47 protein-coding genes and 1 pseudogene (2 of these 48 running past the window's edge) are annotated in these 57,671 nt (G+C 62.4%); 28 read left to right on the top strand and 20 right to left on the bottom strand.

What is annotated here, in order from left to right; genetic code table 11:
* The 8 genes from murC to lpxC form a co-directional block, all read left to right on the top strand.
* Positions 1-625, top strand: the 3' portion of a protein-coding gene (murC, locus tag CR103_RS02860) for a UDP-N-acetylmuramate--L-alanine ligase (protein ID WP_099914498.1). Its footprint begins 782 nt before the window's first position; 625 of the gene's 1,407 nt are visible here — the last part of the coding sequence; its start codon lies beyond the left edge, outside the window; it ends in the stop codon at positions 623-625.
* On the top strand, positions 622-1,608 hold the full coding sequence (locus CR103_RS02855; protein ID WP_370659413.1) for a D-alanine--D-alanine ligase: 987 nt from the start codon (positions 622-624) through the stop codon (positions 1,606-1,608). The genes murC and CR103_RS02855 overlap by 4 nt, the downstream gene beginning before the upstream one ends.
* 6 nt (positions 1,609-1,614) lie before the next feature.
* Positions 1,615-2,436, top strand: coding sequence for a cell division protein FtsQ/DivIB (locus CR103_RS02850; RefSeq protein WP_099914497.1), 822 nt, complete (start codon positions 1,615-1,617; stop codon positions 2,434-2,436).
* A gap of 12 nt (positions 2,437-2,448) precedes the next feature.
* Positions 2,449-3,681, top strand: coding sequence for a cell division protein FtsA (gene ftsA, locus CR103_RS02845; RefSeq protein ID WP_099914496.1), 1,233 nt, complete (start codon positions 2,449-2,451; stop codon positions 3,679-3,681).
* 169 nt (positions 3,682-3,850) lie between these two features.
* Positions 3,851-5,059, top strand: a complete 1,209-nt coding sequence (gene ftsZ / locus CR103_RS02840; protein ID WP_099914495.1) for a cell division protein FtsZ — start codon at positions 3,851-3,853, stop codon at positions 5,057-5,059.
* A 227-nt stretch (positions 5,060-5,286) separates the two neighbouring features.
* On the top strand, positions 5,287-5,793 hold the full coding sequence (locus CR103_RS02835; RefSeq protein WP_099914494.1) for a peroxiredoxin: 507 nt from the start codon (positions 5,287-5,289) through the stop codon (positions 5,791-5,793).
* A gap of 79 nt (positions 5,794-5,872) precedes the next feature.
* A complete protein-coding gene (locus tag CR103_RS02830) occupies positions 5,873-6,775 on the top strand; it encodes a DMT family transporter (protein ID WP_370659412.1) in 903 nt (300 codons plus the stop codon).
* Between the two features lie 40 nt (positions 6,776-6,815).
* A complete protein-coding gene (gene lpxC, locus CR103_RS02825; RefSeq protein WP_099914493.1) occupies positions 6,816-7,751 on the top strand; it encodes a UDP-3-O-acyl-N-acetylglucosamine deacetylase in 936 nt (311 codons plus the stop codon).
* A gap of 411 nt (positions 7,752-8,162) precedes the next feature.
* Here lpxC and CR103_RS02815 read toward each other — a convergent pair whose 3' ends face one another.
* The 4 genes and pseudogenes from CR103_RS02815 to CR103_RS02800 form a co-directional block, all read right to left on the bottom strand.
* Entirely contained in the window at positions 8,163-8,660 is a 498-nt protein-coding gene (locus CR103_RS02815; protein ID WP_180279252.1) for a penicillin-insensitive murein endopeptidase, read from the bottom strand.
* A 14-nt stretch (positions 8,661-8,674) separates the two neighbouring features.
* Positions 8,675-9,166 (bottom strand): Hcp family type VI secretion system effector, encoded by a 492-nt coding sequence (locus CR103_RS02810; protein ID WP_099914491.1) that lies wholly within the window; start codon positions 9,164-9,166, stop codon positions 8,675-8,677.
* A 116-nt stretch (positions 9,167-9,282) separates the two neighbouring features.
* A pseudogene (locus tag CR103_RS02805) lies at positions 9,283-9,409 on the bottom strand (IS481 family transposase); the annotation flags it as partial.
* Positions 9,410-9,704: 295 nt separating this feature from the next.
* Positions 9,705-10,199, bottom strand: a complete 495-nt coding sequence (locus CR103_RS02800) for a DciA family protein (RefSeq protein WP_229442651.1) — start codon at positions 10,197-10,199, stop codon at positions 9,705-9,707.
* Between the two features lie 274 nt (positions 10,200-10,473).
* Here CR103_RS02800 and secA point away from each other — a divergent pair, with 274 nt between their 5' ends.
* The 5 genes from secA to CR103_RS02775 all read left to right on the top strand — a co-directional run bounded on the left by secA (position 10,474) and on the right by CR103_RS02775 (position 17,534).
* Positions 10,474-13,254 carry a preprotein translocase subunit SecA gene (gene secA / locus CR103_RS02795; RefSeq protein ID WP_099914489.1) on the top strand — a complete coding sequence of 927 codons (2,781 nt, stop codon included), beginning with the start codon at positions 10,474-10,476 and terminating at the stop codon, positions 13,252-13,254.
* Between the two features lie 294 nt (positions 13,255-13,548).
* Positions 13,549-14,793, top strand: a complete 1,245-nt coding sequence (gene argJ / locus CR103_RS02790; RefSeq protein ID WP_099914488.1) for a bifunctional glutamate N-acetyltransferase/amino-acid acetyltransferase ArgJ — start codon at positions 13,549-13,551, stop codon at positions 14,791-14,793.
* 26 nt (positions 14,794-14,819) lie between these two features.
* Entirely contained in the window at positions 14,820-15,692 is an 873-nt protein-coding gene (locus CR103_RS02785) for an ATP-binding protein (protein WP_099914487.1), read from the top strand.
* A complete protein-coding gene (locus tag CR103_RS02780) occupies positions 15,685-16,128 on the top strand; it encodes an NUDIX domain-containing protein (RefSeq protein ID WP_099914486.1) in 444 nt (147 codons plus the stop codon). The genes CR103_RS02785 and CR103_RS02780 overlap by 8 nt, the downstream gene beginning before the upstream one ends.
* A gap of 77 nt (positions 16,129-16,205) precedes the next feature.
* Entirely contained in the window at positions 16,206-17,534 is a 1,329-nt protein-coding gene (locus CR103_RS02775) for a D-amino acid dehydrogenase (protein WP_099914519.1), read from the top strand.
* Between the two features lie 95 nt (positions 17,535-17,629).
* On the opposite strand, the gene CR103_RS02770 is transcribed toward CR103_RS02775, so the two are convergent.
* The 4 genes from CR103_RS02770 to CR103_RS02755 all read right to left on the bottom strand — a co-directional run bounded on the left by CR103_RS02770 (position 17,630) and on the right by CR103_RS02755 (position 20,170).
* Positions 17,630-17,812, bottom strand: a complete 183-nt coding sequence (locus CR103_RS02770; RefSeq protein WP_099914485.1) for a DNA gyrase inhibitor YacG — start codon at positions 17,810-17,812, stop codon at positions 17,630-17,632.
* 17 nt (positions 17,813-17,829) lie between these two features.
* The gene (zapD, locus tag CR103_RS02765) at positions 17,830-18,585 is read right to left on the bottom strand and encodes a cell division protein ZapD (RefSeq protein ID WP_099914484.1); all 756 of its coding nucleotides are present in this window, start codon (positions 18,583-18,585) and stop codon (positions 17,830-17,832) included.
* 64 nt (positions 18,586-18,649) lie between these two features.
* Positions 18,650-19,297, bottom strand: coding sequence for a dephospho-CoA kinase (gene coaE, locus CR103_RS02760; protein WP_099914483.1), 648 nt, complete (start codon positions 19,295-19,297; stop codon positions 18,650-18,652).
* Between the two features lie 3 nt (positions 19,298-19,300).
* A complete protein-coding gene (locus tag CR103_RS02755) occupies positions 19,301-20,170 on the bottom strand; it encodes a prepilin peptidase (RefSeq protein WP_099914482.1) in 870 nt (289 codons plus the stop codon).
* Between the two features lie 243 nt (positions 20,171-20,413).
* On the opposite strand from CR103_RS02755, the gene CR103_RS02750 reads away from it, so the two are divergent.
* Together CR103_RS02750 and CR103_RS02745 are read left to right on the top strand one after the other, a co-directional pair.
* Positions 20,414-21,241 carry a universal stress protein gene (locus CR103_RS02750; protein ID WP_099914481.1) on the top strand — a complete coding sequence of 276 codons (828 nt, stop codon included), beginning with the start codon at positions 20,414-20,416 and terminating at the stop codon, positions 21,239-21,241.
* 65 nt (positions 21,242-21,306) lie between these two features.
* Positions 21,307-21,762, top strand: coding sequence for a universal stress protein (locus CR103_RS02745; protein ID WP_099914480.1), 456 nt, complete (start codon positions 21,307-21,309; stop codon positions 21,760-21,762).
* 70 nt (positions 21,763-21,832) lie between these two features.
* Here CR103_RS02745 and CR103_RS02740 read toward each other — a convergent pair whose 3' ends face one another.
* From CR103_RS02740 to pstS, 3 genes are all read right to left on the bottom strand, one after another.
* Positions 21,833-24,499 (bottom strand): bifunctional diguanylate cyclase/phosphodiesterase, encoded by a 2,667-nt coding sequence (locus CR103_RS02740; RefSeq protein WP_229442649.1) that lies wholly within the window; start codon positions 24,497-24,499, stop codon positions 21,833-21,835.
* A gap of 206 nt (positions 24,500-24,705) precedes the next feature.
* Entirely contained in the window at positions 24,706-26,358 is a 1,653-nt protein-coding gene (locus CR103_RS02735; protein WP_099914478.1) for a methyl-accepting chemotaxis protein, read from the bottom strand.
* Between the two features lie 255 nt (positions 26,359-26,613).
* Positions 26,614-27,657 (bottom strand): phosphate ABC transporter substrate-binding protein PstS, encoded by a 1,044-nt coding sequence (gene pstS / locus CR103_RS02730; RefSeq protein ID WP_099914477.1) that lies wholly within the window; start codon positions 27,655-27,657, stop codon positions 26,614-26,616.
* Positions 27,658-27,919: 262 nt separating this feature from the next.
* On the opposite strand from pstS, the gene CR103_RS02725 reads away from it, so the two are divergent.
* Genes CR103_RS02725 through ampC form a run of 3 tightly spaced genes read left to right on the top strand, consistent with a single transcriptional unit; the run spans position 27,920 to position 31,352 of the window.
* On the top strand, positions 27,920-28,303 hold the full coding sequence (locus tag CR103_RS02725) for a BlaI/MecI/CopY family transcriptional regulator (protein WP_099914476.1): 384 nt from the start codon (positions 27,920-27,922) through the stop codon (positions 28,301-28,303).
* On the top strand, positions 28,300-30,147 hold the full coding sequence (blaOXA, locus tag CR103_RS02720; RefSeq protein WP_099914475.1) for a class D beta-lactamase: 1,848 nt from the start codon (positions 28,300-28,302) through the stop codon (positions 30,145-30,147). Before CR103_RS02725 ends, blaOXA begins: the two co-directional genes overlap by 4 nt.
* Positions 30,148-30,173: 26 nt before the next feature.
* Positions 30,174-31,352 (top strand): class C beta-lactamase, encoded by a 1,179-nt coding sequence (gene ampC, locus CR103_RS02715; RefSeq protein WP_099914474.1) that lies wholly within the window; start codon positions 30,174-30,176, stop codon positions 31,350-31,352.
* 182 nt (positions 31,353-31,534) lie between these two features.
* Here the strand turns inward: ampC and CR103_RS02710 are convergent, their stop codons facing one another.
* A complete protein-coding gene (locus CR103_RS02710) occupies positions 31,535-31,759 on the bottom strand; it encodes a hypothetical protein (protein ID WP_099914473.1) in 225 nt (74 codons plus the stop codon).
* A gap of 272 nt (positions 31,760-32,031) precedes the next feature.
* Between CR103_RS02710 and CR103_RS02705 the strand changes: the two genes are divergently transcribed.
* Entirely contained in the window at positions 32,032-32,508 is a 477-nt protein-coding gene (locus CR103_RS02705; protein ID WP_099914472.1) for a hypothetical protein, read from the top strand.
* A 415-nt stretch (positions 32,509-32,923) separates the two neighbouring features.
* Here CR103_RS02705 and CR103_RS02700 read toward each other — a convergent pair whose 3' ends face one another.
* The 8 genes from CR103_RS02700 to uraH all read right to left on the bottom strand — a co-directional run bounded on the left by CR103_RS02700 (position 32,924) and on the right by uraH (position 42,205).
* Entirely contained in the window at positions 32,924-34,150 is a 1,227-nt protein-coding gene (locus CR103_RS02700; protein WP_099914471.1) for a type II secretion system F family protein, read from the bottom strand.
* Positions 34,151-34,157: 7 nt separating this feature from the next.
* Positions 34,158-35,882, bottom strand: coding sequence for a type IV-A pilus assembly ATPase PilB (pilB, locus tag CR103_RS02695; protein WP_099914470.1), 1,725 nt, complete (start codon positions 35,880-35,882; stop codon positions 34,158-34,160).
* Positions 35,883-36,223: 341 nt separating this feature from the next.
* A complete protein-coding gene (locus CR103_RS02690) occupies positions 36,224-37,510 on the bottom strand; it encodes an HlyC/CorC family transporter (protein WP_099914469.1) in 1,287 nt (428 codons plus the stop codon).
* A 160-nt stretch (positions 37,511-37,670) separates the two neighbouring features.
* Positions 37,671-39,221 carry a methyl-accepting chemotaxis protein gene (locus CR103_RS02685; RefSeq protein ID WP_099914468.1) on the bottom strand — a complete coding sequence of 517 codons (1,551 nt, stop codon included), beginning with the start codon at positions 39,219-39,221 and terminating at the stop codon, positions 37,671-37,673.
* A 79-nt stretch (positions 39,222-39,300) separates the two neighbouring features.
* Positions 39,301-39,708, bottom strand: a complete 408-nt coding sequence (locus CR103_RS02680) for a type 2 periplasmic-binding domain-containing protein (protein WP_099914467.1) — start codon at positions 39,706-39,708, stop codon at positions 39,301-39,303.
* A gap of 8 nt (positions 39,709-39,716) precedes the next feature.
* Positions 39,717-40,934 (bottom strand): porin, encoded by a 1,218-nt coding sequence (locus CR103_RS02675; RefSeq protein ID WP_502510104.1) that lies wholly within the window; start codon positions 40,932-40,934, stop codon positions 39,717-39,719.
* 248 nt (positions 40,935-41,182) lie between these two features.
* Positions 41,183-41,743: a ClpP family protease gene (locus CR103_RS02670; RefSeq protein WP_099914465.1), complete on the bottom strand. Its 561-nt coding sequence runs from the start codon at positions 41,741-41,743 to the stop codon at positions 41,183-41,185.
* A gap of 108 nt (positions 41,744-41,851) precedes the next feature.
* Complete coding sequence (gene uraH, locus CR103_RS02665) at positions 41,852-42,205, bottom strand: hydroxyisourate hydrolase (protein ID WP_099914464.1); 354 nt, start codon at positions 42,203-42,205, stop codon at positions 41,852-41,854.
* A gap of 109 nt (positions 42,206-42,314) precedes the next feature.
* Here uraH and puuE point away from each other — a divergent pair, with 109 nt between their 5' ends.
* The 9 genes from puuE to CR103_RS02620 all read left to right on the top strand — a co-directional run.
* Positions 42,315-43,277, top strand: coding sequence for an allantoinase PuuE (gene puuE / locus CR103_RS02660; protein ID WP_099914463.1), 963 nt, complete (start codon positions 42,315-42,317; stop codon positions 43,275-43,277).
* 84 nt (positions 43,278-43,361) lie between these two features.
* Positions 43,362-44,855, top strand: a complete 1,494-nt coding sequence (gene xdhA / locus CR103_RS02655) for a xanthine dehydrogenase small subunit (protein ID WP_099914462.1) — start codon at positions 43,362-43,364, stop codon at positions 44,853-44,855.
* Positions 44,852-47,197, top strand: a complete 2,346-nt coding sequence (gene xdhB, locus CR103_RS02650; RefSeq protein WP_099914461.1) for a xanthine dehydrogenase molybdopterin binding subunit — start codon at positions 44,852-44,854, stop codon at positions 47,195-47,197. The genes xdhA and xdhB overlap by 4 nt, the downstream gene beginning before the upstream one ends.
* Positions 47,197-48,195: a xanthine dehydrogenase accessory protein XdhC gene (xdhC, locus tag CR103_RS02645; RefSeq protein WP_099914460.1), complete on the top strand. Its 999-nt coding sequence runs from the start codon at positions 47,197-47,199 to the stop codon at positions 48,193-48,195. The genes xdhB and xdhC overlap by 1 nt, the downstream gene beginning before the upstream one ends.
* 22 nt (positions 48,196-48,217) lie before the next feature.
* Positions 48,218-49,540 (top strand): guanine deaminase, encoded by a 1,323-nt coding sequence (guaD, locus tag CR103_RS02640; RefSeq protein ID WP_099914459.1) that lies wholly within the window; start codon positions 48,218-48,220, stop codon positions 49,538-49,540.
* Between the two features lie 377 nt (positions 49,541-49,917).
* Complete coding sequence (locus CR103_RS02635; RefSeq protein WP_099914458.1) at positions 49,918-51,459, top strand: amidohydrolase family protein; 1,542 nt, start codon at positions 49,918-49,920, stop codon at positions 51,457-51,459.
* A gap of 536 nt (positions 51,460-51,995) precedes the next feature.
* Positions 51,996-55,415 (top strand): TonB-dependent receptor, encoded by a 3,420-nt coding sequence (locus CR103_RS02630; protein ID WP_099914457.1) that lies wholly within the window; start codon positions 51,996-51,998, stop codon positions 55,413-55,415.
* Positions 55,416-55,555: 140 nt separating this feature from the next.
* Positions 55,556-57,247, top strand: coding sequence for a bifunctional metallophosphatase/5'-nucleotidase (locus tag CR103_RS02625; protein ID WP_099914456.1), 1,692 nt, complete (start codon positions 55,556-55,558; stop codon positions 57,245-57,247).
* A 55-nt stretch (positions 57,248-57,302) separates the two neighbouring features.
* On the top strand, positions 57,303-57,671 hold the start of the coding sequence (locus tag CR103_RS02620) for a S1/P1 nuclease (RefSeq protein ID WP_099914518.1). It continues 681 nt past the right edge of the window; the window shows 369 of its 1,050 coding nt (coding positions 1-369); it begins with the start codon at positions 57,303-57,305; the stop codon falls past the right edge of the window.

Below are 57,671 nucleotides of genomic sequence, written 5' to 3'. Positions count from 1 at the left end.
CCAGGAGGGTTACGCCGACACCGATTTCGTCCTCAACCAGCCAGGCATGCACAACGTCGCCAACGCGTGCTCGGCGATTGCGATTGCGCGTGAAATCGGCATCGACGACGACGCCACGCAGCGCGGCCTGGCCGGCTTTAACGGCGTCGGCCGCCGCTTCACCCGCTACGGCGAGATCGCGATTGCCGGGGTCGGGGGCGGCAGCGCTGGAAGTTTTGCACTGGTCGACGACTTCGGCCACCATCCGGTCGAAACCGACGTGACGCTGGCCGCCGCGCGCGGTGCCTACCCGGGCCGCCGGCTGGTGCTGGCGTTCCAGCCGCACCGCTTTTCCCGCACCCGCGACCTGTTCGAGGACTTCGTCAAGGTGCTGTCGACGCCGGACGTGCTGCTGCTGGCCGACGTCTATCCCGCCGGCGAAGCCCATATCGCCGCCGCCGACGGCCGCGCGCTTGCGCGCGCGCTGCGCGTGGGCGGCAAGATCGAACCGATCTTCGTCGAATCGATCGCGAGCATGAGCGAAGCCATCATGAACGTGGTCAAAGACGGCGACGTCGTCATCACCATGGGCGCCGGCTCGATCAGCGGCATTCCCGCCCAACTGACTTCTTATTCAAAGGCTTGAACGTGAGCGTTATTTCCCCAATTTCATCGTCGAGCGATGCAGCGGCCTTCGGCAAGGTCGGCGTGCTGTTCGGCGGCCGCTCCGCCGAACGCGAGGTGTCGATCATGTCCGGTACCGGCGTGCTGGCCGCCTTGTCAAGCCGCGGTATCGACGCCCACGCCTTCGACCCGGCGCTGCGTAGCCTGGCCGAGCTGGCCGATGAAGGTTTTGATCGGGTGTTCATCGCGCTGCACGGGCGTTTCGGCGAAGACGGCAGCCTGCAGGGCGCGCTCGAGCAGCTCGGCATTCCGTACACCGGCAGCGGCGTGATGACCAGCGCGGTCGGCATGGACAAGATCGCCACCAAGATGATCTGGATCGTGCGCGGCCTGCCGACGCCGAAATACGCCATTCTCGACGACGACACCGACTTGGCGCGGGTGGCGCTTGACCTCGGCCTGCCGCTGATCGTCAAGCCGCCGCTCGAAGGCTCGACCATCGGCATCACCAAGGTCGGCGCCGCAAGCCAAATGCAGGCTGCCTACCGGCTCGCCGCGACATTTGACGAAGTGGTGCTGGCCGAAGAATTCGTCAGCGGCCGCGAGTTCACCGTCGCCGTGCTTGGCCGCGGCAAGACGGCGCGCGCGCTGCCGATCGTCGAGATCGTCGCGCCGCAAGGGAACTACGATTACCAGAACAAGTATTTTACCGACGACACCAAGTATTTTTGCCCGGCCGACCTCGACCCGGCCACCGCCGGCGAGATGGAACGCATCGCCGTCGAGGCCTACCGCGCCCTCGGTTGCGAGGGCTGGGGCCGGGTCGACGTGCTGCTGCGCGCAGCCGACAATGCGCCGTTCCTGCTCGAGGTGAACACCTCGCCGGGCATGACCAGTCACTCGCTGGTGCCGATGGCGGCGCGCGCGGTCGGCATCGGCTACGAAGCGCTATGCGTCGAGATACTGGCGTCGGCGCGTTTGAAGATGGCCAAGGGACAGGGTTAAGCACACATGTGGCAAGACGCACGCGCATTGAACGCTGCCGCCAGCGGGCTGATGGCCCTGGTGGTGCTCGCCCTCATCGCCTCCGGCGTGTGGTGGGTGTCGCAGCGTCCGATGTTTACGCTCAAAGCGGTGCGGGTCGAGAGCATGTACGACATCGAACTGAAGCGGGTGAACGAACTGACCTTGCGCGCCGGCGTGATCGGAAAATTCAAGGGCAATTTTTTCACCACCAACCTCGAGCAGGTGCGCACTGCGTTCGAATCGGTGCCCTGGGTACGGCGCGCAACGGTGCGGCGCGAATGGCCGAACCAGCTGATTGTTTCGGTCGAAGAACACGAGCCGCTCGGCACCTGGGGCGAAGACGGCCGGCTGCTGTCGGTCAAGGGCGATGTGTTCACCGCCAACCTGGCCGAGGCCGACGAGGATCATCCGCTGCCCGAGTTCGAAGGACCGGAAGGCAGCGAGAAGGAAGTGCTGGCGCGGTTTTCCGAGCTGCGCGCGTGGTTCGCGCCGGTCAAGCTGGTGCCCGATGCGTTGACCTTGTCGAGCCGTTACGCTTGGACGGTGAAGCTGGACAACGGCATGAAGGTCGCGCTCGGACGCGAGCAGGATTCCACCACGCTGCGCAGCCGGGTGGCGCGCCTGGTGGCCGTGTATCCGCAGCTGGCCAGCCGCATTCAGGGCAACATCGACCTGATCGACATGCGTTACCCGAACGGCCTGGCGCTGGCCGCCGCCGGCCTGGCAGTGCCGAAAGATGGAACCAAGCCTGTGAAGGCCGTTGCGAAAAAGCCAAATTCAACATCCAACAAAACCAGCAAGCACTAGGCCCACAGCAAAATGACAAAAGACGCTAAAAACCTGATCGTCGGACTCGACATCGGCACCTCGAAAGTGGTCGCCGTCGTGGCCGAAGTGATGTCCGATGGACGCCACGAGGTCATCGGACTGGGCCAGCACGAGTCGCGCGGCCTGAAGAAAGGCGTCGTCGTCAACATCGAGGCGACGGTCGAATCGATCCAGCGCGCCCTTGAAGAAGCCGAGCTGATGGCCGACTGCAAGATCCGCAACGTGTATGCCGGCATCGCCGGCAGCCATATCCGCTCGTTCAATTCGAGCGGCATGGTCGCCATCAAGGACAAGGAAGTGACCGCGACCGACGTCGCCCGCGTGATCGAGACGGCGAAAGCGGTCAACATCCCGACCGATCAGCAACTGCTGCACACGGTGCCGCAGGAATTCATCGTCGACAGCCAGGAAGACGTGCGCGAACCGATCGGCATGAGCGGAATAAGACTTGAAGTGCGAGTGCACATCGTTACCGGCGCGGTGTCGGCGGTACAGAACATCGTCAAGTGCGTGCGCCGCTGCGGGCTTGAAGTGTCGGACCTGATCCTGCAGCCGATGGCCTCGGCCGACGCGGTACTGACGCCCGACGAAAAAGAGCTCGGCGTGGTGTTGATCGACATCGGCGGCGGCACCACCGACATCGCGGTGTTTTCCGACGGCGCGATCCGCCATACGGCAGTGCTGCCGATCGCCGGCGACCAGATCACCAACGACATCGCGATGGCGCTGCGTACGCCGACCTCGGAAGCCGAAGAAATCAAGATCCGCTACGGCGTCGCCAAGCAGGCGCTGGCCGATCCGGGCGAGTCGCTCGAAGTGCCGGGCCTGGGTGACCGCGGACCGCGCACCCTGTCGCGCCAGGCGCTGGCGGCGGTGATCGAGCCGCGCGTCGAGGAACTGTTCGCGATGGTTCACCAGGTGGTACGCGAGTCGGGCTACGAGGGCGTGCTGTCGTCGGGCATCGTGCTCACCGGCGGCTCGGCGATCATGCCCGGCATGGTCGAAATGGCGGAAGACATCTTTCTCAAGCCGGCGCGCCTGGGCACGCCCGACTACCGCGGCCAGCTCGCCGACGTGGTGCGCAGCCCGCGCTATGCGACCGTGCTCGGCCTGCTGCTGGAAGCGAAAAAACAGTATTTGCGCGGGCATATCGTGACGCGCCAGGACGGCTCTGTGAAGGCGGTATGGCAGCGCATGAAGGAATGGTTTCTAGGGAATTTTTAAGCGGCGGCGGTTCGGTTTTCGCATCAGGTTTCGGCACTTGGTTCCAGCTTAAGGCAACAACAATACAAACACTTACATTTTTTATTTACAAACGCGGTTTTCAATCTCCAGGTTTCATACGACTATGAGTCCTGGCGCTTGGGAGCGGCACTTTGATCGGGAGTTATTCATGGAGTTCGATATGGTCGATAACGCAGCACTAGGTACCGTCATCAAGGTCGTCGGCGTCGGCGGCGCCGGCGGCAATGCGGTTCAGCACATGATCAACAAGGGCGTTTCCGGCGTCGAGTTCATCGCGGCAAACACGGACGCACAGGCGCTGGCCGCCTCGAGCGCGCACAACATCATCCAGATCGGCGAATCGGGCCTGGGCGCCGGCATGAAGCCGTCGGTCGGCCGCCAGCTGGCCGAAGAATCGCGTTCGCGCATCGAAGACTCGCTGCGCGGCGCGCACATGGTGTTCATCGCCGCCGGCATGGGTGGCGGCACCGGTACGGGCGCGGCGCCAATCGTCGCCGAAATCGCCAAATCGATGGGCGCGCTGACGGTGGCGGTGGTGTCGAAACCGTTTTCGTACGAAGGCCAGAAGTGCATGGACATCGCCGAAGAAGGCCTCGAGGAACTGAGCAAGCACGTCGACTCCTTGATCATCATCCTCAACGAAAAGTTAGAGGAAATCTACGAAGACGAAAGCATGATCGACTGGATGCAGCACGCCGACGATGTGCTCAACAACGCGGTCGCCGGTATCGCCGAGATCATCAACGTGCCAGGCCATATCAACGTCGACTTCAACGACGTCAAGACCATCATGGGCGAGCAGGGCAAGGCGATGATGGGCACCGCGACCGCGTCCGGCGTCGACCGCGCGCGCATCGCCGCTGAGCAGGCCGTGGCCTCGCCGCTGCTCGACGGTATCGACCTGTCCGGCGCGCGCGGCGTGCTGGTCAACGTCACCGCCAGCCGTGGCCTGAAGGGCAAGGAAATCAAGGAAGTGATGGCAGCGGTGCGCGCCTTCGCGGCGCCCGACGCCTCGATCGCGCAGGGCATCGCCTACGACGACAACATGGGCGACGACATCCGCGTCACCGTGGTCGCCACCGGCCTTGGCAAGGCGAAGAAAGCGATGCAGCTGGTCCAGCAGCCGATGCTGCGCACCGGCACCCACGGGCCATTGATGGCATCCGGCGCGGGGCTGCACGCCTCGAGCGGCATCACGATGGGTTCGAGCTCGCTCGGCGGCCATGCCGCGATGGACGGCATGAAGCAGCCGGCCGTGTGGCGCCGCGAGCAGGCGTCCGAGCAGGTGCAGGCAATGCAGCGCAATGGCGTCGAGACGTATGACATTCCGGCGTTTTTGCGCAAGCAAGCCGATTAAGTTTCGGTAGCTGGTAAGAGGGAGTTCATGCACGCCATGGGCTCCCTTTTTTATCGAGCGTCTCTGTCAGTGGCCCGCGCACGCGCAAATCCCATTTGAATTTGCTTTTCTTGCCACTCCAGCAAAATTGCTACGGATCGGGCATACTGCCGGAGCGCTAAAAAATTGCCGCAAGTTATCCCATACAGCGGCCACCGTTCACCAGATACCAGCACAAGGAGTCATCAATGACCATCAAGATCGGCGACAAATTGCCAGAAGGCACCCTCGCAGAATTCATCGAATCCGCCGCCGAAGGTTGCGCGCTCGGCCCGAATATGTTCCAGGTCGCCGACCTGGTCAAAGGCAAGAAGATCGCCATCTTCGGCCTGCCGGGCGCCTACACCCCGACCTGCTCGGCGCAGCATGTGCCGGGCTATGTCGCCAATGCGGACGTCTTCAAGGCCAAGGGCGTCGACGAAATCTGGTGCATCTCGGTCAACGACGCCTTCGTCATGGGCGCTTGGGGCCGCGACCAGAAAGCCACCGGCGTCGTGCGCATGATGGCCGACGGCAGCGCCGTCTTCACCAAGGCACTCGGCCTGGATGCCGACTTCTCCAAGCACGGCATGGGCACCCGCTCGAACCGCTATTCGATGCTGGTCGACGACGGCGTCGTCACCCAGCTCAACCTCGAAGGCGGCGGCGGCTTGAAGGTGTCGGGCGCCGACACGCTGCTGGAGCAGCTCGGCTAACCAGGCATACCCGGCAGTTTTCGCACAACGGCGCCGCGGCGCCGTTTTTTGTTTTCCTCCTGATGGATGCGGCACACCGATGGATCAAGCGGACCAGGCAATTTCCCGGCACGGCGCCAACCGCCGCAACATCACTATGATGCTGATCGCCGCGGCGGTGTTTTCGCTGATGGACATGGCAATGAAGCTGCTGTCGGCGCACTACCCGGCGATGCAGGTGGCAGCGCTGCGCGCACTGGTGTCGCTGCCGCTGGTAGGCGCCTACGTGGTGTGGCGCGGCGCGCACCGCACGCTGCTGCAGATCCGCTGGCCGATGCACCTGCTGCGCGCGGTGCTCGGCATCGCCATGCTGGCGCTGTTCGCGTATGGCTTGAAAACGCTGTCGCTGGCCGAAGCCTATACGATCTTCTTCATCGCCCCGGCGTTGATCACCGCGCTGTCGGTCGTGTTCCTGAAGGAGCGCGTCAACCGCGGGCAGTGGATCGCGGTCGCGGTCGGCATGGGCGGCGTGCTGGTGGCGCTGCGCCCGAGCGGCACCGGCTTTTTCACCATGGGCGGGCTGGCGGTGCTGTGCGCGGCGACCTTCTATGCCGTTGCGGCCATCAGTGCGCGCATCCTGTCGCGCACCGACCGCAGCGAGCACATGGTGCTCTGGCTGATGGTGATGATGGCGATCGGCGCCACTGCGCTGGCCTTGCCCGGCTGGCTGCCGCTGCGCGCCGAGGATACCTTGCTGCTGTGCGCCCTGGCCGTCACCGGCTTCGTCGGCCAATTGGCCATCACCGAGGCGTTCGGCTCGGGCGAGGCGTCGAAAGTGGCGCCGTTCGAATATTCGGCGTTGGCATGGGGCGTGGGCCTCGACTGGCTGCTGTGGCAAGTGCTGCCCGACCACTACACGATGCTGGGCGCGGCGATCATCATCGCCAGCGGCATCTACCTGATCCGCCACGAGGACACCCACGCCGGGGCCGAGCACCCGTAGCGTTAAAACGTTGCCGAGTCAAATTCGCTATAATCGTCCGATGTTAAAACAACGAACCATCAAGCAACTGGTGCGCACCACCGGCGTCGGACTGCACTCCGGCACCAAGGTTGAACTGACGCTGCGCCCGGCGGCGGTCGATACCGGCATCGTGTTTCGCCGCGTCGATCTCGACCCGGTGGTCGAATTTCCCGCCAGCGCGGGCGTGGTGGGCGATACCCGCATGGCCTCCGTGCTGGTCAAGGACGACGTGCGCGTGTCGACCGTCGAGCACCTGATGTCGGCCTGCGCGGGCCTGGGCATCGACAACCTGTACGTCGACATCTCGGCCGAGGAAATTCCGATCATGGATGGCTCGGCGGCGTCGTTCGTGTTTCTGCTGCAGCAAGCCGGCGTGCAGGAGCTTAACGCGGCCAAGAAATTCATCCGCGTGCTGCGCGACGTCGAAGTACGCCACGGCAGCGGCGAGCAGGAAAAATGGGCCCGCCTGTCACCGTACGACGGCTTCAGCCTCGACTTCTATATCGAGTTCAATCACCCGGCGGTGGACGGCACGACCCAGCGCGCAATGGTCGATTTCGGCGACGTCTCGTATGTTCACGACATCGCCCGCGCGCGCACCTTCGGCTTCATGCAGGACGTCGAAAGCCTGCGCGGCATGGGCCTGGCGCGCGGTGGCTCGCTCGAGAACGCCATCGTGATGGACGAATACCGCATTCTCAATTCGGACGGCCTGCGCTACGAAGACGAATTCGTGCGCCACAAGATTCTCGATGCGATCGGCGATTTGTACCTGGTCGGCCATCCGCTGCTGGCCAGCTACCATGCCCATAAATCGGGCCATGCGCTCAACAACCAGCTGCTGCTGGCGCTGCTCGAGCGTCCCGATGCGTACGAAATCGTCTCGTTCGACACGCCCGGCACGGCGCCGCCGTCGTATGTGCGCCAGATGGCGCGCGAGTGGGCGCTTACCTAGATTCGCGCTCGATATTGCCGACGAACCGGCTAACAGCTCACTCTCACATCGCCTTCACCAGTTCGGAGATTAAGCCCGATCCAGCACCGATAGGGGCCTTCCTTGGACTTGGCGTCTTGCGCGGTATAGATGCAATCCACGCCCTTTTTACGTCGAGCCCGGTCGCCTTTCTCGCTGCTGCATACTTGCTGAGAATCAGGTCCGCTCAGGTCAAAAAGGTCTTTTGCAGCTTTTCCATCGATGACGACTGTTAGTACGCGATCAGCCTTCGTCGGTGCTTCCGGATACGTCGCGGTTTGTGAGTGAATTAGGTATCGGGCTTGAAGCAGATCCCAATCCCCACTACTCGCATGGGCCGGTAGGGCGAAAGCGGAACTTGTGCAAAGAATGAGCCATCCCGATCTGCGCATATTACCCCCGTAGCTCTACATGAAAATGGTTATCGTGATTTTTGAGCGGTATCACAAACGGGATGCCTGGCCCGTTGAAAAATAGTCGAACGACAGGGGCGAAGGTGCGGAACAGTTCGATCAGCTTTGCAGTGCTAGCCGAGTCATATTGCGATTCCATCCACGTGACGGGCTCTTCAAGACCGTCTTTGCGTAAAGGGCGAATATCCACCTGTAGCCCGTTTCTATGTGACTGGTGATTCGGCGGCTTTGGGCCTCCTGCCATGCTGATGTCTCCGATGCCGATCCTGCGCTTGTCAATGACCTGCCACTCGAACGCGACGCGTAAGATACTGGTCATCATTGTCGGATGTGCATACTGGTACGCACCTTTAGCCAGCTCCCCATAAAGTTTTCCATAGACATAGTAGCCAGAGTCTATCGGGGCCTGCGGGAGCATAAAGAAGCGGCGCGAGTCTTGGGTCGGGCGCGGGCGTAGTGGGTCGTTATCTTCAGCCATGGATGCCCCCTCTGTCACGCGCACTTGTTGCAGGCAAGGTCCCAGCCGCCGGCCGTGTTGCCGCCAGCACCGCCGCCAATCTTTTGCTGCGAGTATTTCCATTTGACTTTTGAGAACCGGAAGCCGATAGAATCGTGCAAGATGCTGCCCTCGCTCACCTGCTGTTCTATGTTGGCGATCAAGACGTTCTCCAGCTCGACCTCGTAGTACTTCACCGGTTTGCCGTTGCCATCAGCCCGCATGAATTCAAGTTTAGCCTTGGGGATCGTTTTGCCCATTGAACAGGTCTGCATCAGGATCGGCGAGGCAAGATCCGCGAGCTTTGTGAGCGACAGGGTCCTGTGCTCGCACCGTTCGGCTGTGTGGCCTCCACCTGTTGATGCGGTCGCGCTTCTGGGCTGCACAACGCCCCAGTGGGCCGAGTTAACTTCAATCCAGCCTTGGTGCGATGAATCGGCCGATTCACCTTTGATGCCGTCGATTTGCAGATATACGTCGATTGCCATGATGCCTCCGAGAATGGTCAGGGAACACCAAACGCATTGTTGCCCAGCCGCTAGCTAGGCGATTGAGCAGGGTCAAGTCGATTACGATTGGCCTCAATCATATCGCTGAAGGTGTGCAAGTAAGCCCAGCGCGCGGCAGGTCGATGGCAGCGAACAGATAGCGCCGCGACGTCTCGTCGGGCATCCGGGAAAGGTACGAGATGTCGATGAACAAAGCCCGGCTCAATGGTGCTTGGACGTCTTCTTGGCGTGCAGCATTTCGCCTTCTGCTGTCGGCAGTTCGTCAACGAGCTTCGTTAAATGGCGCGCGAATGGGCGCTTACCTAAAATTGTCGTCCTCGCGCACGCGGGGACCCAATTTGCGCGATAAGCTGATCAATTTTTAACGGACGAAACCGGTCGTTCTCGCTATTCCAGAAAAATTGGGTCCCTGCATTCGCCAGGACGACGTGATCATTGCGGCTGGTTGACGTTTTGCGACATCCTGGTTCGCCAGGACGACGTGATTAACTCGACGGTGAAGCGGCGCAAATAAGTCCTACCGCCGGCGCGCCGCCATCGCCTTGATGGCGGCGATCAAGGTCGCGTTCTGCGGCGTGGCGGGCAGGGTGTCGCCCAGTTCGGCGAAGGCGGCCACGGCAGTGGGCGGGAAGTCGAGCTGGCGCGTGTGCACCGCCGGCGCGATGCTGCGCGTGACCTGCACCTTCAGCTTGATGTTGGTGACCTGCCAGCCGCGTTTTGTCAGCGCGGCCTGCAGCTTCGGCAATTGCTGCTTGAGCTTGGCGGCGACCGCCGATGTCGGGGTCGCCAGCACCAGTTGGGTGTCCTCGAACGACAGCACGTCGCACATGCCGAACATCGGCGGCAGGGCAGCGGCGCAATCCTTCTGCAGGCTGGCCATGCGCATCGCGGTCGGCAGCAGGCTTGCCATCCGGGCATTGCCGCTTAGGAACGCGGTAGCGCCGACCGAAGTCTGGCGCGCCTTGGTGCCGAATATATGGCCGATGCCCTGATTGTAGGAAGTGAAGCGCATGAGGCGAAACATACCACAGTTGGCGCCACAGGTGGCCGCGCAGTGGCGCTTGCGCGCGTGCTTGTGTGTTGCCGGCGTGGTTCAATGACCTTAGCGGCAAGGGTGTTGGAAATACATGTTTTACCCCGGGCACTTGTTATCCGCCCCAATAACCCCAAGTGTGGTCGGATCGCATGATAAAATCACCCTCTTTTTGCCATAGTCGGCCTTCGATAGATAACTTTTTGGTATCATTCGGGCTCTTTTTAGCGGCGCATTTTTCAAGAATTCAAGCATGTCATTACTGACCCAGATTTTCGGTAGCCGTAATCAGCGGCTGCTCAAGCAATATCAAAAGACCGTGCGCGAAATCAGCGCGCTCGAGCCGCAGATCGAAAAGCTGTCCGATGCCGAGCTTCAGGCCAAGACGCCGGAATTCAAGGATCGTGTCGCCAAGGGAGAGTCGCTCGACGATGTGCTGCCGGAAGCGTTCGCGGTGTGCCGCGAGGCGGCCCGGCGCGTGCTCAAGATGCGCCACTTCGACGTGCAAATGATCGGCGGCATGGTCTTGCACTACGGAAAAATCGCGGAGATGGGCACGGGCGAGGGCAAGACGCTGATGGCGACCCTGCCGACCTACCTGAACGCGCTGGCCGGCAAGGGCGTGCATGTCATCACCGTCAACGATTACCTGGCGCAGCGCGATGCCGAGTGGATGGGCCAGCTGTACGGCTGGCTGGGCCTGTCGACCGGCGTGAACCTGTCGCAGATGGGCCACGACACCAAGCAGGCCGCCTACGCTGCCGACATCACTTACGGCACCAACAACGAATTCGGCTTCGACTACCTGCGCGACAACATGGTCTACGAAGCGCGCGAACGAGTGCAGCGGGTGCTCAATTTCGCTGTCGTCGATGAAGTCGACTCGATCCTGATCGACGAGGCGCGTACTCCCCTGATCATCTCCGGCCAGGCCGAAAATCATACCGACCTGTACCACAAGATCAACGAGCTGCCGGGCATGCTGACGATGCAGATCGGCGAAGAGACGCCGGACGGCAAGGGCGTCATCGAAGTTGCGGGCGACTACACCAAGGACGAGAAAGCGCACGCGGTGCTGCTGACCGAAGCGGGCCACGAGAACGCCGAAGCGATCCTGACCAAGATGGGCCTGCTGCCGGAAGGCGCCTCGCTGTACGACGCCGCCAACATCACCCTGATCCACCACCTGTATGCGGCGCTGCGCGCCCATGCGCTGTATCACAAGGACCAGCATTACGTGGTGCAGAACGACGAAGTGATCATCGTCGACGAATTCACCGGACGCCTGATGACGGGCCGGCGCTGGTCCGACGGCCTGCACCAGGCGGTCGAAGCGAAAGAAGGCGTGCGGATCCAGAACGAGAACCAGACGCTGGCCTCGATCACGTTCCAGAACTACTTCCGGATGTACGGCAAGCTGTCCGGCATGACCGGCACCGCCGACACCGAAGCGTACGAGTTCCAGGAAATCTACGGCCTCGAGACGGTGGTGATACCGCCCAACCGTCCTTCCAAACGGACCGACCGCCAGGACCAGGTCTACAAGTCGGCGCAGGAAAAATACGGCGCCATGCTGATCGATATCCGCGACTGCTACGAGCGCGGCCAGCCGGTCCTGGTCGGCACCACCTCGATCGAAAACTCCGAGCTATTGTCGGGGATCTTGGCCGGCGCCAAGCTCGAACACAATGTCCTCAACGCCAAGCAGCATGCGCGCGAAGCGGAAATCATTGCGCAGGCCGGCCGTCCGAAGATGATCACCATCGCCACCAACATGGCTGGCCGCGGTACCGACATCGTTTTGGGCGGCAACGTCGAAAAACAGATCCAGATCATCGAAGCGTCCATCGAGCTGCCCGAGTCCGATAAGGCGCTGCAATCGGCCAAGCTGCGCGACGAATGGCAATCGCTGCACGACCACGTGGTCGGCGCCGGCGGCCTGCACATCATCGGCACCGAACGGCACGAATCGCGCCGCGTCGACAACCAGCTGCGCGGACGCTCGGCCCGCCAGGGCGACCCAGGCTCGTCGCGTTTCTACCTGTCGCTTGACGACGCGCTGCTGCGCATCTTCGCCGGCGACCGCGTGCGCGCCATCATGGACCGCCTGAAGATGCCGGAAGGTGAACCGATCGAAGCTGGAATCGTATCGCGCTCGATCGAATCGGCCCAGCGCAAGGTCGAGGCGCGCAACTTCGACATCCGCAAGCAGCTGCTCGAGTACGACGACGTCGCCAACGACCAGCGCAAGGTGATCTACACCCAGCGTAACGAACTGCTCGAGACGACCGATATCTCCGAGCTGGTCGCCTCGCTGCGGGCCGGCGTGTTCACCGACGTCGTGCGCGCCCACGTGCCGGCCGAATCGGTGGAAGAGCAGTGGAGCGTCCCGGCGCTGGAAAACATGCTGTCGAGCGAATGGAGCCTCGAGGTGCCCTTGCAGGCGCTGCTCGCGGACGACCAGAACGTCACCGACGACGACATCCTCGAAAAGGTGCTGGCGGCGGCAGACGAGGCGTACAACGCCAAGATCGCCGTCGTCGGCAAGGAATCGTTCGGCGGTTTCGAGCGCAACGTCATGCTGCAAAGCGTCGACAGCCACTGGCGCGAGCACCTGGCCGCGCTCGACCATTTGCGCCAGGGTATCCACCTGCGCGGTTACGCGCAGAAGAACCCGAAGCAGGAATACAAGCGCGAAGCGTTCGAGCTGTTCGCCAGCATGCTCGACATGATCAAGAACGAGGTGATCAAGATGGTCATGACGGTGCGGATCCAGTCGCGCGACGAAATCGATGCCGCCGAAGCGGCATTGGCGGCGCAGCAAGCGCATGTCGCCAACGTCAGCTACCAGCACGCCGACTTCAATGCCGACGCGGCGCCGGAAGAACTGCTGGCGCCGACGACCGCAGCCTCGGCGACGGCGCGCGTGGCGGACGACGCCGGCACCTACATGGGCATGAAGGTCGGCCGCAACGACCCGTGCCCTTGCGGCAGCGGCAAGAAATTCAAGCAGTGCCACGGCAAGCTGGCGTAAGAGGGCAGTGACATGACAAGCAGGCGGCGGGGTGAAAACCTCGCCGCTTTTTTTCGCTTTTGCTTACGTGATGGAAAGACGCACGGCCATACGGTGGCTGCTTCTTGCAGCGTGGCTGACAACGGTGCCGTGCGCGCCGCCCGTAGCCCCTGACAAATGCCCGAAAGTCATCAGTCATCCGGTTTGCTTGATTGCTGCTGTCGAAAAGTGTTGGCTCAGGACACTTGCGCGCTGCTCGCCCGGGCGCGACAAAGGTACAATAGCGGCTTCTAATTCTTCCACTGGAACCTTGCCATGGCCGTCAACTCGCCGCTACCCGTCGCCGCTGAACTGAAACCTGTCAACGGCATCGAAATCGGCTTTGCCGAAGCTGGCATCAAGAAGCCGAACCGCAAGGATGTTCTGATCATGAAGCTGGCGCCGACGGCCACCGTGGCCGGCGTGTTCACCACCAATCGCTTCTGCGCCGCGCCGGTCCAGGTCAGCCAGGCTAACCTGGCGGCAGCGGCAGATTCCGCTGGCGCGGCGCCGATCCGCGCGCTGGTGGTCAATACCGGCAACGCCAACGCCGGCACGGGCGAATCGGGCCTGGCCAAGGCGCAGCAAACCTGCGCCGCGCTGGCCGGCCTGCTGGGCTGCAATGCGCAGCAGATCCTGCCGTTTTCGACCGGCGTGATCCTCGAACCGCTGCCGGTCGAGAAGATCGTCGCCGCATTACCTGCCGCGATCGCCAACCTGAAACAAGACAACTGGTTCAACGCGGCCGAAGCCATCATGACCACCGACACCCAGCCCAAGGCGGTCTCGCGCAGCGTCACGATCGGCGGCCACGCCGTCACCATGACCGGCATCAGCAAGGGCGCCGGCATGATCCGGCCGAACATGGCGACCATGCTCGGCTACCTGGCGTTCGACGCCAGGGTCGCGCAGCCAGTACTCGACGAGCTGGTGCGCCACGCCGCCGACCACTCGTTCAACTGCATCACGATCGACGGCGACACTTCGACCAACGACTCGTTCATGCTGATCGCCACCGGCGCCGGCACGCTGGAGGTGAACGATGCCGCATCACCCGATTACGCCGCGCTGCGCGACGCCGTCACCGGCGTGTCTACCAACCTGGCCCAGCAGATCATCCGCGACGGCGAGGGCGCCACCAAGTTCATCACCATCACGGTCGAGGGCGGCGCCAGCGTCCTCGAATGCCGCAAAATCGCCTATTCGATCGCCCATTCGCCGCTGGTCAAGACCGCCTTCTTCGCGTCTGACCCGAATCTGGGCCGCATCCTGGCGGCGATCGGCTACGCCGGCGTGGACGATCTCGACGTCGGCAAGCTCGACCTGTATCTCGACGACGTGTGGGTGGCCAAAAACGGCGGACGCAATCCGGACTACCAGGAAGCGGACGGCCAGCGCGTGATGAAGCAGAGCGAAATCACCGTACGCGTCACGCTCGGGCGCGGTGCCTCTGCGGCGACCGTGTGGACGTGCGACCTGTCGCACGACTACGTCACCATCAACGCCGATTACCGTTCTTGACCGCGTTACAAACCTGTGAGAATCCCATGACTCCGCTCGAACAATTCCTGGTGCGTGCCGAAGCGCTGCTGGCGCGGGTCGAAGCGGTGCTGCCGCCGGCCATCCCGCGCGAGCCGGACTGGAAGCGCGGCTATGCCTTCCGCTGGAGAAAGCGCGGCGGCTCCGGCTACCTCCAGCCGGTGGCGCACGCCTCGGCCATTCTGTTGACCGACCTCCACAACATCGGCAGCCAGAAGCAGCAGATCGAGCAGAACACGCGCCAGTTCGTGCAAAAGCGCCCGGCCAACAACGTGCTGCTGACGGGCGCCCGCGGCACCGGCAAGTCGTCGCTGATCAAGGCGTGCCTGAACCAGTTCGCCGGCGACGGCCTGCGCCTGATCGAAGTCGACAAGGCCGACCTGGCCGAGCTGCCCGACATCGTCGACCTGGTCGCCGGCCGGCCGGAACGCTTCATCGTCTTCTGCGACGATCTGTCGTTCGAAGAAGGCGAGAGCGGCTACAAGGCGCTCAAGGTGGCGCTCGACGGCTCAATCTCGTCGCAGTCCGACAACGTGCTCATTTACGCCACCTCGAACCGGCGCCACCTGATGCCGGAGCGGATGTCGGACAACGCCGGCTACAGCTCGGACGACAACGGCGACCTGCATCCGGGCGAAACGGTGGAAGAAAAGATCTCGCTGTCGGAGCGCTTCGGCCTATGGCTGTCGTTCTATCCGTTCAAGCAGGACGACTACCTCGACATCGTCGCCCACTGGTTAAAGAGCTTCGGCTGCAATGCCGCGCAGATCGAGGCGGCGCGCCTTGACGCCTTGCGCTGGGCATTGCAGCGCGGCTCGCGCTCGGGCCGGGTGGCGTGGCAGTTCGCCAAGGACCACGCCGGGAAACTGCCGGATGCATGAAGCCGCGCCGAAGTTGGCAGCCGGTCCGATCGACGTCGTCGTCGGCATCCTGATGAAGCCGAACGGCGACGTGCTGCTCGGCCAGCGCCCGGCCGGCAAACCCTATGCCGGCTACTGGGAGTTCCCGGGCGGGAAAGTAGAGGCGGGCGAAGCCTTGTTCGCCGCGCTGCAGCGCGAATTTGTCGAAGAGCTCGGACTGCACATCGACCAGGCCACCGAGTGGTGCGGCGTCGAACACGTGTACGAACATGCCCACGTGCGCCTGCATTTTTTTATCAGCCGCGCCTGGCAGGGCGAGCCGCAAAGCCTGGAAGGCCAGGCTTTTGCGTGGCAGGGCAAGGTCGGCGTCGCACCGCTGCTGCCGGCCACCATCCCGCTGCTCGAATGGCTGGACCTGGTGCGGTATCCGGCCTATCCGCGGGTTTTACATAAATAAACCCGCGTGTGAATCGACGCGGCGGCTACCCGCCGTTTTTCGCGTCGATCAGTTTTATAATCGGTAAAAGGAATCCTTTGAAAATTATTGTTCTGGGCAGTGGCGTCATCGGCACCACGTCCGCGTATTACCTGGCCAAGGCCGGCCATGAAGTCACCGTCATCGACCGCCAGCCGGAAGCGGGCCTGGAGACCAGTTTCGCCAACGCCGGTGAAGTCTCGCCCGGTTATGCGGCGCCGTGGGCCGGTCCCGGCGTGCCGATGAAAGCGGTCAAGTGGCTGCTAATGCAGCATAGCCCGCTGGTGGTGCGCCCGGCGCTCGATCCGCAGATGTGGCGCTGGATGTTCCAGATGCTGGCCAACTGCAACCAGAAAAGCTACGAGACCAACAAGGGCCGCATGGTGCGCCTGGCCGAATACAGCCGTGATTGCCTGGTGCAGCTGCGGCTGGACACCGGCATCGCCTACGATGAGCGCAGCCAGGGTACCTTGCAGCTGTTCCGCACCCAGAAGCAGCTCGATGGCGCGGCGGCCGACACCGCGGTGCTCGAGCGCTACCAAGTGCTGTACTCGGTGCTCGACCCGAAGGGGTGCGAGGCGGCCGAACCGGCGCTGGCCAATGTGCGCGGCAAATTTGTCGGCGGCTTGCAGCTGCCGGGCGACGAAACGGGCGACTGCTTCAAGTTCACCCAGCGCCTGGCGAAAATGGCCGAGGGCCTGGGCGTCACATTCCGCCAGGGCGTCGACATCGTGCGCTTGGTGGTCAATGGCGACCGGATTGCCGGCGTCGTCACCTCCAAGGGCGAGCTCAAGGCCGATGCCTTCGTGCTGGCGCTGGGCAGTTACTCGCCGCTGCTGCTGCGCCAGGTCGGCATCCGCATCCCGGTCTATCCGGTGAAGGGGTATTCGATCACGATCCCGATCGTCGATGCCAAGGGCGCGCCGGAGTCGACCGTCATGGATGAGACGTTCAAGGTGGCGATCACCCGCCTGGGCGAGCGTATCCGGGTCGGCGGCACCGCCGAAATCGCCGGCTACGATTTGAGCCTGCGCCAGGCGCGCCGTGACACGCTGGAGCACTCGGTGAACGACTTGTTCCCGATGGCTGGCGACACCTCGAAGGCCGAGTTCTGGTGCGGCTTGCGGCCGATGACGCCGGACGGCACCCCGGTGATGGGGCCGACGCCGTTTAGCAACCTGTTCCTCAACACCGGCCACGGCACCTTGGGCTGGACCATGGCGTGCGGCTCCGGCCGCGTGCTGGCCGACCTGGTGTCGGGGCGCCAGCCGGAGATTGGCCTGGAAGGGCTGTTCATGGATCGCTACGGGCGTTCGAACAAGCCGATTTTCGTGCCGCAGGGTGCAACTGTAGGGGGACAGGCCCCGGTTGTGCCGTCGGCGGCCTGACCCCGGTGCGGCAGGTAACTCAGCCGGGGTTGCGTTAGCGGCTTGGCTGGTCGATCAAGCGTGCGGCATGCGAACCTGTCAACAAGGTACGCCGTCTACTCGTCGGCCAGCGGATCGTCCAGCGGATCGGTCGGCGCAGCGCCGGGGATGACGAATTTTTCTTCCGCCCAGGCGCCGAGGTCAATCTGCTTGCAGCGCTCGGAGCAGAACGGGCGGTATTTGTTGGCCAGGGTCCATTCGACTTTTTTGGCACAGGTGGGGCAGCTCACGACAGTCATGGCAAATCACTCACATCTTAAAAGTTGCACAACGTGAGTTCGAACGGTACGTCGTCTTCCAGCGGCTTCGGTTTCAGGTCGCCGCCTTGGCTCGTAAAGCGAACCCACAACATGTATTTGTTAGCCGATATCTCGGGAATCGCGCCCAGCGATTCGTCCAGGGACAGGCGCAGCATTTGGTACACCTTGCCTTGCAGCATTTGCTGATAGCTGCCGGCGATGGCAATCATCTTGACCGGCCCGCCGGAGTCGCGCAGCAGGCGCAGCACCAGCGCCAGCGCGTCGAACAGGGGCGCCAGCGGCGCGAACCAGGCGACGATGTCATTGTAACGCTGCTGGGACGGGCGCTTTTGCCAAGCATGGTAGGAAGGCAGGTCGAACTCGCAGGCGCCGCCGGGGATGATGGTGCGCCCGCGGATGCTCATCAGCCATTCGTTGTCGCGCACGTTCTGGCCCGTCTTGCCTTGCGCGGCGACCAGGTTGGCGCTGACGGCTTCGAGTTCGCCGAGGACGGCGTCGAGCATCTCGGCGGCGACGTTCGGGTTCGAGCGGAAGCTCTGCAGGCTTTGCTTTTGCCGCTCGAGTTCTTGCAGCAGGTCGGACTTGAGGTCGGCGCGGCCAGCCACTTCGAGCATGTCGAAGATGGTCGACAGCGCGACGTGGTGTTGCATTGCGTGTTCCTGGTGCACAAAGAATTTGAATTTTTCATACAGGTCTTCCAGCCGCAACAACGTACGAATGCGCTCGTTGAAAGGGTATTCGTAGACGATCAAAATGACATCCCTTTACATGGTGGCCGGAGAAGAATCACGTGATTCTGAACCAAGCGAGGCAAAATTACAAATCCTCACTTGGGATTCTGGCCATTCCGGCCGAAATTGCCATATAAAGCCGGTGCAGCGCTTCTACCTGCGGCGCCAGGGCAGTTATCTTATCGTCGTTTGTAATGACATCGTCGGCCGCCGCCAGTCGCACGGGGCGCGTTACCTGCGCCGCCATGATGGCTTTTACCTGCGCTTCCTGCATGCCGTTACGCGCCATGACGCGGGCGATTTGCAGCGCTTCAGGGCAGTCGATGGCCAGCACGCGGGCAAGCCGGTGCCGCCAGTTGCCCGACTCGATCAGCAGCGGGACGACGAACATGAGGTAGGCGCCGGTTGCCGCCTGCGCTTCTTGTTCGGCGCCGGCGCGGATCAACGGATGCAGGATCGCTTCGAGCCGCAGCTTTGCGCCAGGATCGGAAAACACCAGCGCGCGCATTTTGATGCGGTCGAGCGCGCCGTCATCAAGCAGGTAGGGCGCGCCGAATTGGGCGGCGATCGCCGCCATCGCCGGGCCGCCGGGAATCGTCATCGCATGGGCGATCAGATCGGTGTCGACGACGGTCGCGCCGAGGGCGGCGAACATGTCGGCGACGGTGCTCTTGCCGCAGCCGATGCCGCCGGTCAGTCCGATGTGCAAAAGCGGGCCTTGGGGTTGGTCCATGTGTTAGCCCAACAGGTGGCTGGTAAAACCTGCAATCGGCGCGCCGTACAGCAGCGCGATCATGCCGGCCGCAGCCAGGTAGGGGCCGAACGGTATCGGCTTGTCGCGGCCGCGCTTGGCGAACACGATCAGGCTGATGCCGACCACCGCCCCGACGACCGACGACAGCAAGATGATGGTCGGCAGCATGGTCCAGCCGAGCCAGGCGCCGAGGGCGGCCAGCAGCTTGAAGTCACCATAGCCCATCCCTTCCTTGCCGGTCGCCAGCTTGAACAGCCAGTAGATCGACCACAGCACCAGGTAACCCGCGGCAGCGCCGATCACCGCTTCGTTCAACGGCACGAAGGTGCCGTTCAGGTTGACCAACAGCCCTGCCCACAGCAGCGGGAACGTCAGGTCGTCGGGCAGCAGCTGGGTATCGTAATCGATCGCCGTCATCGCCAGCAGCGCGTAGCCGAAGCCGAGCGTGGCCAGGCCGGCCCAGCCGCTGCCAAATTTCCATACCAGCAGGGCCGACAGCAGCCCGGTCGCCAGTTCCACCAGCGGATAGCGCACCGAGATCGGCGCCTTGCAGGCGCTGCACTTGCCACCGAGGGCGATGTAACTGACAACCGGAATGTTTTCCAGGGCCGTGATCTGGTGGCCGCAGTGCGGGCAGGCCGAGCGCGGCACCATCAGGTTGAAGTTGTCCTGGTGCGGCAGCTGCTTGCCGCTCTCGTGCGCCACGTAATTGTCCGATTCGCGCTGCATCATCTTCGGAATGCGGTAGATGACGACGTTCAGGAAACTGCCGATCAATAATCCGAACAGGGCGGCAGCGAGGGTTGCCCCGAGCGAACTCGGCGCCGCGAACAAAAGAGTTTCCGGTAGCATAACACTCCAAATCGTGACGAAAAACCTGTGGCGATGCCACCGCTGTTGCAATCATGTTGCATCTCAGGAATATCATAGTCGTGATACCCATGTTGTGCAAACCAAAACGACAAAATGCCGTCGCAGCGAAATTAGGTTGGCGCACCCGTGATTTGATGTGGGTCAAAGATATTTAGATGACAGACTGACAAACTGCAAGAGTCGGCCATTCATGTGGGCCGTCCTCCAGAAAAAGGAATGCCCATGTCTTACAAGACCATCCTCGTCCATGTCGACGGTTCGCACCACGCCGAGGCCCGCATCGCACTGGCCGTGCGCCTTGCCGCGGCCCACGGCGCCCACCTGGTCGGCGCTGCCATGACGGGCCTGTCGCGGTTCATTTTCCATGGCGCCAACGTCGACGTAGCGCGCACGGTGCTTGCCGGCCAGTTCGACGTGCTGGTCGGCAAGGCCAACACCGCCCTGGAGCGCTTCGAGGCGCTGGCCGGCGTCGTCAATGGCTTGGCGTTCGAACCGCGGCTGGTCGAGGATGACGCCGCCGGCGGCTTGGCGGCGCAGGCGCGCTACGCCGACCTGGTGGTGCTGAGCCAGTTCGATCCTGCCGATCCGGTCGCGCGCATCGACCCGGACTTGGCGGCCTATGTCATGCTCAACAGTGCCGGCCCGGTACTGATGGTGCCGACCATCGGCGCCCCGGCCGACGCCGGCAGCCACGTGCTGGTGGCATGGGATGAAAGCCTTCAGGCGAGCCGGGCGGTGGCGAGTGCCGTGCCGCTGTTGCAGCGTGCGGCCAAGGTCACGCTGGCAGTGTTCAACCCCGGGGCCCAAAGGCATTCGGCCGGCACCGACATCGCGCTGTACCTGGCGCGCCACGGCGTCGACGTCGTCGTGCGGCGCGAAGATAGCGAGACCGATGTCGGCAGCGCGCTGCTGTCGCTGGCATCCGACGTCGGCGCCAACCTGCTGGTGATGGGCGGCTTCGGCCACACGCGGTTTCGCGAGGTACTGCTGGGCGGCGTTACCCAGACAGTGCTCAAAAGCATGACCGTTCCCGCGCTGATGTCCCATTGATGTCCTATTAATGTCTTATTGATGTCTTATTGATGTCCCATAAATATTTCCTCAGGAGCCTCGCCATGTATAAGAAAATCCTTGTTCCCACCGATGGGTCGGCCCTTGCCGATCAAGCGGTCACCGCCGCCATCGACTATGCACGCTGCGCCGGCGCGGTCGTCGTGGCGTTCTCGGTCGCCCAGCCTTATCCGATGCTGCCGATGGTCGACGGCGCCATGATGATCGATCCGGTCGTCGACAGCGCCGAGCTGCAACGCTTGGCGCGGCAGGCGGTCGATGCCATCGCGCGCACCGCCCAGGCGGCCGGGGTCGCCTGCGAGACGCATACTTCGCTGTCGTTCGTCCCCTACGAAGAAATCATCCGCGCCGCCGGCGAATACGGCTGCGACGTCATTTTCATGGCCTCGCACGGCCGGCGCGGGCTGAGCCGCTTGCTGGCCGGCAGCCAGACCCAGAAGGTGCTGGCGTATTCGAGCATTCCGGTGATGGTGCTGCGGCCGGCGTCGCCGGTGCCGTAACGTTGCAGTCCGCGCCAGGGTGAAAGACCCGACGCCTCCCGCGCGCCGGGTCAGTGATCCAAACAGGTGCTCAAGAGGCCTGGTAATCGAGCAAGGCGGGCGCCTTGAACAGAAACCGCTTTTCCATCAGCGCGAGCATGTCGCCGGCCGGCATCGGCCTTGCAATGAAATACCCTTGCACCTCGTTGCACTCGAGTGCTTGAAGAATGGCCAGCTGCTCGCCGGTTTCGACACCTTCGGCCACGACCGACATCCCGAGCGCGTGCGCCATCGATACGATGGCCTGGAAAAAGACCTTGCCTTCGCGCGAGTTCCCCAGTTCCGCCGTGAATGCCCGGTCCACTTTCAGCACATCCATCTTGAGGCGCTGTAATTGCGACAGCGACGAATAGCCGGTGCCGAAATCGTCGACATGGAGCTTGATGCCGAGCGCGCGAATCGCCGCCAGTTCGGCGATGATGGCGTCTTGATCGCCCATCATGGCCGACTCGGTGATTTCCACTTCCAGCAACGCCGCCGCGACGCCATGGCGCTCGAGCGCGGCGGCCAGGTTTTGCTTGACGCTCCCTCGCAGAAATTGCTTGGCCGAGACATTGACCGACACCGGCACGACGACGGCATGCTGGTTTTTCCATGCGGCGATTTGAACGCAGGCCATGTCGATGACCATTTCGCCGATGCGCGCGATCAGCCCGCTCGACTCGGCCAGCGGAATGAATTCGCCCGGCGCCACCATGCCGAGCGAGGGATGGCGCCAGCGCAGCAGGGCTTCCATGCTGAGCAGCTTGCCGGTGCGGGTGTCGACGCGCGGCTGGTAGTGCAGCACGAACTGTTCCTCCCGGATCGCCGTCAGCAGGCCGTGTTTGAGTTGCGCGCGCAGCCTCAACGCGGCCGACAGCGATGGATCGAAGAATTTGAACCTTCCCTTGCCGTCGCTCTTGCCGGAATACATCGCGATGTCGCTGTGCTTGATCAGGGTTTCAACATCGGTCCCATCGCGCGGAAAAACGCTGATGCCGACCGAGGTGCCCACTGTCTGGACATCGTCGGCGATGGCGAACGGTGTCGAAAATGCCGTCACGATGCGCTCGGCGACGGCCGCAATCTGGGCGTCGCCTTCGCTGGGACTGAGCAAGACGATGAACTCGTCGCCGCCGAAGCGCACCACCTGGTCAAGCGGACGCAGCAGCGCGGCGAGGCGCTGCGCCGCCGCTTTCAGCAGTTGATCGCCCACCGCGTGACCCTGGGAGTCGTTGACGTGCTTGAATTCGTCGAGGTCGATGAACAAGATGGCCAGTTCGGTCTGGTCGGCGCCGGCCTTCGCCAGCGCGGCGCGCATGAAATTGAGGAACCAATGACGGTTCGGCAGGCCGGTCAGGCTGTCCTCGTTGACCAGGCACTCCAACTGCGCTTCGTGCATCTTGCGCTCGCTGACGTCCTGTAAGGTGACGGCGAGCCCATTGCCAACCCGCACAAGGCGGCGGTGGCCCCAGCGGATGTTGAGGCGGTCATCGCCCGGCATCCGCCGGTCATCCTCGTGAAAACCCGTCTCCATCGCGGTGCGGTAGGTCGCAACCAGTTCTTCGCCGAATAGGCCGCTGTCGATCATCGACAGGCGGCGCCCGAGCAGGTCGCTGCGCTGCAATCCGTAGAAAAAGGCGCCGCGTTCGTTGCAGTCGACGATCTTGAAATCGACGATCTGTCCCTGCCGGTCGCGCATCGCCGCGGCCATGTAGAAACCGTCGTTGGCGTTCTCGGTGGCGGTGCGGTAGGCACTGCGTACCTCTTCCTTTCCTCGCATGCGGGTCGCGGCGCGCCCGGCCAGGATGGCCGACAGCATCGCCAGCAGCATCAGGCAGGCACTGGCGAGGATCGCGTTGTTGCGGCTTTCACGCCAATACAAGGCCGCTCCCGCCAGCGCGTCGTTGTGCGACAAGCCCACCAGCGCGACCACCGGGTAGGCGGCGGAATGGCGCCAGCCAAGGACGCGGGCGGTGCCATCGGCAAAGCCGCGGTTTGCTTCAAGCAGCTGAACGCCGCTGGGGCTTGCCCAGCTTGCCGCGCTCGACGGCAAGATCGAGTCTTGCCGGTCGGTCGCCACGCTGCCGTCGCCGCGCTGCTCGAGACGCAGCATGCCGTCGGCGCCTGTCATGGCGACGATGCCGTGTCGGCCAAGGGTGGCGGGACTGATGAACGAGGTGAAATAGCGGGCGTCGATTGCCAGCAGCACGACGCCATCGAAGCCATCGTCGGAAGTGTCGAGCCGGCGCGTGAACAGCACCACTTCCCGGCTATATTCCAGCTCGCCGGGAGCGACCCCGATGCGTAGCGCAGTGGAGATATTGTTCCTGTGATGAGCAAAAAAATCCGTGTTCGACAGGTCGAGTTGCGCCTTGTTGCCAAGTGTCGAGGAGCGCACCACGCCGCCGCGGTCGAGGATGCTGACGGCGACGAAGGCGCTATCGGTGAACATGCCGTCGCGCTTGAGGTCCTCGAGCAAGGTCGATTTGTGCGAATGCTCCCAGCTGTGTTTGAGCTGCATCGTGACCTGGTCCATTTGCCCGACCGAACGGGTGATGTACTGTTCGTACGCTTCGGCAAACTCGCCGGCGTCCCTGGTGACGAGCGCGTTGGCACGGTCCAGTTCGGCGTTCGAGCGTGAGATCGTGACGACCCAGATACCGGCGCACACGACAACGGCGAGGGTCGGCCAAAACAGACGATGGAATACATTCATGGGTCGTTTGGCGGACATTGTCAGTTGGTAACTTCAGATGGATACTGGGTGGTGCGGCAGAACTGGCGCGTTGGAGCGGGCCAGTGGGAGGAGGGGGAAGTCAAGCGGATTTTTCGAGGCGGCGTCATCAGCGTGTCATTCGGGCGCTTTATGATCGACTGGTTCGCTGCCCTGTCGAGGGCCGGCAACAGCTTTGTCCGGTCGGCTCAAGCATCGGCACCAATGCGTTTTAGCCTATCGACACCGGCGTGGCGCGCCTGCCGCGCCGGCGCGCGCCACGCCGCGGCAATGGTCGCCGGGGCGTCGCTTTTGCCGTCAAGAAGCTGAAAGTAGCTGACCAGTTTGGCCAGGTCGTTGGCCTGCGTGTGCATCGCCTCGGCCGATGCCGCCGCCTCTTCGACCAGTGCCGCATTCTGCTGGGTGACGGCGTCCAGCTCCATGATCGCGCCGTTGATTTGGCCGATGCCGGCCTCCTGTTCCGAACTGGCGTCACTGATTGCGGCCATGATCGTTGCCACGCGCTGCACGCTTTGCATGATTTCGTTCATCGTCGTGCCGGCGACGGCGGTAAGCCGGCTTCCGGCGTCGATCCGCTCGCCCGAGTCGCCAATCAGCACCTTGATTTCCCGCGCCGCTGTCGAGGAACGCTGCGCAAGGCTTCGCACTTCGCCGGCGACGACCGCAAAACCGCGCCCATGCTCACCTGCGCGGGCGGCTTCGACCGCGGCATTCAAGGCCAGCAAATTGGTCTGGAAGGCGATGCCATCGATGACGGCGGTGATCTCGACGATTTTCTTGGCAAAGCTGCTGATTGCCTGCATCGTGTCGACGACGTCGGACACGACTTTGCCGCCTTTGCCGGCCACCTGCGACGCCTGCCTGGCAAGCTCGTTCGCTTCGTGGGCATGGGCGCTGTTTTGTTTGACGGCGGCGGTCAGTTGTTCCACCGAAGAGGCGGTTTCCTCGAGGGCGCCGGCCTGGTGTTCGGTGCGACGCGATAAGTCGCCATTGCCGGACGCTATTTCTTTTGATGCGACATCGATCGTCGACGCGCCTTCCCTTACCTTGCCGACCGTTGCGGCCAGGCGCGTCGTCATCGCGCCCAATGCATCGAGCACTTCGCCGATTTCGTCCGTCCTGAACTGGCGCGGAGCAGGGCGCAAGTCACCGCCCGCAATCCGCACAATGACGTTGACGGCATCGCGCAGCGGCTTGACGATGCTGCGCGTGAGCAGCCATGCCAAAGCGCATCCGATCGACAGGGCGAAGACGCCAAGTCCGATCAGCAGGTTCCTGCTGACGGCAAATTGACTGTCCGACTCCAGGGCCACCAGAGTCGACTGCCGGGTTTGATAGGCAAGCAGTTCGGCAAGGGCGCCGGTATAGCGTTGGAAACCGGCTTCCAACCGGGTGTCGGCCAGCTCTGCCACTTCCTGGGTCTTGCCCATTTCTTTTAGCTTGAAAATTTCCGCGCGCACCGCCAGGTAAATTTTCTTTTGTGCATCGACGTCGATGATTTTCGCCTGCTCCGCCGGGTCCGCGACAAACCTGGCCAGGCGCAGTTCCAGCGCAGCTTGCGTCTTCTCTCCCGCGTTCAGTTGCAACTGGAAATAATCGGAAACTTCCAGACTGTCGCTGCGCGCGATCGCCGCAGTCCGGATACCGTTCAAACGTGACATCCCCAGCACTTCGGAAGTGAGTTGCTGCTTTGCCAGTTTTTCATGGACCAGGTCTGCGGTAGACGCGTTTGCCGTTTGAAGCCGCCACAGCGCCGTGATCGACACCGTTGCCATCACCAGCAGGACAATGGAAAAAGACACCATCACGCGTGCGCCTGTATTCAATTGTGTAATTTGCATTGAAAAGAAGTATAGGATGGGAAAGAAAATTGAATAAAGCATCACGATTAATTCCACGACGGAAACAATTTTGCCTGTTAAATACTTCCGGGTGATGACATGCGGGGTTTGCTACAGAGCCAGGCGCGCTGCGCCATGTCGCACGGAAAAAAAGCTGAACGACGCGCGAGCGGCGTCGTCATAGGGGAAGGAATATACGCCCACCCAGGCGGGGCCTGGGTGGGTTTGCTCGTGGCGCCGCCGTTCGGGCAGGGATCAGTAGATGGCCTTGCCGGCTGCATCTTTCAATTGTGCTTTCCAGGCGCCCTGAACCAGTGTGATGACGGACGCCGGCAACGGCACGTAGTCGAGCTCTGCGGCCGATGCAGCGCCGTTCTTGAATGACCAGTCAAAGAACTTGAGTACTTCCTTGCCTTTGACGCCATCTGGCTGCACCTTGTGCATCAGGATGTACGACACGCCGGTGATTGGCCAGCTTGCCTTGCCTGCCTGGTCGGTCAGGACGACGCCAAAACCGGGTGCCTTGGTCCACTCCGCGCCAGCAGCGGCTGCCTTGAAATTGTCATCGTCCGGTTGCAGATAATTGCCTTCCTTGTTTTTGAGTTGGGTATGCGACAGCTTGTTCTTCTTCGCAAATGCCCACTCGACATAGCCGATCGACCCCTTGATGCGCTGGACGTTCGCCGCCACGCCTTCATTGCCCTTGCCGCCGACGCCGACCACCCACTTCAACGAAGTTGCCACGCCAATTTTGGCTTTGAAATCCGGGCTGATCTTGGACAGGTAGTCCGTGAACAGGAACGATGTGCCCGAGCCGTCGGCCCGGTGAACCACCGTGATTTCACTATCTGGCAGCTTCATGCCAGGGTTCAGGGCAGCGATTTCCGCAGCGTTCCAGCGGGTGATTTTTCCCAGGTAAATATCGGCCACGACCGGACCGGTGAGTTTCATCTGGCCGGGAGCGATCCCTTCGATATTGACGACCGTGACCACGCCGCCCATGATCGCCGGGAATTGCATCAGTCCCTCGGCGTCCAGTTCTTCCGCCTTCAACGGCATGTCGGAAGCACCGAAGTCGACCGTCTTGGCCTTGATCTGCTTGATGCCCGCGCCGGAACCGACTGATTGGTAGTTCAAGCCATTGCCAGTGGCGGTCTTATACGATTCTGCCCATTTGGCATAGATCGGATAAGGAAAGGTTGCGCCCGCCCCGGTCATGTCCGCCGCGCAGGCGCTCGACAGCGCCACCAGGGTCGATGCACCTGCGACGACCGATTTCAACATCTGATTCATTTTCATATGTGCTCTCTTTGTTGTTTGACTGCGCAGAGTTTATCGAGCAAATATGACATGTTTATGACGGCAAATGACGCCGGTGGTGCGGTGCGCTGTTCTCAGCCAAGCGACAGCATGTTGATGACGTCCCCGCCTCTGCACTGGTTTCATCCGGGAGGAAATGCGCAAGCGCGGTGGGGTTTTTCGCAGACTCGCTTAGCCATTCCTTGACACTATTGCGACACATGTCGCAGAATGGCGGTAGTAGTCACACAAGGAGCAACACATGGCAATTCCCTCAATTTCTGAACTTATTTTGCTGAAGTCACTGTGGAAGCAGCAACCGCTCAGCGCCCGCGAAATCCATGATCAAGTGGCAGAAGAACTTGGCTGGTCGTACTCGTCGACACGCAAAACGCTGGCGCGCATGCTCGATAAGGGCTCGGTGCGCCAATCCACCCTGCACGGCGTGCAGGTGTACGAGGCGGCACTCGAGAAAGTCGCTACCTTGGCGGCGTTTGCGCACGACTTTGGCAAGCGCGTGATGGAGATGGACACGCCTTTACCTGTCATTATGTTCACTGGCAGCAAGCTCGTCGATGAAGATGAACTCTCGCATTTGGAGCAACTGCTGCAAGACTGGCCGGAAGACCATGGCGGGGCGGCATGACCCCGTTTGACCTGCTTGTTTTCCGATTCCTATTGGCCAGTTGCGGCTGCGTGGTCGCTGGACTAGGCGTGTGGGCGCTGACGGCGCTTTGCCGCCGTAATCTGCCCGATTTTTCCGCACAGCGCTCAATGTGGCTCCTGGGCCAAATCACGGTTGTGGCGACGTTCTTGGTAATCTTGCTGCCGCACAGTGAACGACTGCGTGTGGTACCACCGATCGACCTGCCCGACACGACTGAGGAACGCCTGGTCGTTCCAGGCGGCACGGTTGCACTGACGACTGCGGCAACTGCTTCCAGCATGCCAAACGCGAATCCGATCGGTCGTTCCTGGCTTGTCTATGGCGCTCAAGCGTGGCTGTTGACGTATCTGCTCGGGCTTGGCTATTCGATCATCAGGCTGTGGCATGCGCGGCGGATGCTACGTGGCCTGGCCGCTGCTGGCTGCCTGGTGTCTGACTTGGACCGGCATCAGGGCTTTTCCATGGCACTGACGCGCGCGCCAGCGGCATTGGTAATTGAAGTGGATGTGCCGATTTCGCCCATGCTGTTCGGTCTCTTCAAACCTTGCCTGCTCTTGCCGCGGCACCTGCGCAGGTTTGAAACGGCACAACAGCAAATGATCGTCGAGCATGAACTTACCCACCTGCGGCGGCGCGACCTGCAATGGATGAGCGTCGGTATTCTCCTTCAAACACTTCTCTGGTTTAATCCCTTCATGTGGCTGCTGCGCGCGAATTTGTCGTGGGCGCAAGAGCTAGGTTGTGACCGCGATGTGCTGCGCGGTCGTCCGCAGGAGCAACGCAAAGCGTATGCGGCGGCGCTGGTGGCGCAATTCAGACTGCAGCATCGCCCGGCAACGACGGCACTGGCTTTCGACGGGGTAAGCGTGAGCACGTTGGCAGCCAGGATCTCGCTGATCCGCGAGCCCGTCACCGCGCCGCTGGGCCGGTGGGCAAGATGCGCCGCGCTCGGTGGCCTTGCGAGCATTTTCGCGGGCAGTCTCGCCTTCCAGCCGGCGCTTGCATGGCGTGTCGATCGATTGCCAGAAGCCGCGCAGCCAACGCTGGAGAAATCGCTTTGGCCCGCCAACGATCCTGCGTCACAGACGGCCATCAGTTGCACGGAACTGGCTGACGCCGCAAGCGGCAAGCAGCTGGTTCACGAAGGCCAGTGCGACGAGCGCGTCACACCGGCATCGACGTTTAATATCGCTGTCAGCCTGATGGGCTATGACAGCGGCATCCTGAGCGATGAACACACGCCAAGGTGGCCATTCCAAGCGGGTTATGTCGATTGGAACCCATCGTGGCGCGCGGCAACTGACCCTGCGGGCTGGATCAAGAATTCGGTCTTGTGGTACGCCCAGCAGGTTACCTCCAGGCTTGGCGCCGCGCGTTTCCAACGCTACGTAAAGCGCTTTGACTACGGCAACCATGATGTGTCTGGCGATCCCGGCAAAGATAACGGTCTCGCTCTTTCATGGCTCAGCTCGAGCCTGAGAATATCGCCGGTCGAACAAGTGGCATTCCTTCGAAAGGTGGTGAACCGAAATCTTCCGCTATCGGCAAATGCGTATGACATGACGTTCCGCATCATGAATTCCGAGACCCTGAAAAATGGCTGGAAAATTTACGGAAAAACGGGTACCGCGGCGCCAGTCCTGCCCGATGGTCGGGATGATGAGGCGCACCAGTACGGTTGGTATGTTGGTTGGGCCACAAAGGGGCAACGCACGATTGTTTTTGCCCGCATGGCGTTAGAGCGGAGACAGGAAGGCTTCGCTGGCGGACGGGTCAAGGAAGCATTTCTACGCGATCTGACAACGCGGCTGGACTCGCTTTAATACTGTTAATCAGAAAAAGGAAAATAATGTTGACTATCTTGCCAAAACTCATCAGCTGCACAGCAATTGCCGTCATTTCTTCTTGCTTCGTTCCCCTCACCAGCTGGGCTGCCGACGATGCCGCGCAGATCCGCGCGATTGTCGACACAGCTGTTCGCCCTGTCATGGCAGAGTACGACGTGCCCGGCATGGCCGTCGCCGTGACAATCAATAACCAGTCCTGGTTCTTCAACTATGGCGTCGCGTCGCGGGAGAACGCTACGGCAATCAGCGAAAACACGCTGTTCGAGATTGGCTCGGTCAGCAAGACGTTTGCGGCAATCCTGGCCACCTATGCGCAGGCGCAGGGAGTGTTGTCGCTGGACGACCATCCCGGTAAATACCTGCCGCAGCTGAAGAACAGTGCAATCGACCAGGCCAGCCTGCTCCATCTTGGCACCTATTGCGCCGGCGGATTGCCACTGCAGGTTCCCGACGAGATTTCGAACATGCAGCAGATGATGGCTTATTTCCAGAACTGGAAACCAGACGCCGCGCCCGGTGCAGTGCGCCGCTATTCCAACCCCAGCATCGGCCTGTTCGGGCATATCGCCGCGCTTGCCATGAAGAGCGATTTCGCCAGCGTTGCGGAAAGCGTGCTGTTCCCGCAGCTTGGCTTGCAACACACCTATGTCCGCGTGCCCGACAGCGCGCAGGCCAACTATGCGTGGGGCTACAACAAGGCCAACAAAGCCATCCGGGTCACGCCTGATGTCTTCGATGTCGAAGCCTACGGTGTCAAGTCGAGCAGCGCCGACATGATCCATTTCGTGCGGGAGAACATTGAGCCGGCCCAGCTGGCAGGGCCTATGCGGCGCGCGGTAGAGGCCACCCATGTGGGCTATTTCGAAGTCGGGGCGATGGTGCAGGGGCTCGGATGGGAACAATACCCCTACCCGGTGACCCTCGAGCGTTTGCTCGAGGGTAATTCGCAATCCATGCTGATGGAGGCCAATCCGACCAGGCCGCTCAGAGCGCCGCGCGAGCCTGTCAAGCCGACCCTGTTCAACAAAACCGGCTCGACCGCCGGATTCGGCAGCTATGTGTTGTTCGTGCCTGAGAAGAAGATCGGCATCGTCATGCTGGCGAACAGGAGCTACCCCATTCCCGCCCGCGTCAAGGCGGCCTACGCGATTTTGCAGCAACTCGCGCCAATCGTACGATAGCTGCAAGGCGGCAGCTTAATAACCGGCAACTCTATTAATGTAAAAAAGTCGTGCTGCGGGAATTCTTTCGGAGAGGCACGCTATTGAGTTGCCGGAGGACCATCCTATCGATGATCAGTGGCGCGACGGTGTTGAACCAGCGCAGTCGGTGGCGCTTACCGGGCTACCGCCACCCTTGCGGCTCATACTGCACACGAGGCCGCGCTGCGCCAGCAGGTCCTGGTAAAGCTCGCTGACATGCTCGGCGCCATGGAACAGTCGACCACCTTGCGCGCATACAGGTCCAATACGGTGGCCAAATACAGCCATCCGGCGCCGGCACGGATGCAGGTGATATAGCTGACGCAAGCCAGATCTGGCGCGGGCGGATTGAACTGCCGGTTCAACACATTGGCGGCGATCGGCAAGTTTTGCCGGCAAGCTGACGAAGGTATCGTGATGCTGCTGGCAGGGGTGGTCGTCCGCTATGGGTTGGTACAGTCCACTTCGTGGCCGTTCGCTGCCCCCCAAGCGCGTGGGGGGCGACACTATCTGGGGGACTACAGCACAATAACTGTAGTACAGGGAGCGGTCGCTCCTGCTCGTGCCCAGGAGCGCCGTTTGCCGGGTGACCTGATTTGCCAAGTTCAGCCTGACTTGAAGGTTCGAGAAACTTTCACTTGCATGGGAGTTAACAAAGATGGAAATTCGCAGCCTGATGTACTCCGCTCTGATTGGCGCCGTTGCAAGCGCGCGATCAATGACGCCAATGGCCACCATCGCGGCGGCACGCCTTGCGGGCCGCCATACGACGGGGCAGCTAATCCTCCTGGATCGCCCTTTGTTTAAAGCCGGTGCGCTGGCGATAGGGGTCGGAGAACTGCTCGGTGACAAGATGAAAACTGCGCCGGACCGCACTGTGTTTCTAGGGCTACTGGTACGCATAATGAGTGCTGGGATCGCCGGTGCGGCGTTGGCGCCACAGGGGCACGCGCGGGCCGGAGCAGCGGTCGCGGTGGCAACCGCCGTACCGCTTGCCTACTTGACGCTTTCCGGCCGTAAGCTGGCCATGGCGCGTATAGGTCAGACCCGTAGCGGACTGATTGAAGACGCGCTGATCGTCGCCGCAGGTGCTGCGGTAGTGACGCTGGCAACAAGACCGACACACGCATACTGATGCACAGACCGTAGGCCTGGCCAAACGTATCGAACATCAGCGCGTTGAACCGGGCACCGACTGCGTCATGAGGAACGGCGCGAATCTGTCCAATGGACCGGCACACTCTCCGGCCATTCATTTTTCTGGCGCGGCGCAGAAGCGAGAACTTCTCGTAAGGCTCACCCGCGCTGCCGCCGAACACGTGCTTCGACACGGCGCTGATCCGGACACAAGCTCTTACAGCCACAAGGAAATTGCCGAGTGGTGTGACCGTTTCAGGTGCCAGTACCTATAATTAGAATGATTAAAGGACGGTGAATTACCAGTACTACGCCAGTAAAGTGTCGTGTCCGGTATGGGCCGAGGACTTATTTGAGAACTACGAGGTTTTTTGAGAAGCTGCAAACTTTTCTGAGAACCTACAACCCGGCCGTCACACCACCGAACCAAGCTTGAAGATCGGCAAATACATTGCGATCACCATGCCGCCGATCAGTACGCCGAGGATGACCATGATGAGCGGCTCCATCAGCGACGCCAAGCCGGCCACGGCTTCGTCGACTTCCTCTTCGAAAAAGTCGGCGACCTTGCCGAGCATCGCGTCGAGGGCGCCGGATTCTTCGCCGATCGCCACCATCTGCGTTACCAGGCTGGGGAACACGTTGGCGTTCTGCATGGCAACAGTCAGGCTGGTGCCGGTGCTCACCTCGTTCTGGATCTTGCGCGTCGCTTCCAGGTAGACGGCGTTGCCCGACGCCCCGCCGACCGAGTCGAGGGCCTCGACCAGCGGCACGCCGGCGGCGAACATGGTGGCCAGCGTGCGCGTCCAGCGCGCAATGGCCGCCTTGCGAATGACGTTGCCGAAGATCGGCGCCTTGAGCAAGGCGATGTCCATGAAGCGCTGTACCTTGGGCGAACGCTGCCATGCCTGGAAGAAGAAGTAGATGGTGCTGAACAAAATGCCGAAGATGGCCCACCACCATGCCACGAAGAATTCGGAAATTGCCATCACCACCAGGGTCGGCGTCGGCAGGTTGGCGCCGAAGCTGGCGAACACCTGCTTAAAAGCCGGCACCACCCAGATCATGATGACGGCGGTGACGATGAAGGCAATCGCCAGGATCGACACCGGGTACATCAGGGCCGACTTGATCTTGGCCTTCATGGCCAGCGTCTTTTCCTTGTAGATGGCAAGCCGGGTCAGCAGGTCTTCCAGGATGCCGGCCTGTTCGCCTGCGCCGACCAGGTTGCAAAACAGCGGGTCGAAATACAGCGGGTACTTGCGGAACGCATTGTTCAGGCTGGTACCGGTTTCGATATCCGAGCGCAGGTCCATGATCAGCTTGGACATCGACGGGTTCGAATGGCCCTTGCCGACGATGTCGAACGATTGCAGCAGCGGCACGCCGGCTTTCATCATCGTCGCCAGCTGGCGGGTGAACAGGGCGATGTCCTTGCCGGTGATTTTCTTGCCGCTGCGGTATTTCTTTTTCTTGATTTTGGTAACCATCACGCCCTGGCGGCGCAAGGTGACGTTGACCACGGCCTCGCCGCCGGCGCGCAATTCGCCGCGCACGGTCTTGCCGGACTTGTCCTTGCCTTCCCAGGCATAGACGATTTCCTTGACCTGCGCGGAGCCGGCTTTCGATGAGGTTGCCATGATTTTCCTATTCGTTAGTGCAGCCGAGCACTTCTTCAAGGCTGGTCAGGCCTTGCTTGACCTTTATCAGGCCGGAGCGGCGCAGCGACTTGACGCCCTCCCGTTCCGATTGGGCGGCAATCTCCATCGCATTGCCATGCGCAAGGATGATTTTTTCGATGGCCGGGGTGATCGGCATGATCTGGTAGATGCCGACCCGCCCCTTGTAGCCGCCGCCGAGGCAGCGCTCGCAGCCGACCGGGCCGTACGGCTTCCAGTCGCCTTCGAGCTCTTCTTCGCGAAAGCCGGCGGCGAGCAGGATCGCGCGGCTGGTGTCGACCGGCTTCTTGCAGGTGCACAGGCGGCGCGTCAGGCGCTGGGCGGTGATCATGATGACGGACGAGGCGATGTTAAACGGCGCCACGCCCATGTTCATCAACCGCGTCAGCGTCGATGGCGCGTCGTTGGTGTGCAGCGTGGAAAACACCATGTGGCCGGTCTGCGCCGCCTTGATGGCGATGTCGGCCGTCTCGAGGTCGCGGATCTCGCCGACCATGATGATGTCCGGGTCCTGGCGCAAAAACGATTTGAGTGCGACCGGGAAGGTCAGGCCGGCGCGGTCGTTGACGTTGACCTGGTTGACGCCGGGCAGGTTGATCTCGGCCGGGTCTTCCGCCGTCGAGATGTTGATGCCGGGCTTGTTGATGACGTTCAGGCAGGTGTACAGCGACACCGTCTTGCCGGAACCGGTGGGACCGGTCACCAGCACCATGCCGTACGGGCGCTGGATCGCCTCCATCAGCAATTCTTTCTGGTCCGGGTCGTAGCCGAGCGCGTCGATGCCCATCTGGGCCTGGGTGGCGTCGAGAATGCGCATGACCGTTTTTTCGCCGAACAGGGTCGGCAAGGTCGAGACGCGCAGGTCGATCGTCTTTACCGGCGACAGGATCAGGCGCATGCGGCCGTCCTGCGGCACGCGTTTTTCCGAAATGTCGAGCTTGGACAGCACCTTGATGCGCGAGACCAGCTTGTCGCGGATGGTGATCGGCGGCTGTGCGTGTTCGCGCAGCACGCCGTCGATGCGCAGCCGGATCCGGTAGAATTTTTCGAACGGCTCGAAGTGGATGTCCGAGGCGCCCAGGTTGACCGCGTCCATCAGGATCTTGTTGAGGAACTTGACGATCGGCGCGTCTTCGATGTCGTTGGCCGCGTCCGGCGCCACGGTGGCGGGCGCGTCGTCGGCGAACTCGATTTCCTGGTCGTCGTCGGCCAGCTCCTGCAAGCTCTGCTGGGCGCTCTTGCCAAGCACCGCCAGCAGCGCCAGCAGCGCGTCGTGCGGCACGATCACCGGCTCGACCGAGGCTTCGCTCTGGAACTTGATCTGGTCGAGGGCCTGGGTATTGGTGGGGTCGGAAATCGCCACCGACATCTTGTTGCCGCGCTTGGCCAGCGCAATGACGCGCTGTGCCTGCATCAGCTTGTCGTCGATGACCTTCGCCGGCAACAGTTCGACGTTAAAGGCCTGCAAGTCCATCAGCGGGTAGCCGAATGTCTCGGAGCAGAACACCGCCAGCGCCCTCGAATCGATCAGGCCGCTGGTAACCAGGCTGTCGATGAACTGGACCTTGTCGCTCACCGACTTTTTTTGCAACGCCTCGGCCTGGGCCGGCGTCAGGCGTCCGGCCTGCGTCAGCGCACGCGCCAATCCCGACATCGGAGTGCCTGTCACCGTGTTCTGGATCACTGCTGCCATATGCGCGCGAGGTTATGGAGGACGATGGATGGCCGTCCCGGTGGGGAAGGTCGGATCAAACTGCATTGGATCATGCCTCTGAGCATCATTTTTGTAAAGGGTTTGTCGCACGAGAGAGGCATCCATACCACGTAGACGAAATGGCATGGGCGCGCAAGGACGGGCCGGGCTGCCGCTGGTCCTAAGTACCCGCCAAAAAATAAATGTGCATTTTGGCGTCCATAACCGCCGCGCTGCTGTGTTGGCCGCTGCTTGCAGTGCTCGCACTGCGGCGCACCGACCGCCTTGCATCGCATCCGGTTCTGTTTGCCAAAACCTCACATTTATTTCTCGACGAGTACTTAGCGTTTGCCGGCCGACGGACGCCTTAGTTTGACCACTTTGATGGACTGGTTCTGGACCTGGATCACTTCGATCACGCACGTGCCGATTTTCAGGCTGATTGGCGACTCCGGTATGTCCTGCAACAGTTCGAGCATCAGGCCGTTCAAGGTTTTCGGGCCGTCGAGCGGGAAGTTGACTGCCAGCCGCTTGTTAATATCGCGCAGCGGCGTCGATCCTTCCAGCAGGCATTCGCCATTCGCGTCCCAGCCAAAGGTTTCGCTGCGCGAGGCGCCCGGCACCGAGGTCGTGAATTCACCGATCATTTCCTCGATGATATCGTCGAGGGTGACCAGGCCTTGCACCTCGCCATACTCGTCGACGATGATGCCGAGGCGTTCCTTGTTTTCTTGAAAATACTGGAGCTGGGTAAACACGCCGGTGTCCTGGGGGATGAAATAGGGCGTGTTCAACAGCGCGCGGAAATGCTCGACAGTCAATGCTTCGTCCTGGTTCAGCAGCGCCACTGCCTTGCGAACGTGCAAGATACCGACAATCTGGTTGATTTCGCCTTCGTACACCGGCAGCTTGTTGTGATAGCAAGTGGTCAGCTGGTGCTTGATGTCGTCCACCGGCACGGCCAGGTTCAGCGCCTCGATCTGCGAACGAGGTGTCATGATGTCTTCGACCGAAATCGTTTCCAGGTCGAACAGGTTGAGCAAGATGCTCTTGTGCTTTTGCGGAATGAAGTTGCCGCCCTCCAGCACGATCGAGCGCAGTTCCTCGGGCGAAAGCCGGTGCTGCTGGCGCTGGCCGCCCGATTTGACGCGCAGCAGTTTCAGTACCACGTTGACGAACAGGTTGACGAACCAGATGATCGGCTTGGCGGCGCTCATCAAGGGCCTGAGCAGGCGGCTCACCGCCAACGAGATTATTTCCGGGTAGGTGGCGCCAATTACTTTTGGCGAGATTTCGGCGAACACGATCAGCAGGAAAGCGACCGCCGCGATGGCGATGACGAGCACGCTGTCTTCATGGCCGAAGAACAAGATGGCGAAGGCCGTCACCAGCGCGGTGGCCATCGCATTGATCAGCGTATTGGCGATCAGCACCAGCGACAGCAGCTTGTCGGTGCGATCGAGCAGCCACAGGGTGGTGATGGCGCCCTTGTTGCCGCGCTTGGCGAGATGGCGCAAGCGGTACTTGTTGGCCGCCATTAGCGCCGTTTCGGCCATGGCGAAGAAAGCGGAACACAGGACCAGGACAATCAGCGCGGCTACCAGCGCCCAGAGCGGCACGGTCTTCACGGCCTACCTACAAACAACACACATGGAAACGCAGGGGGCATCGGCAGCGGGCCGGGCCCAGAATGGTTCGGCGCCTGTCGGCTGCCGCAGAGCTTTGGATTCTAAGCCACTCCCGCTTTCCTTGCAAGTTTGACCAGTGCGCGCACCGGGCTTGACCGCGTTAGCCGCGCCCCAGTGCCAGCGGGGCGCGCTGGGACGTCGCCAGTTTGAATACCGCCAGCGCTTCGCCGAGCTGGGTGGTCTGGTCGGTCAGCGATTCTGCCGCGGCCGCCGCTTGTTCAACCAGCGCCGAATTTTGCTGGGTCATCTCGTCCATGCTGACGATGGCCCGGCCGATGTCTTCGATGCCGGAACTCTGCTCCAGGCTGGCGGCACTGATCTCGACCATGATATCGGCCACCTTGCGCACCGACTCGACGATCTGCCCCATGGTCAGGCCGGCGGCGTCGACCAGCGCCGTGCCGGCGTTGACCTTGGCTACCGAATCGCCGATCAGTGCCTTGATTTCCTTGGCCGCGCCGGCGCTGCGCTGGGCCAGGTTGCGCACTTCCGCCGCCACCACCGCGAAGCCGCGTCCCTGTTTGCCGGCGCGCGCCGCTTCCACCGCCGCGTTGAGCGCCAGGATGTTGGTCTGGAAGGCGATGCCGTCGATCACGGCAATGATGTCGACGATTTTTTTGGCCGAGGCGTTAATGTCGCCCATCGTGGTGACCACGCCGCTGACGACCTGGCCGCCGCGGGTGGCGATGCTGGAGGCGTCAATCACCAGCTGGTTGGCCATGCTGGCGTTGCCGGCATTCTGGCGCACGGTACCGGTGAGCACCTCGATCGCGCGCGAAGTCTGGTCCAGGCTGGCCGCTTGCGATTCGGTGCGGCTGGCAAGGTCGGCATTGCCGCTGGCAATTTCCGAGCTGGCGGCCTGGATCGTCTCGGCCGACAGCTTGATTTCGGCCACCATGGTGCCGAGCTTGGCGCGCATGTCGCGCAGCGCCGCCAGCAGGCTGGCACGGTCGTTCGGCTCGGTCACGATCATCATCGACAGGTCGCCGTCAGCGACCGCGCGGGCAATCTGGCGCGCATACTCCGGCTCACCGCCGAGTTGCTGCCAGATGGCCCGTACGACAAAAAACGACACCAGCGCCAGGCTGGCGACGACGATCAGCGCGGTGAGCACGGTCGCGCTCAGAACCTTGCGCACGCTCGCTTCGCTATTGGCGATGCCGGCCTTGAACTGCTGCTGCGCCGCTTCATTGGTCTTGGCCAGGTCTTGGTTGAGCGTGACCAGCGCCGTTTGCATGCGCCCCACGGTTGCCTGGGCATCGCCCGCTTCCATTTCCAGCATGATGCGGGCAGCCGACAGCGCCGGCGCGTAGTAGGCGTCGAATTCCTTCGTCAGGCGCGCGCCGTTGGCGGCCTGGCCGTCGATGGCGCTGAATGCGGCCAGCTTGGCGCGCAGCTTGCCGGCCTGTTCGCCGACCTGGACGATGCGCGCCTTGTCGCCTTCGCTGACGGCGTCGCGTAACGCATCGGCCACGGCGCCGACGTCGAGGGCGATCGTCTTGGCGCCGTCGAGCACCGGATAGTCGACCTGTCCGGTGGTGTGGATCGAATCGAGCGCGCTCGTTGCGATGACCGCGCTGGCGGCCACGCCGAGACTGAAGATGATGGTCGAGATGACCGGCAATGACCAAATCCTGTGCTTGATTTTCATTGTGTTTCCTGATGTGAAAAGGGCCTGCTATGCCGCGAAGCGGCAGGGCAGGCCTGATAGGGCGCTTGGCGCGGTCGGCTTACGGCGCCGTCAAGACCGCCTTGACGGTGGCGTCGACGGCGGCTTTCTCGATGTAGCCGATGGCTTTCGGATCGGCCGCAACGGCCTTTTTCACGTCCGCGCTGCCGGCGACTTCCTTCGGCAGCGTCGCCTTGCCCGTAAACACCAGCTTGGACCACAGCGCCTTGGCCTGGGAGGCTTCCTTGTCGGCCACTTTCTTGTAGAACTCGTTGCGCACGGCCGAGCCGTCAGGCTGGTCGATCGGCGTCATGGCTGTCGATTTGCCGAGGAAAAATTGCGCAATCTGGTCATTGGTCATGCTGGCGGCCGGGCTTTTGGCGCCGACCACGGCAACCACTTCGGCAAACGATGGGGCAGCGGCAACGAGCAGGCCGGTAACCAGGGCAGTTGTAATCAAAATTTTCATAGGGGTCCTTAAAATACGAAGTCAAGCGCAACTGCGCCAACGGTGACAGGACCAGTGAAGCCTGGCGCCGCGCGCAACAAGGAGCCGGCATTGCCGCGTGGACGCACGCGGTCGATCTGCGCCTTCAGCGCCACCGAGCGATACAAGTCCCAGCGCACGCCGATCGTGTCGGTGCTCTGGTTGATCGGAGTATTCAAGATGTTGACGCCGGCCGACAGCGCTCGCAGTGTCGGGGTGCAGGCGGCCGGGTAGCCGGCCGGGCAAGCCGCCGGCACGGTGTTGGCGACGTTGCCGGCGGACCTGGTGTCGGCATGGCTATAGTAGGGCAGGAATTTGCCGATACGGTAGCCGGCCATCGCGTACCAGGAATTGGTGTCGTTGACATAGCTGTCGGTCTTGCGCTTGGTATATTCGGCCTGCACCAGCACACTGTTCCAGTCGAGTCCGAGCCCGGCCGAAGTGAACGACGCCTTCTTCTTTGTCACCGACAAGGCGTCGGCCAGCGGCGCCAGTTGGGCGATGCGGTAACCGGCACCGGTGGCGCGCAGCGCTCCCAGCAGCGAGTTCAGGCTGGACGAATCTTGCAGGTCGAGGGTGCCGTCGGCGCGGCCGAGGCGCAGCGTCAGCGGGCCACGTTCGGCCATCAGGTTGAGCGCGGTTATCGCGGTAATGTGCATGTGCAGCGGCGCGCTGCTGTTGGCGCTGATCCGGTTGCTGGTGCGTCCGAACGCCAGCTGGGCCGACAAGGTGGTGTCGCCAACATTTTGCTGCCAGGTGGCGTCGATGCCGTCGATCGAGTTGATAGGTACTTGCGAATACACTTCCGACGGCGGGCGCAGCATCGTATTGGCGTAGCCGACGTCGCGGTAGTCGGAGATCATGAACACTGGCAAGCCCATGCGGCCGACCCGGACCGACAGGTTGTCGGACAGCTTGGCCTTGACGAACGCCCACGCCAGTTCGGCGCCGTAGTCGTCTTCCGCATCCTTGCGCACCAGGCCCTGGGCGGTGGCCGACAGCCAAGCGTTGATGCCGACGTTCGCTTGCACGCCGAAGTTCGAGTCGACGCCGGTGCGGGCGGTCTTGCCGGCGCCGGAAGACTGGTTGGGACGGGCAAACTCGGCCTTGTCGGTATCGGTAAACGTCAACGCCGCGGTGCCGAAGCCGCTGATGGTGACGACCGGTGCGCCGCTGGTATCCTGGGCATAGGCGCAAGAGAGCGCCAGCGGCAGGGTCAGGAGGGAAGCAATAATACGTTTATGCGTGGGGGAAGCCTTGGCGGCAGCGCCGCGTGGTGGAGGAAAAAATCGGAGGGGCGCGCCGGCATTGTCCGGGCCGGCGCGAAGTCATCTAACAATTGTATCGAAGCAACAACACTTCCCGCAAGAATATTGTCACAATGTGTTGTTATTAGCGCAATCTAGCGATTTTGCGTTGTTCGTTGGAAACCTCGATCGGCGGGCGATTTGCCGCGCTAGCCGTTCCACCAGTGCGAAGTGGTGCCGGCAACGGGCAGCCGGGCTTGCACCGCCTGGTGGATGATGCCGGCCGCCAGCGCCTGTTCGGCGTCGAAAATGCGGGCGTTGCCAAACAGGTGATTGCGAATCTGGTCCGGCGCCAGGCTGTCGCAAGTTGCTTCCTCAAAAATGGTGGCGTAGCGTTCGGCGTCGAAATCGAGGCATTCGCGCCATTCGGTGACGCGCGAATGGTCGGCGGCGACCAGGTCGCCAAAGCCCCAGTGCAGCGGGTGGACCAGGAAGCGGGTGCCGGGGCAGGCATAACGCTTCTGGCCGGCCAGGAAAATCACCACGCCGACCGACTCGACGCTGCCGATATTATGGGTGGTCAAGGGCAGCGGCAGCGACTTGAGGAAGAAGTACAGCGCGAAGCCGGCGGTCATGTTGCCGCCCTCGGTGGACAGGTGCAACTCGATTTCACTGGCGCCGCTTTGCAGCGCCTGCAGGCACAGGTTGCGGATGGTGCAGGCCGAACTGTGATTGATCGGCCCGATGAAGTGAACAATGTGCAAGGCCATGTGCTCTCCAGGCGCTCAGTTGCGCTCAGTTGCGTTCAGTTACGCTCAGTTGCATCAACAATAGCATCATCGGGCCACGGTCCACGGTCCATGCAAGCAGGCGCAAATTCAGCTGCCGCGATAGGTCGAATACGACCATGGCGTCACCACCAGCGGCACATGATAGTTCTGCTCGACCGAAGCGATGCCGAACGCGATGGTGACCTGGTCGACAAAGCGCGGCTCGGGCAGGACCACGCCTTCGGCGGCGAAATAATCGCCGGCGGCAAATACCAGTTCGTACTTGCCGATTTGCATCGCGTCGCCTTCGAGCAGCGGCGCGCTGCAGCGTCCGTCCGCGTTGGTGACGTCGGTCTTGAGCAGGGTACGCCCGTTCGGCTCGATGGCAAACAGCGCAAGGCGCACGCCAGCGCCGGGTTTGCCCTGGGTCGTGTCGAGCACGTGGGTACTGAGTTTTCCCATTCGGTTTCCTTGGTTGTCGGGGGTGGACCAGCAAATCGCGCAGATCATCACTTTACCTGTTGCGAACATTATATGATGGGAAATTGTCCTTCCATCCAGCGGCGCCCTGATGAACACCTACGATAACTACCCGCGCGACCTGATCGGCTACGGCCGCAATCCGCCTCATCCGGCCTGGCCCGGGCAGGCACGGATCGCGTTGCAATTCGTCCTCAACTACGAAGAAGGCGGCGAAAACAGCGTACTGCATGGCGACGCCGCGTCCGAAACGTTTTTGTCCGAAATCATCGGCGGCGCTGCCTTTCCGATGCGCCACATGAGCATGGAGTCGCTGTACGAGTACGGTTCGCGCGCGGGCCTGTGGCGGGTGCTGCGCCTGTTCGAGGAGCGCAAGCTGCCTTTGACCGTGTTCGGCGTGGCGATGGCGCTCAAGCGCAATCCCGAGGCGGTGGCGGCGTTTCGCGAGCTGGGCCACGAGATCGCCTGCCACGGCCTGAAATGGATCTCGTACCAGCACATCGACGAGGCGACCGAGCGCGCCCACATGGCCGAAGCGGTGCACATCATGCGCGAACTGACCGGCTTTGCTCCGCTCGGCTGGTACACCGGGCGCGATTCGCCAAATACCCGCCGCCTCGTCGTCGAGCACGGCGGCTTTGCCTACGACGCCGACAATTATGGCGACGACCTGCCGTTCTGGGACCCGGTTGCGGTGCAAGGCACCGTCAGGGCGCAGCTGGTCGTGCCTTATACCCTCGATACCAATGACATGCGCTTCGCCGCCATGCAGGGTTTTAATTGCGGCACCCAGTTCTTCGATTACCTCAAGGATGCCTTTGACGTGCTGTACGCCGAAGGCGATCCGGCCGGCCAAAACCAGCCGAAGATGTTGTCGATCGGCTTGCATTGTCGCATCATCGGCCGGCCGGGCAGGGCTGCCGCGCTGGCGCGTTTTCTCGATTATGTGGCACGGCACGACAAGGTGTGGGTCGCGCGCAGGATCGACATCGCCGAGCACTGGCGCGCGGTTCATCCTGCCCCCACCCCCTTTAGTATGGAAAATAAGGTATAACCAACATCATCGATTCGGTATAACCTAGCGTGCCCGTGGTGTTAACCTATCAAGCTGTCAAGCTGGGAGAAAACCGAGGCAAGCATGTCAGAACCGATCCGTTTTTATTATCAAGGCAAGGTCCACGAGCTCGCCGACATCGCGCCAACCCGCACCGTGCTGCAGTATTTGCGCGAGGACCTGCATTGCACCGGCACCAAGGAAGGTTGCGCCGAAGGCGACTGCGGCGCCTGCATGGTGGTCATCGGTTCGCTGGAAAACGGCGAGCTGGCGCTAAAGGCCGTCAATTCCTGCATCCAGTTCGCCGCTACGCTCGACGGCCGCGCGCTGTTCTCGGTGGAAGACATACAGCAAGCCGATCGCCTGCTGCACCCGGTGCAGCAGGCGATGGTCGAATGCCACGGCTCCCAGTGCGGGTTCTGCACGCCCGGCTTCGTCATGTCGCTGTGGGCCATGTACCTGACACAGGACGGCAGGCAGCCGAGCCGCTGCCAGATCGACGACGCCCTGTCCGGCAACCTGTGCCGCTGCACCGGTTACCGCCCGATCATCGACGCCGCGCGCCGCATGGGCGAATTGCCGCCCGTCGGGTTCGACCGTGCCGCCCTTGCGGCCCAGCTGGCGGCATTGAAGCGTGATGCGATGGCCACTTACCGCGCCGGCGGCCACAGCTTTTTCGCCCCGCGCACCATCGACGAACTGGTGCGGGTGCGCGCCGAACATCCGCAGGCGCTGTTGCTGGCCGGCTCGACCGACGTCGGCCTGTGGGTCACCAAGCAGCTGCGCCAGATCGGCGACATCATTTATATCGGCCACGTCGATGCGCTCAAGACCATCACGCAAGCTTCCGGCACGATCGGGATCGGCGCCGGCGCCACGCTCGACGACGCCTACCGGGCAGTGTGCGAGCACTACCCGGCGCAGCTGTCCGAGATGTGGCGGCGCTTCGCATCGAGGCCGATCCGTAACGCCGGCACCCTGGGCGGCAACGTCGCCAACGGCTCGCCGATCGGCGACTCGATGCCGTGGTTGATCGCGCTCGGCGCCGAACTGGTGCTGCGGGGGGCCAGCGGCACGCGCGCCATGCCGCTGGAAGATTTTTACCTCGGCTACCAGCAAAAGGATGTAAGGCCGGGCGAGTTCGTGCAGGCGGTGCGGGTGCCCATGCCGCGCGCCGGCGTGCAGTTCCGTGCATATAAATTGGCCAAGCGCTTCGACCAGGATATCTCGGCGGTGTGCGCGGCGTTCGCGTTTCGTTTCGACGGCGAGGGTAAATGTGACCTGATTGCCGATGCCCGCATCGCCTTCGGCGGCATGGCGGCGACGCCGCAACGCGCCGCCCGCACCGAAGCGCTGCTGATTGGCCGCCAATGGAGCGAAGCGACGCTGAAACAAGCGATGGCGATGCTGGCCGAGGATGTCGCGCCGCTGTCCGACATGCGCGCCTCCAGCGCCTACCGCCTGAAGGCCGCGCAAAACCTGCTGCGCCGTTTCTGGTTCGAGACGCGCGCCGACCAGCCGTTGACTGCGAATGAAGTCAACGTGTTCGCCGCCCGCGCTGAAGGAGAGAGCGCATGAACGACGCCGGCGTCCCAGGATTGAAAGAAGCCGCATGGAAGGCCGTCGGCGTCCCGCGCGCCCATGAATCGGCCGCGCTGCACGTGCTCGGCCAGGCCACCTACACCGATGACATCCCGGAAGTGCAGGGCACCTTGCACGGCGCCCTCGGGCTGTCGTCGAAGCCGCACGCGCGCATCGTCGCGACGGATTTTTCAAGGGTAGCCGCCGCCGCCGGCGTGGTGAACGTGTTCGCCGCCAGCGACATCCCCGGCCTGAACGACTGCGGCCCGATCATCCACGACGACCCGATTTTCGCCGACGGCGTCGTCATGTACGTCGGCCAGCCGATGTTTATCGTTGTCGCCACCACCCACGACCAGGCGCGCCGCGCCGCCCGCCTGGCTGACATCGTCTACGAAGACCTGCCGGCGATCCTGACGCCGCAGGCGGCCAAGGCAGCGCAGTCGTACGTGCTGCCGCCGATGCGGTTGACGCGCGGCGATTACCGCCAGGCGTACGAAGCTGCGCCCCATTTTGTCAAAGGCGAACTGTACGTCGGTGGCCAGGAGCAGTTTTACCTGGAAGGCCAGATCGCCTACGCGGTGCCGCAGGAAGACAAGGGCATGCTGGTGCTGTGCTCGACCCAGCACCCGAGCGAGATGCAGCATGTCGTCGCCCACGCGCTCGGCGTCCACTCGCATAACATCGTCGTCGAATGCCGGCGCATGGGCGGCGGCTTCGGCGGCAAGGAATCGCAGTCGGCACTGTGGTGCGCGGCGGCGGCGATCGCGGCGGCGAAACTGAAACGTCCGGTCAAGCTGCGCGCCGACCGCGACGACGACATGCTCGTCACCGGCAAACGCCACTGCTTTCATTACGAATACGAGGTCGGCTACGCCGCGGATGGCCGTATCCTCGCCGCCAAGGTCGACATGGTGACCCGCGCCGGCTACTCGGCCGACCTGTCGGGGCCGGTCGCCACGCGCGCGGTCTGCCACTTCGACAACACGTATTATCTGTCGGATGTCGACATCCGCGCCGCCTGCGGCAAGACCAACACCCAGTCGAACACCGCTTTTCGCGGCTTCGGCGGACCGCAGGGCGCGATCGCCATCGAATACGTGATCGACGACATCGCCCGCAAGCTCGGGCGCGACCCGCTCGACATCCGCCGCCTCAATTTTTACGGCAAGGAAGGTGAGGGCCGCAACGTCACGCCGTACGGCCAGGTAGTCGTCGACAACGTCATCGACGCACTGGCGGCGGAACTCGAAGCATCGAGCGACTACCGCGCCCGCCGCGAAGCGATTACCGCCTTCAACCGCGCCAGCCCGGTGCTCAAGAAAGGTCTCGCGCTCACGCCGGTAAAATTTGGCATCGCCTTCAACGTCACCCACCTGAACCAGGCCGGCGCCCTGGTCCACGTCTACGTCGACGGCTCTATCCTGGTCAACCACGGCGGCACCGAAATGGGGCAGGGCATCAACACCAAGGTGATGCAGGTGGTGGCCCACGAACTGGGCGTCGACATGGCCAACGTGCGCGCCACCGCGACCGACACCAGCAAGGTGGCCAATACCTCGGCCACGGCGGCGTCGACTGGCGCCGACCTGAACGGCAAGGCGGCGCAGGATGCGGCGCGCCAGATCCGCAACCGCCTGGCCGCCTACGCCGTCAAGCTGTATGGCGGCGACATCGAGGCGGTGTGCTTCGCGGCCGACACGGTGTTCGTCAACGGCCGCCAGGTGCGCTTCCCGGAGCTGGTGCAAAAGGCATACCTGGCGCGCGTGCAGCTGTGGTCCGACGGCTTTTATGCGACCCCTGGCCTGCACTGGGATCCAAAAACCATGAGCGGCAATCCGTTTTCCTATTTTGCCTACGGCGCAGCTGTTTCTGAAGTCGTCGTCGATACCCTTACCGGCGAATCGAAGCTGCTGCGCGCCGACGTGCTGTACGACGCCGGCCGCTCGCTCAACCCGGCGATCGACATCGGCCAGGTCGAGGGCGCTTTTATCCAGGGCATGGGCTGGCTCACCACCGAAGAGTTGTGGTGGAACAGCGCCGGCAAGTTGATGACGCATGCGCCGTCGACCTACAAGATTCCCGCCGTGTCGGACTGCCCGCAAGACTTCCGCGTCAAACTGTACGACAACGCCAACGTCGCCGACAACATTCACCGCTCGAAAGCGGTGGGCGAGCCGCCGCTGCTGCTGGCGTTCTCGGTTTTTTTCGCTATCCGCGACGCCGTCTCAGCGGTCGGTGATCACAAGGTCAACCCGCCGCTCAATGCGCCGGCGACCTGCGAAGAAATCCTCAAGTCGATCGCCGCCGTTGAAGGGGCGATTGGTGGAGCCGCATGATGGACGAATGGACCCTGGCGGCGCGCGAACCGGCGGTGCTGGTGACGGTCGCCATCGTCGAAGGCTCCGGTCCGCGCGAGCCGGGCGCGCGCATGGTAGTGGCCGCAGCCGCACTGGCCGGCACGGTCGGCGGCGGCCACCTCGAATGGCGCGCCATCGGCATCGGCCGCGCCATGCTGCTTGACGCGCGCGCGCGCCACTTCGAACGCTTCGCGCTCGGTCCCAGCCTGGGCCAGTGCTGCGGCGGGGTGGTGCACCTGGCGTTCGAACTGGTGGAGCCGCAACAGGCGCGGATGCTGGCCGGGCGCCGCACTATTGATACCTGGCGCCTGGCCGCGCTGGATGGCGCGCCCGACAGCGCATTGTTCGACGGCGCCGGCGGGCAGCTCGCCGGCGCGCCAGTACCCGTCTTTACGCGCACCCGCGGCGCCCACGTCATGCAGGAACAGGATGGCCGCCGCTGGCTGGTGGCGCCGGTGGCGGCGCCGCGCGCTCACCTGGTGCTGTTCGGCGCCGGCCATGTCGGCGCCGCCGTTGTGCGTGCGATGGCCGACCTGCCTTGCACCATCACCTGGGTCGACGAGCGCGACGACATGTTCCCGCGTGACGTTCCGGCCAACGTCAGCATCGAAGCGACCGATGCGCTCGAATCGATGGTGGCGGATGCGCCGCCAGGGGCCAGCTACCTGGTCATGACCCACAGCCACGCGCTCGACCAGCGCCTGGCCGAAGCCATCCTCGCGCGCGGTGACGTCGGCTGGTTCGGCCTGATCGGCTCGAACACCAAGCGCCAGCAGTTCGAACACCGGCTGCGCGCGCGCGGTTTCGATTGCGCCCGCATCGAGGCGATGGCGTGCCCGATCGGCCTGGCCGGCATCACCAGCAAGGAGCCGGCCGTGATCGCCGCCTCGGTGTGCGCACAATTGTTGATTTTATGGGAAGCTGGCTGCCGCGCCGACGCCGGCGCACCTTTGATGCGGCTGGTAGGCTCTGCATGACTGTATTGGGAAAGTATCTTTGATGTCGATAGCAACACCGCTTCACCTGCGCGCTTACCGAGCCAGCTTGCTGCATTTTCACGCCGACCCGGCGTTCGCCGAACATGCCTATTGCTGGCATGAGGACGGCTTGCTGCTGGTCGACGGCGACAAGATCCACGCCGCCGGCGACTATGCACAATTGGCTCCACTGCTGGCCGAAGGGACGAACGTCGTCGATTACCGCGGCAAGCTGATCATGCCCGGCTTCATCGACACCCACCTGCATTTCCCGCAGACCGACATGATCGCCTCGCCCGCGCCGGGTCTGTTGCCGTGGCTGGAAACGTACACGTTCCCGACCGAGCGCCAGTTCGCCGATCCGGCACACGGACGCGAGGTGGCCGAGTTCTTCCTCGACGAGCTGCTGCGCTGCGGCACCACCACCGCGATGGTCTACTGCACCGTGCACAAGGAGTCGGTCGACGCTTTTTTTGAGGCCAGCGAGGCGCGCGGCTTGCGCATGGTCGCCGGCAAGATCCTGATGGACCGCAACTGCCCCGACTTTCTCGCCGATACCGCCGAGGGCGGGGCGCGTGACAGCGAAGATCTGATCAAAAAATGGCACAAGCACGGCCGCTCGCTGTACGCCATCACGCCGCGCTTCGCACCGACGTCGACCGACACCCAGCTGCGCCTGGCCGGCGAACTGGCGCAAGCCTATCCGGATACGTTCATCCAGACCCACGTGTCGGAAAACCCGGACGAATGCCGCTGGGTCCAGTCGCTGTTCCCGGCCTCGCGCAGCTATCTCGACGTGTACGACAGTGTCGGCCTGCTGCGCCAGCGCACGATGCTGGGCCACTGCATCTGGTTCGATGAGCGCGACTTCGCGCGCATGGCCGAGAGCGGGGCCGCGGTGGCGGTCTGCCCGACCTCCAACCTGTTCTTGGGCAGCGGCCTGTTCGACTTCGAAGGCGCCGACGCCGCTTCGGTGACGCTGTCGCTGGCGTCCGACGTCGGCGCCGGCACCTCGTTCTCGATGTTCCACACAATGAACGAAGCGTACAAGGTGGCGCGCATGAAGGGCAGCTACCTGCCGGCGGCGCGCATGTTTTATTTGGCCACCCTGGGCGCGGCGCGCAGCATGCGCCTGGAAGGGTCGATCGGCAATTTCACGCCCGGCCTTGAAGCTGACTTCATCGTCGTCGACTTGCAGGCGACGCCGCTGCTGGCGCGCCGCAGCGCCGAGTGCAACAACCTCGAAGAACTGCTGTTCGCACTGGCGCTGCTGGGCGACGACCGCGCCATCGGCGCTACCTATTCAGGTGGACGGCTGGTGCACCAGCGGGCGGGGATGACCTAAGCCAGTAACCCGGGGGTCAGTTCCGACATTCGTAACCCGGGGGTCAGTTCCGACATTCTAACCCGGGGGTCAGTTCCGACATTCGGACACGGACTGGTCAGTAACCCGGGGGGCAGTTCCGACATTCGGACACTGACCCCGGGGGAGACTCGTAAAAGGGAGTCTAATGTTGGGCTCGTGTCCGAATGTCGGAACTGACCCCGGGGGAGCTGATTGCCATCGAAAGGCTGCCGGAACACAGTGGCGCTATAACTCTGGCCTATAAAAAAGTTCTAATAAGCAACACCTTATCGCTCTGCCGCTCGATATTGCAAACCTGCCATGAAGCCTATACAGTAGCGCGCAACAGCCCGGCACCCATTTATCGAGAGCATCGAATGCACAAGACACGCTACAGCGTCACCGTTTCCCTGGCCCTGGCCCTGGCCAGCTTGGCTGGCACCGCCGACGCCAAAGGCCCCGCGCCAAAGGGCAACGAAGCGGCCACGGCGCGCTATTTCGCCGCGCTGCTCGGCGGCCACGGTCGCGGCCAGGGCGACGAACCGCAACTGGCCGAACTGACGATGTTTTTCTCGCAGATGCCGAAAGGCGCCGACCTGCACCATCATTATTCGGGCTCGTTGTACGCCGAGCAGTACGTGGAATTTCTCGACAAGCAGGGCTACTGCGTCAACAAGCTGAGTTACCGCGTGGTGACCGACAAGGCGGTCATCGACGCCGAGCGCGCCTTGGCGCCGGCAGCCCGCACCTGCCTGTCGTCGAGCGAACTGGTGGCCGACGATTTTACTTACCGCGAACTGCTGCAGCGCTGGTCGAGCAAGGATTTTGATAACCACGGCGCGATCCAGCCGCCGCCGGATCGCCAGTTCTTCCAGACCTTCGGCTTTTTCGGCCCAGTCTCGAACGCCAATTTCAATGACGGCCTGCAAACGCTCAAGGCGCGCGCCATTGCCGAGAACGTCAGCTACATCGAAACCATGTTCAAGTTGGCGCCCTTCGTGGCGGACGCCGGCTTCGATGCGAAGGCCTGGCAACAGGGCCAGGACGACGCCGGCTTTACCGCGCTGATGCGCAGCCAGCTGGCCCAGTTAGAGGGCGACGCCGGCTTCAACCGCGGCGTAACCGACTACGTGGCGAAAATCGCCGCCGCCGCGGCCGGCATCGACGACGCCGACTTCACCATGCGTTACCACGCCTACGTGCTGCGCCTGCTGGCGCCGTCGCAGGTGTTTTCGTCGATGGTGGCCGGCTTCAAGGCAGCCGGCCAGAGCGAGCTGATCGTCGGCGTCAACATCGTCGGCCAAGAAAGCCAGGCCGTGTCGATGCGCGACTACACCTTGCACATGAAAATGTTCGGCTTCTTGAAAAGCCGCTACCCAACAGTGAAAGTCGCGCTGCATGCCGGCGAACTGGCGCTCGGCGACGTGCCACCCGAGGGGCTGAAGTTCCACATCGACCAGGCCGTCAACCTGGCTGGCGCCGATCGCATCGGCCATGGCCTCGACCTGGCCCACGAATCGAACGCGCTCGGCCTGATGAAGACAATGCGCGAGTTCGGCATCCCGGTCGAAGTCAACCTGACCAGCAACGGCTTCATCAACGGCGTGCGCGGCGCCAACCATCCGGTCACCCTGTACCGCAAGCATGGCGTGCCGTTTGTGCTGTCGACCGACGACGCCGGTGTTACGCGCCACGACTTGTCGAACGAATACGTGCTGTTTGCCAGCCGCTATCGGCCGGACTATGCCGAAGTGAAGAAGCTGTCGTACAACGGCGTGCGCTATGCCTTCCTGCCAAATGCGCAAAAACAACGGTTGACGAAGCAGCTGGATGGGCGTTTCAGCCGCTTCGAGGCGCAGATTGCGGCGCTGGCCGCCGCGCCGGCCGCACGCAAAGCCGCGGTCCACGCGGCGCACTGATTACCCTGCTACAGGGAATGAGCCGGCGTCTTTACGCCGGTGCCCATTGTCGACGAAATTGTTCGCTGTAAAGACGTCGGCGGCAGCTTTGTGGTCATGCCGCGACACAATTGAACACTGCACGGTGGCAAAACTGAAATTCTACTGGAAAGAATTTCTTACAAGAATGCCTCCTTTATAATCCGTCAGCGGTTACTTCCCTTATTCGCGTCGTAAAAATTGTCGTTCGCTTCCAATCTTCAAGATCATTTATAGCTTTTTCATATAAATGTAGCAGGCAAAACGTATTAGCCATGCCTGGGGGGGTGATGCATAGTTGATAAGCGAACGAGGTACAGCCGCTGTTTGTGACGATGTTGTCATCAACATGACATATCAAGACGTCATGCTTGCAAGTTCCGCGCGGCAAATTGCATGGCTTTCCTCGCAACAGGTGGCGGCAAAGGTGTTTTGTACTCGGTAACCAGGGAAGTTTTCCGACGGCTACAAGCCGGGTGGGGACTCCACATAACTATTTGTATCTTAGGGATTATACAATGATCAATCACAAACGGATCCAGCTGACCAAGATGGCGCTCGCGCTGTCGATCGCGCTGGCTACCGCGCCTGCGTTCGCGCAAAACACGACCTCGGCAATCGCCGGCCGCATTTCTGGCGCCGACGGCAAGCCGGCGGCAGGCGCCACGGTCCAGATCGTGCACAACGAGTCCGGTTCCGTCAGCACCGTCACTACCGACGCCGAAGGCCGCTATAACGCCCGCGGCCTGCGTACCGGTGGCCCGTTTACGATCACCATCACCAAGAACGGTATTTCGGAAAAGCGCACTGACATCTATACCCAGTTGGCTGAAACTGCTGCCATCGACGCCACCCTGGGCGCGCAGATCCAGACCGTGACCGTCACTGGCGCCGCCAGCCGTTCGGATAAATTCTCGCGCAATACCATGGGTTCGGGCACCAACATCGGCGCCACCGAACTGGCCACCCAGGCATCGATCCAGCGCAACTTGCAAGACTACGCCCGCGCTGACCCGCGCGTGTCGCAGACCGACAAGGAACGTGGCGAAATCTCCGTCGCCGGCCAGAACTCGCGCTACAACACCATCACCATCGATGGCGTGGCCGTCAACGACACCTTCGGCCTGGAAGGCAATGGCTCGCCGACTGCGCGCCAGCCGATCTCGATCGAAGCGATCCAGTCGGTGCAAGTGAACGTCGCCAACTACGACGTCACCCAAAAAGGCTACACGGGCGCCAACATCAATGCCGTGACCAAGTCCGGCACCAACGACGTCAAGGGCGGCATTTACTACGTCACCCGCGACGACCGCCTGGTGGGCGACCGTTACAACATCACCTCCGACACCTATGTCGCAGCGCCGAAATTCAAGGAAACCACCAAGGGTGGTTATGTCAGCGCCCCGCTGATCCAGGACAAACTGTTTCTGTTCGCCCTGCTGGAAGAGTCGAAGAGCTCGCGCTCCGCGCCTGGATTCGGCCAGGTCGGTAGCAATGCCGGCACCACCGTGCCGATCACCCAGTCGTCGATCGACAGCGCCCGCGCGATCGGCCAGTCCCGTTATGGCCTCGACCTCGGCACCACCGCGGTGCCGGAGGGGGCCCAGTTCGTCTCGCGCGAGCAGATGATCAAGCTCGACTACAACATCAACGATAACCACCGCGCCAGCGTGCGTTACTCGAAGACCTCGCAGGCCGACCCGATTTACCCGGGCTTCTCCGCCACCGGCGTCACCCTTGCCTCGCAGTTCTACAACCAGGGCAAGAGCATCGAGACCATCGTCGGCCAGGTGCTGTCGGACTGGACCCCGAATTTCTCGACCGAGTTCAAGTACTCGACGCGCGACTACGATTCGATGCCGACCAACAGCACCCGCCTGCCGGCCATTTCGCTGCAATTGAGCGGCCCACTGCCTGCAGGCGCGGCGCCCGGCACCCCGGTCGGTAACCGCTTCATCAACGCCGGTACCGAGTCGAGCCGCCACTTGAACGTGCTGCGCAATGACACCCGCGACCTGTATGCGGGCGGCACCTGGACCCGTGGCGATCATGAAATCAAGTTTGGCAGCGACTACACCAGCACCAAGATTTACAACGCCTTCCTGCAAAACATCAACGGCAACTACACATTTGGCTGCCGCGACGACGTGACCTACACTTCGGCCGGCCTGGCCGGGTTCAAGTGCGCCACCGGCAGCACCGCGCAAATCGAAGCGGCCGTGCTGGAGAATTTTTCGCGTGGCCGTCCAAGTTCGTACACGGTGCAGCAAGCGGTTGCCGGCGGTACGCTCGCCAACGCCGTCGCCCAGTTCGCCCTGCAAGACACCGGCGTGTTCGTGCAGGATACCTGGAACGTCAACAAGAGCCTGACCCTCACGGGCGGCGTGCGCGTTGACTACAACGGCGTCACCGGCCGTCCGCTGGCTAACAGTGCCGCTGCTGCACCGATGGTGGCCGGTAACGCCACCACCGGCGTGCGCCAGTCGGGCGGCTTCGGCTACGACAACACCCAGACTATTGACGGCCAGAAGTTGGTGCAGCCGCGTATTGGCTTCAACCTGAAACTGCCGACCGAGCGCACCATGCAGTTGCGCGGCGGTGTCGGCCTGTTCCAGGGCGCTGCAGCGGCCGTGTGGATGTCGAACCAGTTTTCCAACCCTGGCGTGGCGTCGCGCATCATCACCTGCTCCGGCACGGGCGCCACCAAGTGCCCGACCGCCGACAATACCTTCAGCACCAACCCGGACAGCCAGCCATCGGTTGTTGGCGCCACCCCGGCCTCCAACGTCGACTTCCTCGACCCGAACTTCCACCAACCAGCAGTGTGGAAAGCCAACATCGCGTTCGATACCGAACTGCCATGGCAAAATATCGTGTTTTCGGCTGAATTTCTGCATACCAAGAACAAGGATGCGATTTACTACGAAAGCCTGAACCTGGGCGCGCCAACCAGGATCGGTACCGACGGTCGTAATCTGTACTACAACGCCGGCGGCTACCGGGCCAGCTGCTACGTGGCCAGTAATGGCACCGTCACCATCACGCCGAACTGCGTCACCAGCAAGGCTTTGAGCAACCTGAGCTACGGTAACGTGATGCTCGCCAAAGGCACCGATCTGGGCAGCGCCAATGTCGGCACCGTGTCGTTCTCGCGTCCGCTGAGCAAAGGCTATGGCTGGTCGATCGCTGCCACGAAGACCACCTCGACGGAAGTGTCGTCGCTGACTTCGTCGGTGTCGACCTCGAACTGGAACGGTCGCTCGGTATTCAATCCGAATGAAAACACCGCCACCAATTCGAGCTACCTGGTGAAGGACCGTATCAACGCCTTGTTCAACTTCCAGAAGAAGTTCTTCAGCACCTACAACACCCGTTTCGGCGTGTTCTATGAAGGTCGTTCGGGCAAGCCTTTCAGCTGGACCGTCAACAACGACTTGAACGGTGACGGCCTCGGTGGCAATGACCGCATGTACATTCCGAAGGCCTTTGGTTCGGGCGACGTGCTGTTCGCTGGCGACAGCGCCACCAGCCATGGCAACGAGCAGAAATTCTGGGATGTGGTCAATGCCAACAAGGTGCTCAGCCGCTCAGCTGGTGGTATCGTCGGCCGTAACACCGACTTCTCGCCATGGACCAACAGCATCGACCTGCGCATCAGCCAGGAAATTCCAGGCCTGTTTGCCCGTAACAAGGCAAGCTTCAGCCTCGACTTCCTTAACTTCGGTAACCTGCTGAACAAAAAATGGGGCCGTATCAATGAAGTCGGCTTCCAGAGCAATGGCGGTCTGGCGCGCAGCTTCGTCGACTATGTCGGTACCGATGCTGCCACCGGCAAGTACATTTACGCCGTGCGTCCGCAAGTGGAAAACCTCGACGTTCGTCAGGCCAAGGGCGAATCGCAGTGGGCCGTGCAAGCTACCTTCAAGTACGATTTCTAAGGAATCCGCTTGATTGAAACGAGGGGCTGGTGGCGACACCAGCCCTTTTTTATTGCGCGCCGCTTTGTATTGACGGCGCCTCCCGCCGCCATGCAGCCTGTGCTGGCGCTGCCCCGAAAACTTCTTTATGCTTCCAACTTATGATTAAAACCCCGCTCTGCCTGCTCGTCGTCGCCTGCCTCGCCGCCGGCTGCGCCCCGCTGGCGCCCACGCCGCCGGCTCCGATCGAGATCAACCTGGTCGCATTGAACGACTTCCACGGCCACTTAGAGGCGAGCAAATTCGTCTACACCAGCGCGCGCGACGGCAAGGAAAACACCATCATGGCCGGCGGCATCGACAACCTGGCCGCCGCCCTGCAGGCTTTTAGGCTCGAAGACAAGGACCTGGTGCTGGTCGGTGCCGGCGACCTGGTGGGCGGTACGCCGGCCATGTCGTCGATGTGGGCCGACGAGCCGAGCATCGTCGCACTGAGCATGCTCGGCATGAAATTCAGCTCGGTCGGCAACCACGAATTCGACCTGGGCCGCGCCGAACTGCTGCGCAAGCAGCATGGCGGCTGCCAGGGCGAACCCGGTGGTAAAGCCTGCAAGCTAGCGCCCGATTTCCGCGGCGCCGCCTTTACCTACCTGGGCGCCAACGTGATCGACAAGGTCACCGGCAAGCCGCTGCTGCCGGCCTTCTCGATCGAACAGGTCAAGGGCGTCAAGGTGGCCTTCATCGGCGCGGTGCTGAAAAACACGCCGTCAGTGGTGCTGGCCTCCAGCATCGAGGGCCTGGCGTTTACCGACGAAGCGGACGCCATCAACGCCGCGCTGGTGCAGGCACGCGCGCAAGGAGCAAGCGTGTTCGTGGCGCTGATCCACGAAGGCGGCAACACCACCGAGCCGTTCGACCAGGCCGACTGCACCGAACTCAAAGGGCCGGTGGTGGGCATCGCCGAAAGGCTCGACCCGGCCATCCGCTTGGTCATCAGTGGCCATAGCCACAGCGGTTTTCAATGCAAGGCAGGCGGGCGCACCATTACGCAGGCGCAGATGGGCGGCCATGTGCTGTCGCGCATAAAACTGTCGATCGATCCGGCCAGCGGCAGCGTGCGTGACGTCGTCGTGCGCAACGTGGCGGTGCGGCCGGGCGAATACCCGGCCGACCCGAAAGTGGCCGGCTACCTCGCCGCGGTCAAGGCGCAAAGTTCGGCCGCGCTGGCGCGGCCGGTTGCGCGCGTGGCGCAGCGCAGCACCGCGCGCCGGATGAACGATGCGGGCGAATCGGCGCTCGGCAACCTGGTTGCCGACGCCGTCGTCGATGCCACTCGCGCCGAGGGCGTGCAGGTCGGCTTCATGAACATGGGCGGCCTGCGCAGCGATTTCGACGTGTCCGAGAACCTTGTTGCGACCTTTGGCCAGGCACAGGCTGTGCTGCCTTTCTCGAACACGTTGGTGGTGATGGACATGACCGGCGCCCAGCTGCGCGCAGTGCTCGAGCAACAGTGGCTGCGTGCCTCGGGCCGTGCGATGCTGCAGGTGTCGCGCTCCCTGTACTACCAATGGGACAACGCCAGGCCGGATGGCCAGCGCGTGGTGCCAGGCAGTGTGCGGATCAACGGTGCGCCGCTCGACGACGCCAGGACCTACAAGGTGGTGGCCAATAACTTCCTGGCCGAAGGCGGCGACGGCTACCCGGCGTTCAGGCAGGCGGCCAACAAGGCCGACACCCGCATCCTCGACCTCGAAGCCTTGATCGGCTACCTGGCCAGGAACCAGCCTGGCGCCGCTGGCGCGGCATTGGCGGCGCCGGCTCTTCCTTCTGCGCGCATTGAAAGAGTAAACTAAGATGCATGCCCCGGCTCGGATCAAGCGCTACGGTTCAAACTCAAGGAAAACCAACATGAAAAAACTCGCTTGCGTGATCGCCCTGACCGGCGCCTTCCTGTCCTTTGACGCCCTCGCGTGGGGTAATGACGGCCACCGCGCCGTCGGCGCCATCGCCGACAAACTGATCAAGGGCAGCAACGCCGAGAAACAGGTCGGCGCGCTGCTGCTGCCCGGCGAAAGCCTCGAATCGGTCTCGGTCTGGGCCGACTGCGTCAAGGGCGACTGGTGCGGCCCGCAGACCCCCGAGATGGTGGCCTACGTCGGCGCCAATCCAAAGGCGAGCGAATACCATTACACCGGCGTGCCGTTCCAGAAGGACCATTACCACGACGGCGACGTCGGCACCACGCATCACGACATCGTGCAGACGCTCAAGCAGGCC

This window comes from Massilia psychrophila (assembly GCF_002760665.1).
GTDB lineage: Bacteria > Pseudomonadota > Gammaproteobacteria > Burkholderiales > Burkholderiaceae_D > JAFCUW01.
The sequence above is the reverse complement of the archived record's forward strand: the minus strand, read 5'-3'. Positions and strand labels throughout refer to the sequence as shown.

Excerpts from the sequence above, each read along its gene's own strand:
- CR103_RS02850 (WP_099914497.1), top strand. The coding sequence starts at position 1,615 with ATGTGGCAAGACGCACGCGCATTGAACGCTGCCGCCAGCGGGCTGATG.
- ftsA (WP_099914496.1), top strand. The coding sequence starts at position 2,449 with ATGACAAAAGACGCTAAAAACCTGATCGTCGGACTCGACATCGGCACC.
- ftsZ (WP_099914495.1), top strand. The coding sequence starts at position 3,851 with ATGGAGTTCGATATGGTCGATAACGCAGCACTAGGTACCGTCATCAAG.
- CR103_RS02835 (WP_099914494.1), top strand. The coding sequence starts at position 5,287 with ATGACCATCAAGATCGGCGACAAATTGCCAGAAGGCACCCTCGCAGAA.
- CR103_RS02830 (WP_370659412.1), top strand. The coding sequence starts at position 5,873 with ATGGATCAAGCGGACCAGGCAATTTCCCGGCACGGCGCCAACCGCCGC.
- lpxC (WP_099914493.1), top strand. The coding sequence starts at position 6,816 with ATGTTAAAACAACGAACCATCAAGCAACTGGTGCGCACCACCGGCGTC.
- CR103_RS02815 (WP_180279252.1), bottom strand. The coding sequence starts at position 8,660 with ATGGCTGAAGATAACGACCCACTACGCCCGCGCCCGACCCAAGACTCG.
- CR103_RS02810 (WP_099914491.1), bottom strand. The coding sequence starts at position 9,166 with ATGGCAATCGACGTATATCTGCAAATCGACGGCATCAAAGGTGAATCG.
- CR103_RS02800 (WP_229442651.1), bottom strand. The coding sequence starts at position 10,199 with ATGCGCTTCACTTCCTACAATCAGGGCATCGGCCATATATTCGGCACC.
- secA (WP_099914489.1), top strand. The coding sequence starts at position 10,474 with ATGTCATTACTGACCCAGATTTTCGGTAGCCGTAATCAGCGGCTGCTC.
- argJ (WP_099914488.1), top strand. The coding sequence starts at position 13,549 with ATGGCCGTCAACTCGCCGCTACCCGTCGCCGCTGAACTGAAACCTGTC.
- CR103_RS02785 (WP_099914487.1), top strand. The coding sequence starts at position 14,820 with ATGACTCCGCTCGAACAATTCCTGGTGCGTGCCGAAGCGCTGCTGGCG.
- CR103_RS02780 (WP_099914486.1), top strand. The coding sequence starts at position 15,685 with ATGCATGAAGCCGCGCCGAAGTTGGCAGCCGGTCCGATCGACGTCGTC.
- CR103_RS02770 (WP_099914485.1), bottom strand. The coding sequence starts at position 17,812 with ATGACTGTCGTGAGCTGCCCCACCTGTGCCAAAAAAGTCGAATGGACC.
- coaE (WP_099914483.1), bottom strand. The coding sequence starts at position 19,297 with ATGGACCAACCCCAAGGCCCGCTTTTGCACATCGGACTGACCGGCGGC.
- CR103_RS02755 (WP_099914482.1), bottom strand. The coding sequence starts at position 20,170 with ATGCTACCGGAAACTCTTTTGTTCGCGGCGCCGAGTTCGCTCGGGGCA.
- CR103_RS02750 (WP_099914481.1), top strand. The coding sequence starts at position 20,414 with ATGTCTTACAAGACCATCCTCGTCCATGTCGACGGTTCGCACCACGCC.
- CR103_RS02745 (WP_099914480.1), top strand. The coding sequence starts at position 21,307 with ATGTATAAGAAAATCCTTGTTCCCACCGATGGGTCGGCCCTTGCCGAT.
- CR103_RS02740 (WP_229442649.1), bottom strand. The coding sequence starts at position 24,499 with ATGAATGTATTCCATCGTCTGTTTTGGCCGACCCTCGCCGTTGTCGTG.
- CR103_RS02735 (WP_099914478.1), bottom strand. The coding sequence starts at position 26,358 with ATGCAAATTACACAATTGAATACAGGCGCACGCGTGATGGTGTCTTTT.
- pstS (WP_099914477.1), bottom strand. The coding sequence starts at position 27,657 with ATGAAAATGAATCAGATGTTGAAATCGGTCGTCGCAGGTGCATCGACC.
- CR103_RS02725 (WP_099914476.1), top strand. The coding sequence starts at position 27,920 with ATGGCAATTCCCTCAATTTCTGAACTTATTTTGCTGAAGTCACTGTGG.
- blaOXA (WP_099914475.1), top strand. The coding sequence starts at position 28,300 with ATGACCCCGTTTGACCTGCTTGTTTTCCGATTCCTATTGGCCAGTTGC.
- ampC (WP_099914474.1), top strand. The coding sequence starts at position 30,174 with ATGTTGACTATCTTGCCAAAACTCATCAGCTGCACAGCAATTGCCGTC.
- CR103_RS02705 (WP_099914472.1), top strand. The coding sequence starts at position 32,032 with ATGGAAATTCGCAGCCTGATGTACTCCGCTCTGATTGGCGCCGTTGCA.
- CR103_RS02700 (WP_099914471.1), bottom strand. The coding sequence starts at position 34,150 with ATGGCAACCTCATCGAAAGCCGGCTCCGCGCAGGTCAAGGAAATCGTC.
- pilB (WP_099914470.1), bottom strand. The coding sequence starts at position 35,882 with ATGGCAGCAGTGATCCAGAACACGGTGACAGGCACTCCGATGTCGGGA.
- CR103_RS02685 (WP_099914468.1), bottom strand. The coding sequence starts at position 39,221 with ATGAAAATCAAGCACAGGATTTGGTCATTGCCGGTCATCTCGACCATC.
- CR103_RS02680 (WP_099914467.1), bottom strand. The coding sequence starts at position 39,708 with ATGAAAATTTTGATTACAACTGCCCTGGTTACCGGCCTGCTCGTTGCC.
- CR103_RS02670 (WP_099914465.1), bottom strand. The coding sequence starts at position 41,743 with ATGGCCTTGCACATTGTTCACTTCATCGGGCCGATCAATCACAGTTCG.
- uraH (WP_099914464.1), bottom strand. The coding sequence starts at position 42,205 with ATGGGAAAACTCAGTACCCACGTGCTCGACACGACCCAGGGCAAACCC.
- puuE (WP_099914463.1), top strand. The coding sequence starts at position 42,315 with ATGAACACCTACGATAACTACCCGCGCGACCTGATCGGCTACGGCCGC.
- xdhA (WP_099914462.1), top strand. The coding sequence starts at position 43,362 with ATGTCAGAACCGATCCGTTTTTATTATCAAGGCAAGGTCCACGAGCTC.
- xdhB (WP_099914461.1), top strand. The coding sequence starts at position 44,852 with ATGAACGACGCCGGCGTCCCAGGATTGAAAGAAGCCGCATGGAAGGCC.
- xdhC (WP_099914460.1), top strand. The coding sequence starts at position 47,197 with ATGGACGAATGGACCCTGGCGGCGCGCGAACCGGCGGTGCTGGTGACG.
- guaD (WP_099914459.1), top strand. The coding sequence starts at position 48,218 with ATGTCGATAGCAACACCGCTTCACCTGCGCGCTTACCGAGCCAGCTTG.
- CR103_RS02635 (WP_099914458.1), top strand. The coding sequence starts at position 49,918 with ATGCACAAGACACGCTACAGCGTCACCGTTTCCCTGGCCCTGGCCCTG.
- CR103_RS02630 (WP_099914457.1), top strand. The coding sequence starts at position 51,996 with ATGATCAATCACAAACGGATCCAGCTGACCAAGATGGCGCTCGCGCTG.
- CR103_RS02625 (WP_099914456.1), top strand. The coding sequence starts at position 55,556 with ATGATTAAAACCCCGCTCTGCCTGCTCGTCGTCGCCTGCCTCGCCGCC.